This is a genomic window from Litchfieldia alkalitelluris, from assembly GCF_002153425.1.
Lineage (GTDB): Bacteria > Bacillota > Bacilli > Bacillales > Salisediminibacteriaceae > Evansella > Evansella alkalicola.
On sequence record NZ_KZ119600.1, the window covers coordinates 57400 to 115070 of the forward strand.

Below are 57671 nucleotides of genomic sequence, written 5' to 3' on the forward strand. Positions count from 1 at the left end.
AGAAACCAGATCTATTTTTAGATTCTGTTTCTGTGCCCTTTTTTGCTTTCAGCATAATGCAATGGGGAGATGAGGGAATGCAAGAAACACTGCAAGGAACAATTCATGTTGATAGTCTGACATTCCAGTTTCAAGGTAATGGGGAAAATGTTTTGACAGACATCTCACTGTCATTACGCGCAGGAGAGTGGGTTTCTATCGTTGGTCATAATGGATCAGGGAAATCTACACTGGCAAAGTTCTTGAATGGGCTGTTAATTCCAGTGACTGGTGATGTAACAATCCTAGGTATGAACACGAAAGATTTCAATAATCAGCCCCTCATTAGAAAAAAAGTAAGCATGGTTTTTCAGAATCCTGACAATCAACTCGTAGCACCTACTGTAGCAGATGACGTTGCCTTTGGACTTGAAAACGCTGGAGTACCCTTTAAAGAAATGCAGGCAAGGGTAAGAAATACTATCCATACACTAGGTTTAAGTGGCTTGGAAAATAGTGAACCGAGTAGGTTATCTGGAGGACAGAAGCAAAGAGTGGCACTAGCTGGTGCCCTCGTCCTACAACCCGAAATTTTAATATTAGATGAAGCGACTTCAATGCTAGATCCAATCGGGAAAAAAGAAGTGATGGATCAAGTCCAAAGGTTGCGCAGGGAAACAGAATTAACGATTGTTATGATAACCCATGACTTAAATGAAGCACTTATGTCAGATAGGGTTATTGTATTAAAGGAAGGGCGAATAGTAGGTGATGGCCCACCATTAGAAGTCCTTAGCCACTCAGAAATGTTAGCAGACACCAATTTAATTCATCCGTTTATTATAGAAATAATGGAAGGGCTAAAAGGAAAAGGGTATGACTTAAGAGAAGTTAATAATACAATTATAACAGAACAAGAACTGGTGGATGCTATATGGAAATTAAAGCAAATGATGTAACTGTAAAGTATATGGTTGGCACTCCTTTTGAAAAAGTCGCGTTACATAAGATAAACTTCACATTAAGGCCGAGTACATACCATGTTTTTATAGGAAAAACAGGGTCGGGAAAGTCTACCTTCATTCAACTATTAAATGGCTTATTGAAACCTACAGAAGGTAGCATGCTAATTGGTGAAAAGGTAGTTAATAGAAAAACAAAAATGAAGCAACTTTATCATTTGAGGAAAGAGATAGGGATGGTATTTCAATTTCCTGAGCATCAGCTTTTCCATGATACAGTACTAGAGGATGTGGCTTTTGGCCCTATGAATCTGGGCGTAGGAAAGGTGGAAGCAGAAAAGCGAGCAGAAGAAAGTCTCTCTCTCGTTGGAATCTCTCCTTCCTTATATATGCGATCTCCATACGAACTCAGTGGCGGTCAGATGAGGCGTGTCGCTATAGCAGGTGTATTAGCTATGGAACCTAAAGTATTGGTCCTAGACGAGCCAACTGCAGGATTAGACCCTGTTGGACATATTGGGATGATGGAGCTCTTTAATCATTGGTTTAAGGCTAAGGAAGGACGTTCTGTTATTTTAGTAACGCACAACATGGAAGATGCAGCACGATATGGTGAGGAAATCCATGTGATGTATGATGGTGAGCGGAAATTAGTAGGTACACCTTCTGAATTGTTCACAAAGGAAACAAAGCTAAACGAATATGGAATAAGTCTCCCTAACACTTTAAGTTTGCTAATGGAGCTACAAAGGGCTTCTGGACAAGCTTTAATCACGGATCATTTTGAGATTGATGATACAGTCGATGAGATTGTCTCTTTTTTAAGAAAGGACATTGAAAACAATGCTTGAGCACATCGCGTTAGGACAGTATTTGCCTGGTTCATCTGTGCTTCATCGTCTAGACCCCCGATCAAAATTAGTAGGCTTGTTAATATTTATGTTATTTCTATTTATTAGTAGACACCCTTTATTTCTTGTTGTGGCCATTGGCATTTTTATATGGACCTTTTCAGTATCTAAAGTTCCACTTATATATTTTTTCAAGAGTATGCGATTGATTGGAATTATTATTTTCATTACATTGTTACTGCAGTTATTCATGAACAATGATGGAGAAGTACTCTTTCAGTTTTTTAGTGTTACCGTTTATTCTGGCGGTCTTACTGAGGGGCTCCTTATTGGGGGAAGGCTTTTTATTCTGGTGGGAATGGCGTCATTATTAACCTTAACTACGACACCAGTTGACTTAACTGATGGTTTAGAGACTTTGTTTTCACCCCTAAAAAAATGGCGTTTTCCTGTCCATGAAATGGCCTTTATGATTTCCATTGCACTTCGTTTTTTTCCGACACTCATAGAGGAAACGGCAAGGATCACGAAAGCACAAATGGCAAGGGGAGCAAGCTTCAGTCATGGATCTCCTTGGAAAAGAGTGAAGACCATTATACCTATCTTTGTTCCCTTAATTGTTCAATCGTTAAAGCGAGCGGAGGAGCTGGCAGTTGCAATGGAAGCGAGGGGCTATGTTGGTGGCGAGGGAAGAACTAAATATAGGCAGCTATATTGGAAGGGTCTTGATACGTTAGTAATTAGTATTATAACTGCCTATGCTGTATTGGGTGTTTTGACTAGGTTGCTTTAAGGAGAGAGTATGATGAAGCGAGTAAAAATAATTGCCTCCTATGATGGAAGTCACTTTTCTGGATATCAAGTACAACCAGATGCAAGAACGGTTCAAGGTGAGTTGCAAAAAGCTTTGGCTAGAATGCATAAGGCGGATAGTTGGAATGCGACTGGATCTGGAAGGACGGACACAGGCGTACATAGCCTAGGTCAGACCATTCATTTTGATACATCTTTAAATCTTCCTGAAAATCGGTGGCCAATGGCGCTGAACGCCTTGCTTCCAGATGACATTATTATTCTAGAGGCTAGTTATGTTGGGGACGATTTTCATGCTCGATACGATACGGTCGGTAAGGAATATATTTATCGGGTAGAGACATCAAAAGTGAAGAATGTGTTCAAACGTAATTATTGTTTTCATGTCCGTGAAGAGCTAGATTTGGAGAAGATGCAGAAGGCTGCCAGTCATTATCTCGGTACTCATGATTTTACGAGTTTTTCCTCACCTCGTACGGCAGTTGTTGATAAGGTCAGAACCATTTATGATGTTTCGATTGATCGTAGTGGGGAGGAGCTGACTTTTCGCTATGTAGGCAGTGGCTTTCTATATCAAATGGTCCGTGTGTTAACAGGTACCTTAATTGAGATCGGGAAGGATAGAATGAATGCAGAAGAGATTCCTGAGATATTGGAAGCGAAGGATAGGGCATTAGCTGGTCCTACAATTCCTGGAAATGGGCTATATCTCTCGAAGGTAGTTTATTCTGAGGAAGAATTGTCTAAGTTGTTAAGGAGATAATTGGGTGATTTTAGTACGATTTCTGTTCAATAATCTATATGTTCTAGAAATGGAAAAAATTTTTTTCATATGACAACGAAACCTGGTGTAACATCTTATTGACATCGCATTTCATATGTTATATGATGATATACGGTATTCTTATGCCCACTAGCCCCGGGTAACGGAATCTAATGTTTGAATTGTAGAATTTGACGCGATAGTTTTTGTGAAAGTTTATTAGGAGGGAAACAAATGCGTACGACATATATGGCAAAGCCAAGTGAAATTGAGCGTAAATGGTTCGTTGTTGATGCAGAAGGCCAAACTCTTGGTCGTCTTGCTACTGAAGTAGCTAGCATCCTACGTGGAAAGCATAAACCAACATTTACACCACACATTGATACAGGGGATCACGTGATCTTAATCAATGCAGAAAAAATTCATTTAACAGGTAACAAACTGGACGATAAGAAATATTACCGTCACAGTCAACACCCAGGTGGTCTTAAGACTACTACTGCAAGAGAAATGCTTAACAAAAAGCCTGAAAGAATGCTTGAACTAGCAATCAAAGGAATGCTACCAAAGAACTCTTTAGGCCGTAAGCAAGGAATGAAGCTTCACGTTTACACTGGAAGCGAGCATCCACACCAAGCACAACAACCGGTAGCATACGAATTACGCGGTTAATTATAGAAGGAGGTAATTTTTTTGGCACAGGTTCAATATTATGGAACAGGTCGTCGTAAAAACTCTGTTGCACGTGTACGTTTAGTACCTGGTGACGGAAATATCGTGATCAACAAACGCGACATTAACGACTACTTTGACCTTGAAACTTTAAAATTAATTGTTAAACAACCACTTGTAGAAACACAAACTGAAGGAACTTACGATGTACTTGTAACAGTACATGGTGGAGGATACACAGGACAAGCGGGCGCAATCCGTCATGGTGTTGCTCGTGCACTTCTTGGTGCAGACCCTGAGTACCGTCCAGCACTTAAAAAAGCTGGCTTCTTGACTCGTGACGCTCGTATGAAAGAGCGTAAGAAATACGGTCTTAAAGCTGCTCGTCGTGCACCTCAGTTCTCAAAGCGTTAATATATTGCGCTTCAAAGGCTCTCATCCTATCTTGGATGGGGGCTTTTTATTAGGAATTTATGAGATTGGTCAGTTTTTTTAATGGCTTCTTATTCACAGAATGGAGACTGAACTCGAGGTACGAGGCGATTTGAGTCTTCATTTTCCGAGAATGGAGACTGAACACGAGGTGAGAAGCGATTTGTGTCTTCATTTTCCCAGAATGGAGACTGAACTCGAGGTACGAGGCGATTTGAGTCTTCATTTTCCGAGAATGGAGACTGAACACGAGGTGAGAAGCGATTTGAGTCTTCATTTCTTCAAAATGGAGACTGAACTTAGGTACGAGGCGATTTGAGTCTTCATTTCTTCAAAATGGAGACTGAACTGGAGGTGCGAGGCGATTTGAGTCTTCATTTTCCGAGAATGGAGACTGAACACGAGGTGAGAAGCGATTTGAGTCTTCATTTTCCCAGAATGGAGACTGAACTCGAGGAGCGAAGCGATTTGAGTCTTCATTTTCCCAGAATGAAGACTGAACTGAGGAAGTGAAGCAATTTGAGTCTGCATTTTCCCAGAATGAAGACTGAACTGAGGAAGTGAAGCAATTTGAGTCTGCATTTTCCCAGAATGAAGACTGAACTGAGGAAGTGAAGCAATTTGAGTCTGCATTTTCCCAGAATGAAGACTGAACTGAGGAAGTGAAGCAATTTGAGTCTGCATTTTCCCAGAATGAAGACTGAACTGAGGAAGTGAAGCAATTTGAGTCTTCATTTTCCCAGAATGAAGACTGAACTGAGGAAGTGAAGCAATTTGAGTCTTCATTTTCCCAGAATGGAGACTGAACTCGAGGTGAGAAGCAATTTGAGACTTCATTTTCCTAATTGACTCCCCCACACTAGATTGAAAACATAGGGGGCGTATCTGAAAAGGAAGAAAGGCCTCGTTTTGCAAGCTTCGTAATTAATTCTGCAATTTCTTTAGGGGATTCTTTCATTCCACTTTTTAACCAATGCTGAACCACATGAATACTGCCGTTAGCTATATAAAGGCTTAAGTATTCTGAGTTATATGGGACATTGGTGTTTTCCACTTCCAGAGTCTTTAATAAATGCGTATGGGCTAACATCATTACCTTTTTCTGAAAACGAGGGTCTCCATGCTCACTGAATAAGGTTTGGCAGCTGTCGCGATTTTCAGCTATGTATTCTAGTAGTTTTTCTGTCATTTGTAGGGCTTCTTCGTTTTTAGAGTAGTTATAGGCAGAAAGAGTCGCACTAATATCTTCAATAATATTATCTTCAATTTGGAATGCTAAATCATAGATATCTTTATAATGAGAGTAAAAGGTAGAGCGGTTAATATCCGCACTTTCACAAACTTCCTTTATTGTAATAGCTGAAAGAGGTTTTTCCTGCATTCGTTTTATAAAGCTTTCCTTTAAAACTTTACGTGTATATTTCTGACGTCTATCCAGTTTTTCAATCACCAATATTTCCCCTTCCGTTATTTATCCAACACATTTTCCTGTTATGTTGTTTAACGAACATATTATAATAAACTGTGTGTTGATTAATTAACATGGTGTTATTATAATTAATGATTAGTTAATCTGCAAGGAGTGGTCACCATTGTCAGGCATTGCTTCTAAAATCATCAAGCATAACAAATTAATCGTTATTGTTTTTACAATATTAACTCTGATCAGTGCAGTGGCACTGTTTTTTGTTGATATTAACTATAATATGAATGACTACATACCAGAGGATGCGCCATCAACAAAAGCCATCGAGGTAATGGAAGAAGAGTTTGAAAGTACGCTTTCCAATGCACAAGTGATGATTAAGGACGTGTCTGTCCAAGAGGCGTTACTATATCAAGAGTGGTTGGAGAATATTGATGGCGTATCAGACGTCACGTGGCTTGATCAAGCTATTGATTTAAAGGTCCCTTTAGAAATGGCAGATCAAGATGTGGTGGAGTCCTATTATAAGGATAACCACGCTATTTTTTCCATGACCGTACGAGAAGGTGACGAAGTAGAGATTACTGAGGCTATTTATGAGCTGATTGGTGAAGAAAATGCATTAATTGGGGAAGCGGCTAATACTTCCGTTTCGCAAAAAATGGCCTTTACTGAAACGATGTATGCTGCTTTACTACTTGTTCCGATGATCATTATCATACTCGTTTTATCAACGAATTCATGGGTGGAGCCAGTATTCTTTCTTACTGCAATTGGTGTGTCTGTCATCATTAATCTTGGAACAAACATATTTATTGGAGAAATTTCGTTTGTAACGCAATCGGTGGCGCCGATTTTGCAACTGGCCGTGTCACTTGATTATGCGATTTTTCTACTTCATAGTTTTTCCGATCATCGCAAAAATACGGAAGACCCTGGGGAAGCCATGCAAAAAGCAGTGAAATCTTCTTTCCCTGCGATTGCGTCTAGTGCAGCTACAACGTTCTTTGGCTTTATGGCTTTGACGTTCATGCAGTTTGAAATAGGGGCAGACCTAGGGGTAAACCTTGTGAAAGGTATCTTACTAAGTTTTATTAGTGTCATGGTATTTTTGCCTGCATTAACTATTTTGTTTTATAAATGGATCGATAAAACACAACACAGGCCGTTTTTCCCTCGATTTGAATCCATTGGTAAGGGAGTAATGAAAGCGCGGTTTGTGAGCTTAGCAGTTGTAGCTATCATTATTGTTCCTGCTTATTTAGCACAGCAGGAAACAACGTTTATTTATGGTATCGGTGATCAGCCTGAATCCACCCGCCTAGGGAGTGATATGATTGCGGTTGATGAAGTATTTGGGAAGTCAACACCAATCGTGCTCCTTGTACCAAAGGGAGATGTGGCGAGAGAGGTAAGGCTTGAGCAGGACTTAAAACAGGAGGAGCGAGTCACCAGTGTTATTTCCTATAATCAGTCAGTCAGCCCTGCCATACCACCAGAGTATTTAGATGAATCTGTGACAGAGCAGTTCCATTCTGAAAACTATAGTCAAATTATTTTATACACGGATACGGAGTCTGAAGGAGATGTGGCATTTAGAACGGTTGAAAATGTCCTAGAGGTCGCTCGTTCCTATTATGGAGAGGAAGTATTAGCCGTCGGTGAAAGTGTTTCATTGTACGATATGAAGACAATCATCAATAAAGATAACACGGTAGTAAATATTTTAACTGTAGTGGCCATAGCCGTTGTTCTTCTATTTACATTTAAGTCTATATCTATACCGATCGTCTTACTCCTAACCATACAGTCAGCAGTTTGGATAAACTTATCTGTCCCTTACTTTACGGACACTGCCTTGGTTTTTATCGGATATTTAGTAGTAAGTACTGTCCAGTTGGCAGCGACGGTGGACTACGCCATTCTCTTTACGGAGGATTATTTGGAAAACCGGAAAGAAATGTCTGCGTGGGATTCAATTATTAAGACATTAAATGAAAAAACGTTTTCCATTTCTATTTCAGCTGGTATTTTATCGAGTGTTGGATTCATATTAGCGATCACTTCTACCAACCCAATTGTAGGGTCCATCGGTTTATTGATTGGTAGAGGGGCTTTATTAGCATTCATCATGGTACTCTTTTTCCTACCAGCGATGCTGTTATTGTTCGATAAATTTATTGGAAAAACCACGTTAAATGCGAAATTCTTTAAAGGGGGTCAATCATCGTGAAGAAAAAGTTTATGATGGTTTTTCTTACAATGTTACTTGTTTTTCCATACTATACGGGAAGTGCTGATCCCAACGAGGATATGGATGAAAATGATACTCAGGCTGAAATTGATAATGGTGGGGACCCAATGGGCAAGGTGGCTTCCAAGGATGAAGTGATTTATGGTAGCCTTCATGCGAATGGTTCCCTCAATGAGATATTTGTAGTTAATATGTTAGAAGTAGTAGAGGCTGGCCTAATTATCGACCACGGTAACTATGAGTCAGTAAAAAATTTAACGGACTTAACGGAAATAGAACAAGTAGATAACAAAGTGCGAATTCAAGCATCACCAGGGTGGTATTATTATCAAGGAAATAAAAAGAACGCTGAGTTGCCTTGGAATATTGATATTTCCTATATGCTTGATGGAGAAGAAATTTCAGCTCCTGATCTTGCTGGGAAAGATGGCAGACTGCTCATTACGATAAATACATCTCAAAATGAAAGTGTAGACCCTGTTTTTTACGAATATTACGCACTGCAGGTATCCTTAACTCTCGATACGGACAACACGAGTAATCTTCATGCACCTGACGCCACCATAGCAAACGTAGGTAAGCAGCGGCAGGTTAACTTTACTGTTATGCCGGAAAGGGATGGGGATCTCACGCTCTTAGCAGATGTGGTCGATTTTGAAATGGAAGGCATCGATATTTCTGGGATTCCATTATCTATGGCGTTGGAAGAATTCGAAATGGATGAAATGACAAGAGAGATGCGGAAGCTAGCCGATGCTATACAGGAAATAAACAATGGTGTTTCCGATTTAAGGGATGGCGTATCTGAACTAAACGATGGCATGTGGAGCTTGAGTAGCGGTTCTAATGAATACTATTCAGGAATGAATGAAATAAACAATTCCTCAGGGGAGTTAGTTGATGCCTCAGCAACGATTAGGGACGCTTTAAGAACATTAAATGAAGAGCTTAGTGGGGCGCAATTAGATTTTGACATGAGTGAATTGGAACAGATGCCAGAGATGTTTGAACGCTTTTCAGAAGGTGTTGGAGGCGCGGCAGAGGGCTTGGTTCAATTTAATGAAAACTTTGCTGCAGCTTTTTCCGCATTGGAAAGTGCCATTAATGAGATCCCTGAAACACCAGATTCACTTCAGGAAAATATTGAGGAACTTCGTGATATGGGAGTAGATCCTGAAATCATTGATTTCTTAATAGAAGTGAATGCAGCTGCTCAATCGGTGCGTGGGACATTTAGTGAAGTGAGGGAAGTATTTGGTGCCGTGGAATCAACCTTGGAAGGAATTAATGAAACTGTTGGAGAGATGACAGGAAGATTAGATACCATTTCTGAAGAGGTGTTGGCAGCGTTTGAGAATATGGATGAGCTTGATGCATTCGATGAATTAATTGATGGTGTTGCCATGCTCGCTGAAAACTACGGTGAGTTCCATAACGGATTACGTTCCTACACAAACGGTGTCTCCCAGCTAACAGGGGCATATGGGGAAATTGACTCAGGTATTAGCGAGATAGCAAATGGAACGAGTGAACTTGAAAGTGGAGTTGGTGAACTCCATGACGGAACGGAAGAATTGGCTTCGGAAACAAGTGACTTACCTGAACAGATGGAAGAAGAAATGGAAGCGATGCTAGAGGAATTCGAACGCTCTGATTTTGAAGCTGTTTCTTATGTGTCCGATGCTAATAAAAATATAAATACTGTTCAATTTGTTTTGAAAACAGAGCCGATTGAAATAGTAAGTGCAGATGATGAAGGGGAGGAAGAAGAGGAGCAACCTAGTTTTTGGGAGCGCCTATGGGGTTTGTTTTCTTAACATTTTTTGAAATGTAAAAAGTGAGTTTTGCTGACAAGGTCTAATAAAGGTTTAATTACATGTATTCAAAAAGGCGCGAAGATCTTATCAAATTGATAGGTGTGCTTCGTGCCTTTAATATTGATTTTTTTCACATCTAATGGAATTGCTGAGTTGATGATACAACTTCTTTATCATCTTTAATGACAACTAAATAACGTGCTGTTGAAGGTGATTGGGTGAGTATTTCATCACTTGTAGTAGTATCTTCTGGTTCCAAATTTACAAATACTTCATAAGTTCGAGTATCCTCCGTATCTTGATAGCGGTCTACGTTAATCCTTACAATTTCAAAATCCTCTAAAAAAGTGGCGAAATGCGGTTCAATCACATTTTCTTCGAGCTCCAATAACTTCTGTTTTGCTGGATCAGGCAATACAAAAGGAAGAAGAACTAATAATATTAAGATTGCAGTAAGTATATAAACTGATTTAGGAACTTTCTTTTTTCCGACAGTGCCCATTTTCCTGCCCCCATTATTTCATTTTTCTTTATTTACGCATTTTGTGATGGGGAGGTTTCATTATCCTACATAAAGTTTCCCATGGACATCATTCACTAGTTGTTCCAAGTATTGATCCTTATGAATTGCCTCAGAAACCTCACACTATAAATAAAAAAACGAGGCGATGTCTCATGAATGTAATCACAAACTTAGGAGAAAGAAGGAGAAAGAAACAGTGGAAATTTGAGCGTAATATGCTTCGCTCCTTGTCCATTGATGATATGAGGAAAGATGTAAACGAACACTTTTTTTCCCAACTCATTGGGGCTGAAACAGTGAGTAAGTTGTATTTGATGGACTTCTGCCTTGATATTGGTATAGATGCTTATTTACTCGGTTCTGAATATGGTCGATTTGGGTACTATGGAGAAACACCGGATCAGGCACAAACAAGATGTGAAGAGGAATTAGAAACATTCACAACCCAAACAGCTAGCCAATTCTCGGCATGGTTCACATTAACAGAAGACGAGAAGTTCATTCAATTTGAAAGAAGTAGGGCGTTCATTAACCGTTGGTGGAAAAAAGGGTTCCAAGAAGGCGAGCGGCGTTACCGACTTCGTTTACATTAGATTTCATTGCATAAAACATATACCTCGTCCCATATATATAGGAATGGAAGTATAAGGGGGCGAGGTTATGATTATAAAGGTTAAGTTTTGGAAGCTTGTGGTTCTAGGAGTTAGTATTGGTCTTATCATTTCTCTTATTAGTATGTATTTAGAAAGTAGAACAGTTACTGGATGGGCCTTGCCTTTATCTGGGAATGTTATTGTATTAGACCCAGGACACGGTGGGATAGATGGAGGAGCCTCATCGAAAAACGGAGATTTGGAAAAAGACATTGCATTGGACATCAGCCTGAAGCTTCGTGATTATTTACAGGAAGCGGGGGCACTAGTCATTATGACAAGAGAAGGTGACCATGATCTTGCTGCTGAAGGAACAAAGCGAGTGAGATCTAGGAAAGTAGAGGACTTAAAGAAGCGGGTTTCCATCATTAATGATTCAAATGCGGATCTGTTCATTAGTCTACATTTGAATGCTATTCAATCTCCAAAGTGGAGTGGTGCACAAACCTTTTATAACCGTACGATTGAAGGGAATGAAGCACTAGCGAAACATATTCAAGGAGAGCTAATAAGAAATTTGGAAAACACAAATCGCCAAGCAAAACCAATTAACTCTGTTTACCTCATTAAAGAAGCAGTTACTCCAGGTGCTTTAGTGGAAGTAGGTTTTTTATCTAATCCGGGGGAAGCTGCGCGATTAGCTACAGATGACTACCAACAACAAGTGGCTGCTTCCATTTATGAGGGGATCCTTCGCTACAAGAGTGGAGAAGCACCACCATCTTATTAAGTAGGAACACCTTATTTTTACATGTATAGGTGTGATCTATATCAACATGGTTACGGTGTAAATATGTTATACTATGGAATGATAACGAATACATACATGTATAAAGGCGGGTGTTATTGTGTTAACAGAAGAACAGGTACTCAACGCATTGAAAAGTGTACAAGAACCTCACTTAGGAAAGAGCCTAGTTGAATTAAACGCAATTAAGGAATTAAAAATTAAAAATAATATGGTTAGCTTGAAGCTGGCGATCTCTCAACCAGGAACTGCGGAACAAATGCAATTACAACAAGAGATAGTAACTGCAGTTAAAAATGCTGGAGCGGAATCTGTTGGACTTCGATTTGAGAAAATGTCTGACGAAGAAGTGGCAAAATACGGTGGCCAAGCTCAAGAGGAAGGTGCGTCTTTACTAAAGCGTCAAGATAAAACAAACTTCATTGCTGTAACATCAGGTAAAGGTGGAGTAGGTAAATCAACCGTATCTGTTAACCTTGCTACGTCCTTAGCTCGACTTGGTAAGAAAGTTGGTATCATTGATGCTGATATTTACGGATTCAGTGTACCTGATATGATGGGTATTGAAGAGCGTCCGAAAGTGGTTGGACAGAAGATTTACCCTGTAACGCGCTTTGATGTACAAGTTATCTCCATGGGCTTTTTCGTCGAAGATAATTCTCCAATCATATGGCGTGGCCCAATGCTTGGAAAAATGCTAAATAACTTCTTTAATGAAGTGGAATGGGACGATTTAGATTATTTAATTCTAGATTTACCACCAGGTACTGGTGACGTAGCGTTAGATATTCACTCTATGCTACCTACTTCAAAGGAAATTATTGTTACAACACCACATGCTACAGCAGCGTTTGTAGCGGCTCGTGCAGGTGCAATGGCTATAAAGACAGATCACGAAATTTTAGGTGTTGTAGAGAATATGTCTTACTTTGAAAGCAAAGTGACTGGAGAAAAAGAGTATGTATTTGGTAAAGGCGGAGGCGAAAAACTCGCTGAAGAACTTAAAACAGAAGTCATTGCTCAAATTCCACTTGGGCAACCAGAAATAGATGAAGAAAACTTCGCGCCGTCCATTTACGACACAAACCACCCTATTGGTGAAATTTATATGGACATGGCAGCAAAAGTCGTAGAAAAAACAAAATAAATAAGAGTGGCACTTCCACATTAATTGTTGGAAGTGCCTTTTTTTAGGTGGGAGAGAGGGTTCGACTTTATTCGTCTCCTCCTCCGCCCCCTTCTCCTCCTTCATCTTCTTTCGTTTCGTTCTCTTTATCTTGTTTCTCCATCTGTTTTTGCGCAACATTAGCCATAATTTCATTTAACTTTGCAACAAAATAAGGGCTCTCAAATGCATCTGTCATGACGTTTAGCACTTGTTGCCGATATTCTTTACTCTGCATGGTTTCTAGATATTGCTCTTCCATTTCAGGGTCTTTCATGACAGAGATCATCATACCTTGATATTCAGGGTCCTTCATAAGGTTTTTTAAAATCTGCTCATTCTCTTGCTGCATACTTTCTGCAAAGGACTTCGCAAACTCAGGATCTTGCATCAAGGATGTCCAGTACTCCTTACCAGCATCAGAAGTTAACGTAGTTTGTACTGTTTCTCTGACAAAGGATTCCTCCATCACTAATTCCTGCTTCACTTCTTCGTCCTGTAAAACTTCTTTGATAGCCTGTTTTCCTTCATCAGTTTTTAACATGTCCACCATCATCTTTTTTGTGCTTTCGTAGCTAGGTTGAGAATTACTTTGATCTTCCATTGCTGCACAACTAGAAAGGAGTATAGCTACTACAAAGATAAGCAGTAAACGCCATTTCGAATACGTGATGATATTTTTATTATCCTTTATATTCTTAAAACAATTAATATTATGCCACACAGGAGCAGGCTCCTTTCTTTTATAATGGCTCTGCTAAATGAAAATGCTACTTGAGGAAAACGTTCAACCTGAAGCGAAAAATAAACATCTAAATTTAACAGGGCCTTCTTTGGAAATAAAGGCGCTTTTGCTCATAATATGAGATAAATTTAAAAAAAATATACAAAAAGTCAGTAGAAGGTAAAAAAAGTGGCAAAGGAAAAAGCTTTTTTGATAAAATGATAGTTGGACTGAAATACAGGAGGAAAATTATCGTGAATACGAGAAAAGTCGTCTTTTTATTTTATACAACCTTGATTATTGGTACTGTAGCCGGATTTTTAGTCGGATTTATTGTGGATTTTCAAACACATATAAATGACCTCAGTAATGGCCAATTTGGCGGATTCATCATGATTATTATTACTGCATCTATTTGGACTGTTATTGCACAGATGGGGTTCTTTGCGTACTTAACTGTTCATCGCTTTGGATTAGGGATTTTTAAATCAGTGAGCTTGTGGAATAAAATCCAAGTCGTTATTATTGCCTTTGCACTATTCGACATCATGTTCTTCCGTCACATGGCGTTTGCGGAAGAAGGAGAAGGTATGCTTGGCTTTGCCGTTTTACCACTTCTATTACTTATTTATGGGTTAATTGTTGCATATATAAAGAGTAAAGAAACAAATATGGGTGCCTTTATTCCAGCTTTATTTTTTATGGTCGTTGTAACAACGATAGAATGGATCCCTGCATTGAGGGAGAATGATACAACCTTTTTAATAACTTCCATCGTTCCGTTACTCGTTGCAAATACATGGCAGTTACTTGTACTGCACCACTTACATGAATCTCCTGGTAAAAAAAATAGTGGAAATGTTAAAGCAAAAGCTCAGCCTCAAAAATAAGGCTGAGCTTTATTTTTTTGTTTGGCAAGCCCGTAAATAGGTTTGTCGGAACAAACTGAAGTTTACTCGCTTTCCGTGGAGATTTTTACTGCACTTCTTGCGTAGATACTTCCGCTCCAGAGATTAGGTCAGACACATTGGAAAAGTGGAATCCTTGCCCCTTTAATTTGTCGATAATAATTGGTAATGCCTCATTCGTTTGTTTTGCCGAATCAGAAGCATGCATTAAAATAATGTCTCCATTAGTTACATTTGCAGTAACATTATCAACAATTTTTTCAACCCCAGGGTTTTGCCAATCATTTGAATCTACACTCCAATGAATCACATCATAGTTTAATCCTTCGGCAATCTTTAATACTCGATCATCAAAGCTACCATTTGGTGGTCTCAAGTATGTTGAACTTTCATTCGTAATCTCTTGAATAATTCGATGCGCTGTCTGAATATCTTTTTTGATTTCATCATCATCCCAAGACGTATAATGATCATGCTTGAAACCATGACTACCAAGTTCATGACCATCTTCTACCATTCGTTCTACTACTTCAGGATGTCTCTCTGCCCAAGCAGCAGATACAAAGAATGTGGCTTCTAAATCATGTTCCTTTAAAGTGTCTAGTATTGGGATTGCACGCTCTTCTCCCCAGCTGATGTTAAACGTCAAGGCTAATCTTTTTTCTTCCGCTTCTACTTTGTAAATCGCAACTGGTTCATCGTTTGTGGTGAAAACAGGTACTTGAGACTGGCCTGTCCAAAGTATTCCCGCAGTAAATAATCCTGCAATAGCAATGATCATATATCTCTTCAGTGACTTAGCATTCCAAACCCAGATAAAGTTCATCTTCATAGCCTCCTTGTCCATTCTTTACTTCATATGTATTGTGAAGGACAGGCATATATGAATAAAATTTACAAAAACCGAAAATAATGCTTTATGTAGATTTATTGGAGGTGGTCATGTGCTAGGTGTTATGTTAACAGAACGAGAATCTCAAGAAATGGAGTATTTGTTAAAAAGAGAGTTAGAGGAATTATTACTGGATTTATCAGATTCACGAATTGATGGAATTGTAAAACGGGCTATGGAAGAAAGATATCAAATGATATTTAAACTATATAAACGTTTTACACCTCAAAAGGAATATTTACAATATGTTCGACAAAGGCAATACTCAGGAAAATACAAGGAATCAAAAACTGATTGACAAGTATCATGCGCCCTTGATATATTATTTTTATTGTAAAAAATAAATACAGGGGCCTAAAAAAAAATGAAAAAAGATGTTTAATCTCTCAAAAGATTGTACACTATAGTAACTGTGATTTCTTTCAATAAATCCCTTGCGTTTTTACAAAAAAAATAGTATTATATCAAATGTCTTATCATTGTAACTCATCCATAAGATAACCAGATGCGTATCGTTCCACAGTAGCTCAGTTGGTAGAGCAATCGGCTGTTAACCGATCGGTCGCAGGTTCGAGTCCTGCCTGTGGAGCCATTTTTTCAAAAAGTGATTTGTCCTTAGGAAAAATGGTTGAGTCCTGGTTAGAAGATTAATATGTGATGGAGCTCTAAAAGTTATTATCGTTCCACAGTAGCTCAGTTGGTAGAGCAATCGGCTGTTAACCGATCGGTCGCAGGTTCGAGTCCTGCCTGTGGAGCCAATGCTTCCTTAGCTCAGTAGGTAGAGCGCATCCATGGTAAGGATGAGGTCAGCGGTTCAAGCCCGCTAGGAAGCTCCAGTTTAATGGCCCGTTGGTCAAGTGGTTAAGACACCGCCCTTTCACGGCGGTAACACGGGTTCGAATCCCGTACGGGTCACCATTTTTTTTTTGCCCATACTTAAGGTTGGGTTGTGCAATTTGCAATTTGATAATTTGGATTCAGCTGGAATTTGTAATTAAGCTAGTTCATTTAAATTATTGGGCTATAGCCAAGCGGTAAGGCAACGGATTTTGATTCCGTCATGCGCAGGTTCGAATCCTGCTAGCCCAGCCATTTTTTTAAGACTATAGACTACGGAGCGAAACATCGTCCGAAATCTCCATGAATAATCATCGTAGAAATTAACTACGAGCCATTAGCTAGGAGCAAGGCTGCTGTGAATTTGCTGCGACTTGTTTCGACGGATACACATCGAAGCGTTGCTAGTAGAGGAAGAAACACAGTTGGTTAACGAGCGTTTACAACACGAATAAGCTAAAGCTGTTTCGACGCATAAGCACCGAAGCAAGACTAGAAGAGGAAGAAACAGGGTGCTACGAAGCGTTACAACGTCCGTAAGAAACATGAATAAACTTCGTAGAAATAACTACGAGCCATTAGCTCAGTTGGTAGAGCATCTGACTTTTAATCAGAGGGTCGAAGGTTCGAGTCCTTCATGGCTCACCATTTTTCAAATCAATAATTATCACTGAAAATACAACGGGGCCTTAGCTCAGCTACGAGCAAAGCTGCCATGAAAACGCAACGAGTTGTTTCGACGCATAAACACCGAAGCAAAACTAGAAGAGGAAGAAACAGGGTACTACGAAGCGTTACATCGTCCGAAGACATCATGAATAAGCATCATTGAAAAAGCAACGGGGCCTTAGCTCAGCTGGGAGAGCGCCTGCCTTGCACGCAGGAGGTCAGCGGTTCGATCCCGCTAGGCTCCACCATAAAAATACTTATTAACTAGGATGAAACTACATCCTGGTTTTTTTGTTGTCTGGGGTTCTTCACTAAGTAGGATTTAGGGATTACTGCTATACCTTAGGGATCTCTAGTTGAGGGCATGCAGTAAGGTAAAATAAATCGAGTTTAATTGCCCGAAGCCGAAGCAATCGAAGTGTAAAGGTAAAATAAACCGATTTTATTTGCCCGAAGCCGAAGCGATCGAAGTATAAAGGTAAAATAAATCGGTTTTAATTGCCCGAAGCCGAAGCAGCCGAAGTGTAAAGGTAAAACAAATCAAGTTTAATTGCCCGAAGTCGAAGCGGAAGAAGTACAAAGGTAAAATAAATCAAGTTTATTTGCGCGAAGCCGAAGCGGAAGAAGTACAAAGGTAAAATAAATCAAGTTTATTTGCCCGAAGCCGAAGCAACCGAAGTGTAAAGGTAAAATAAACTGAGTTTAATTGCCCGAAGCCGAAGCAGCCGAAGTGTAAAGGTAAAATAAATCAAGTTTAATTCCCCGAAGTAGAAGCAACCGATGTATAAAGGTAAAATAAATCGGTTTTAATTGCCCGTAGCCGAAGCAGCCGAAGTATAAAGGTAAAACAAATCAAGCTTAATTCCCCGAAGCAGAAGCACCCGATGCCAAAAGGTAAAATAAAAATAAACTGAGTATAAATACCGATTCGTTTAAAGCCCTATCCAAAAAGTGATCTGAAAATAATACTATAGTTTGTGTCCTCTTCTAATAGATAGAAGCTAAACTGTGATTTCCGATACTCCCCCATCAACTTCCCACTGAACTCCCCCCTCAACTAATCAGTCATTTATCTTCCGAACAAATAATAAAACTACCACAAGTTCATGACAGGTGGTTGTGACAAAATATTATACTTACTTATCCTCCGAACAAAAAAAGAAAACCAGCTAATCACTGGTTCTCCTTTTGTAACTTACAGTTTTGATAGTTAGTTAATTGGTATTTGTTCAGAAGTTTATCAAGGTAGGTACTCACTTGAACTACTTCGTTTGATGTTCTAGGCTTTTTGGAGGAAAGACGATGCATTTTTGATCTAGCAACTTCTATTTCCTCTAATAATTCTTTTTGACGAATACTCATGGAGTACCCTCCTTAATGATTTTTAATAAGTACAGGCACATAATCATATTGCCACACTGTTAGTTTTAATAAAATTTAGTAAATCTATAATCTATTAATCTTGCTGTTGTTATTATTCTACCCTTGATAGATTCTGATAAAACATGCTATTTTCATAAACAGTTATGTTTTTTTTATAATAAAATGATAAAATTAAATTATTGTTTGAAACCTTTTAAAGGTTGTTTTCGTAAAGGAGATAACCGCTCGGAAGCGGAGGTAACAATAATGGATGCGGTTGTAAAAAAAATTATCATAGAAGTAAAAAAGGGAGATCAGCAGGCATTCTCCGAATTAGTCGAAATATACAAAGATAAGGTTTATCAAGTAGCCTATCGCATGCTTGGAAATGCCCATGAAGCACAAGACGTTGCACAAGAGGCTTTCTTAAGGGCGTATACTAACTTAGAAACGTACGATATAAATCGAAAGTTTTCTACTTGGTTATTTAGAATTGCAACCAATTTGGCGATAGATCGTATACGAAAGAAGAAACCAGATTTTCATTTGGAAGATCAGGTGGCTGGGACAGAAGACCTTAACTATTATTCGCAAATTGCAACGGATGAAGCATTACCTGAAGACCAGGTAGTTAAATTTGAAATGCAGGAATGGGTGCAAAATGAAATCATGATGCTACCACCAAAATACCGTTCTGCGATAATATTGAAATACATGGAGGACCTTTCTTTGAAAGAGATAAGCGAAATTCTTAATCTTCCTGTAGCAACTGTGAAAACGAGAATACATCGGGGTAGGGAAGCCTTGCGAAAGAGGCTGAGAGATTCATGAGTCAAGGAAGGGGGGACCGGTGATGGCGTGCGAAAATGAATATAGTCATTTAATTCATAAATACCTTGATGAAGAAATGACGTTGCTAGAAAAGAAGAAACTTGAAAACCACCTTCTTCATTGTGCTGACTGTAGTGGCCACTTGAGAGAGCTACGCAAGACAGTGGCAATAGTTCAAAGTGCATCCCATATGGAGGCGCCAAAGGATTTTACAGCAAATGTCATGAAACAGCTTCCTAAGGAAACAAGGACTAATCAGTGGAAAACGTGGACGAGAAGACATCCATATTTGATAACAGCAGCGGTATTTTTCCTCGTGTTTATTATGAGTGTTTCCTCGATCTGGACCGGGGGTCAAAAGGAAATTATCGTCCAGGGTGATGGGCACTTTGTTGTTGATGAGGAGCGTGGTGTGGTCATCATTCCTGAAGGGGAGGTAATTTCTGGAGATATAACCGTAAGGAACGGAGATATAGAAATAGCTGGAGAGGTAAATGGGAGTATTACTGTCATTAATGGGGAACTCATCTACTCTGACCTTACTAATGGGGAAAACTATTTAGCCTCAACTGGGCATGTAGCAGGTGAGATTAATGAAATTAATCAAGTTTTTGGCTGGCTATGGTTTCACATTAAATCTTTCTTTTCAGATGTAATTAATGTCTTTAATTAATCGGTACCGTGAAAATAAAAATGTTAATTTGGTAATGGTTACAGTGTAATCACCCTTCGCTCATTCAACTACTAAGTTACTGACATATCCTTTTACATGGTGCTTTCATTCATTACATTTGAGATAGTGTTTAATAGTGATCTTTCTTTAGGACACATGATCAATTTTTTCATGTGTCCCTTTTGACGTGAATTGAAAAGTAGCCTAGAAGGCATAAACGTAAAATATGATGATAAAATTATGATATAATGTTAAAGTTAATAAAAATAGGAAGTAATGATATTCTTTGGGGGATATGCCATGTTTGAGGACATTTCTCTACTCAGGATTCTTACAATTGTCATCGATATAGCATTGGTGACATTTGTTATATACAAGCTTATCATGGTCGTTCGTGGTACACGGGCAGTTCAACTGTTAAAAGGGATCACGGTGATTTTAGCAGTATGGTTTCTGAGTAGTACGTTTCAATTATATACATTACAGTGGATGATGGAACAAGCGGTGACTTATGGTTTACTGGCCATTATTATTATATTTCAACCAGAATTAAGGCGAGCCCTAGAGCAACTTGGTCGAGGTCGTTTTTTTTCAAAGAGTTCTGTAGCTGAAGAAGAGGAAATTAAGAATACGATTGATCATATAGTAAAAGCGTCTGCTTATATGGGTAAACGTCGTATTGGTGCGCTTATTTCTTTAGAGCGTGAAACAGGTATGACCGATTATGTAGAAACGGGAATTCCGATGAATGCAAAACTGACGTCGGAGTTGCTTATCAACGTGTTTATTCCGAATACACCGTTACATGATGGTGCTGTTATCATTAAAAGCAATGAGATAATTGCAGCAGGGTGTTATTTACCTTTATCAGAAAATCCGTTTATTTCTAAAGAGTTGGGTACGAGGCACCGTGCAGCCCTTGGTGTCAGTGAAGTGACAGATGCTGTTACATTAATTATTTCAGAGGAAACGGGTGCAATTTCAGCGACAAAAAATGGGGAACTTCATCGAAACTTAGATGAGGATGCATTAAAAACTTTATTAGAAAAAGAGTTGATGAAGCAGGATACAACTAGCTCATCTTCCCGATCACGTTGGCAGTGGGGAGGGAAGAAGAATGGATAAGTGGTTTAATAACACTTGGTTTATCAAATGGATTTCACTACTAATAGCAATTCTTTTGTTTTTAATGGTGAATGCTGAAAATATAAATAACCAGCCAGGGGGTATACCTGGAATAACAAGCCAAATAAGAAATATTATGGAAGTTGACTTAACTGTTTACCATGATGATGGTTATCAAGTTGTCACGGAAGTAGATCCTGCCAATGTTCAAGTAACGGTTCGTGGACCGCAGAATGTATTAAGGCAGTTTCAGTTAATGCCGCGACCAGAGTATGAACTATATGTTGATGTTCGAGGTAAGGAACCAGGTGTTCATTATGAAAGAGTACAGTACTCAGGTTTTCCGAATGATGTAGATGTGACCATTAACCCAAGAACAGTCCGTGTTACTGTTCAAGAAAAACAAACGGTGTCCTTCCCTGTAGATGTTGAGCTCATTAATCAAGGGGAGATAGAAGAAGGTTATACGATAGGAACACCATATACAACCCCAACTAATGTAGATATTACTGCTGCAAGGGGTATTATTGAACAAATTAACAGTGTTAGGGCAGTGGTAGATGTAGCAAATAGGAATGCAACCTTCCAGGAAGTAGCATCTGTTATTGTTTTAGACCAAAATGGAAATGAAATGGATCTTAATACGGACCCACCAGCAGTAGAAGTTACGGTACCGATTACAAGTCCAAATAAAGAAGTGCCTTTACGAATTGAGCGAGAGGGAGAACTCCCTGAAGGCATAGCTATTGAGAATATATATACGGAACCAAATGTCGTAACGATATATGGTCCAATAGATGTTATTAATGATATATCATTTATTGATGGTATAAAAATTGATTTGAGTGAAATTACACGGGATACTACCATCGAAGTGCCTGTACCTGTTCCAGACGGCGTGGAGAGAGTAGAACCGGAGACTGTTGAAGTTCATGTGGAAATATCAGAAGAAGAGGTACGTGAATTTACAGATGTGACCATTGAAGTGAATGGACTTCCAGAAGAATTTGAATATACATTTATAGACCCGGAAGACGGTTTAGTAAACATAGGTTTAATGGGTAGTCCAAGCGTATTAGAGCGAGTGGACAGGGAAGACTTTCAAGTTTATATAGATCTGAGTGGTTTAGAAGTAGGGGAGCATGAATTACCGCTACAATTTATTGGACCACAAAATGTTAGGATAAGTCATAATCAACCAACTGTAGAGATTTATATTACTGATCCTACAGAGGAGCTTGAAGAACCAGAGGATCCCGAAGTTGAAGGTATTGAGGAAATGGAAATTGATGATGAAGAGGGGGAATCTCCTCCTGAAGACACTTCGTAATACAACAAGACAACAGCAGATAATCATTGAATGAAAAACCTTAAGGAGAGATTCAAATGGGAAAGTTTTTTGGTACCGATGGTGTGAGAGGGGTAGCAAATAAGGAATTAACACCTGAATTAGCTTTTAAACTTGGGAGATTTGGTGGCTATGTTTTAACAAAAGAGACAGAGAAACCAAAGATACTGATTGGTAGAGATACACGAATTTCTGGACATATGTTAGAAGGGGCGCTTGTAGCTGGTCTATTATCTATCGGTGCAGAGGTAATGCGGTTAGGTGTCATTTCTACACCAGGGGTAGCTTTCTTAACGAAAGCATTAAGTGCAGATGCAGGTGTTATGATTTCTGCATCTCATAACCCTGTAGAAGATAACGGAATCAAATTCTTTGGATCAGACGGCTTTAAGCTGCTTGATGCGCAAGAAGAAGAGATTGAGAAGTTATTGGAGCAGGAAGATAACATGGAAGATGATCTTCCTCGTCCAGTGGGTGCAAATATTGGTCAAGTGAATGATTATTTTGAGGGTGGTCAAAAATATCTTCAGTTCTTAAAGCAAACAATTATGGAGGATTTCTCTGGACTTCATATCGCAATCGACTGTGCAAACGGAGCTGCTTCACCTTTAGCAGCACACTTATTTGCTGACTTGGAATCAGATCAAATCTCAACAATTGGCGCTGCACCTAATGGAATAAACATTAATGATGGTGTTGGTTCCACGCATCCAGAACCACTTGTTGAACTGGTATTAGAAAAAGGAGCAGACATCGGATTAGCTTTTGATGGAGATGCTGACCGTCTGATCGCAGTTGATGAAAAAGGAAATATCGTTGATGGTGACCAAATCATGTACATATGTGCAAAACATATGAAAGAGCAAGGTCGATTAAAAGATGATACGGTAGTCACAACAGTGATGAGTAATCTCGGATTCTATAAAGCGTTAGAAGGAAACGGTATTAATGCAAAACAAACTTCTGTTGGTGACCGTTATGTAATGGAAGAAATGCGAAAAGGTGGTTACAATCTAGGTGGAGAACAATCTGGACATATCATCTTCTTGGATTATACAACAACAGGTGACGGCTTATTAACTGGACTTCAGCTTTGTAGCATTTTGAAAGCTACTGGCAGACCACTTTCAGAGCTTGCAGCTGAAATGCCGAAATTTCCTCAAAAACTTGTGAATGTAAGGGTAGCAGATAAGCATGCACTTACAAACAATGAAGTTATTGCTGTCGAAATCGATGAAGTTGAAGCAGAAATGAATGGCCAAGGACGAATATTAGTCCGCCCTTCTGGTACAGAACCACTTGTCCGAGTGATGGCGGAAGCGCCAACAGAAGAAATGTGCGAGAAGTACGTTGAGAAAATTGTTGGTGTTGTAAAAAGAGAGTTAGGCTCTATAGACTAATGTAACAATATGCATGGAATTCATAGTTCACACTATGGCTTTCCATGCATATTTTATATTAATTAAATATGAGTCACCTTTAACCTAAGAACTGGATATTATTATTAGTCATAAGAGTAGTTGATGAGTTCTATACGAACTCGTCGTTCAGACTCATCAACGCAGTTTAATCATTTCTAAGCGAACAGTTAAAATAATATTTAATTCTATGTAAGTTGGTGATTCTATAAGGGAGGTGATGGAAGCGGAGAGGAAGTGTTTGGAAAAGAACACAAATGCAGTTGACCAGAATTCAAACATTATAGTATGATTAATGAGATTTGAGAAGAGAGGAGGCCTTATGAGAGAAAGTACAATTTAAAAGCGCCAGGACTATGCAACGTACGGATTACTGCATAGTTGACGAGGAGGAGGTTTATCGAAGCGTTCGGCGGATGCCTCCCGGTTGCGTCATCACAACCGAAAACAATTACCTAAAACGGAAAGGTGACTTTTCGAACAAAAGTAATTGTATTGATGCACTCATAATCGAAAAACTAAAACAAACAAAGAGTGGGGCAAGAATGCCCCGGTGTTTCTTGCCCTGCTAAGGGAGGAAATATATTATGTGTGGAATCGTTGGTTATGTAGGAACAGATGATGCAAAGGAAATTTTATTAAGAGGACTAGAGAAACTAGAATATAGAGGTTATGATTCTGCAGGAATTGCTATTGCAGGTAACGATGGTGTTCATGTGTATAAAGAAAAGGGAAGAATTGCGACGTTAAGAGAGTGTGTAGATCAGAATGACGAAGGATTTATCGGAATTGGTCATACACGCTGGGCAACGCATGGTGTCCCTAGTCAAGTAAATGCACACCCTCATCAGAGTACAAATAAGCGATTCACAATCGTTCACAATGGAGTAATTGAGAATTATGAACAATTAAGAAGAGAATACCTTCAAGATGTGGAACTAGCGAGTGATACAGATACAGAGATTATCGTTCAGCTTATCGAACGCTTTGCACGGGAAGGAATGGCTACAGAAGAGGCATTCCGCAAAGCCTTAAGTTTATTGAAGGGTTCATATGCGACAGCTCTATTGGATAACGAAGACACAGAGACAATCTATGTTGGTAAAAATAAAAGTCCACTCCTAGTCGGATTAAGTGATAATGTTAACGTTGTAGCAAGTGATGCGATGGCAATGTTACAAGTTACTAACGAGTATGTGGAGTTAATGGATAAGGAGATCGTTATTGTTACAAAAGAGAACGTAACGATCAAAACCCTTGCTGGAGAGGTGGTAACTCGTGATTCTTATATTGCAGAGTTAGACGCAAGTGACATTGAAAAGGGTACGTACCCTCACTATATGTTAAAAGAAATCGATGAGCAGCCATTCGTTATTCGTAACATCATCTCTAAATATAAAGAAGAAGATGAAAGCATTAAGCTTGATGAGGATATACGTCAAGCTATGTTAGATGCTGACCGAATTTATATTATTGCTGCCGGAACTAGCTACCACGCTGGTTTAGTCGGTAAGCAACTAATTGAAAAAATAGCCAACAAACCAGTTGAGACGCATATTGCCAGTGAATTTCTGTACAATATGCCACTCATTAGTGAAAACCCACTCTTTATTTTTATATCACAAAGCGGTGAAACTGCAGACAGCCGTGGTGTTCTAGTGAATGTGAAGGAAATGGGACACAATGCCCTAACGATTACAAACGTTCCAGGATCAACACTGTCTCGTGAAGCGGACTTTACACTGCACACGTATGCTGGACCTGAAATTGCAGTTGCTTCTACGAAGGCTTACACAGCGCAAATGGCAGTATTAGCAATTCTTGCAGTAGACACAGCAAAGGCTGCTGGAATACAAATGGACTTTGATCCATTACAGGAGCTTGCGATCGTAGCAAGTGCTATGGAAACATTAACAGATCAGAAGGAGCAAATGGAAGTCATTGCTCGTGAATATTTAAGTGTGACTCGTAACTGTTTCTTCATCGGTCGTGCTATTGACTACTTCGTCTGTCTTGAAGGTGCTTTAAAACTAAAGGAAATCTCTTATATCCAAGCGGAAGGTTTCGCTGGGGGAGAGTTAAAGCACGGAACAATTGCTTTAATTGAAGAAGGTACACCAGTTGTAGCTGTTGCTACACAAGAGCATGTAAACTTAAGCATTCGCGGTAACCTAAAGGAAGTTGTCGCACGTGGTGCTTCTCCATGTATGATCAGCATGGAAGGACTTCAAGAAAGCGACGATCAACTAGTTCTTCCAAAAGTGCATGATTACCTGTCACCATTAGTAAGTGTTATTCCATTACAGCTTATCTCTTATTATGCAGCACTACACCGTGACTGCGACGTTGATAAGCCAAGAAACTTAGCTAAATCAGTGACAGTTGAATAACAGATGATTAGATAAATTTATAAATTATATAGCTGCCTTATTCTCTTTCCCCACGCTAAAAAGTCGGTACCTACTGCTAAATAGTTGGTATAACGGAGGGAAGAGCGAGGGAGGAAGAACAAAGAGACAATCACGTTAATTCAATCGTTAAATCAATCAACACTCTGGCTGGATCCAATACGGGTCCAGTCTTTTTTCTTTTATCCAATCCACCTTCAATCCCTTGTCCAATAAGGGTTTCAGTGGTATTTCAAATTATAGAACCGTAGGATATTTAACCTCTATTCAGTGTGTTTCCTAACTGTAAAACCATCCTAGTATAGTTGCATTTCCTTTCTTTTCTCCTAATTCTTCTCTCCATTATGGAACATCTTTTTAACATTGTCTGAATATTCGATACAACCCAGAACAGAAAAAAGAGGGCAAAATGGCGAAAAAGAAGCCTTTTGAGGGAAGAACTTTTTAGCATAATGGAATGAAGAAATAAGGCGAGATAAGAGAGGTGGGGCTAAGAGCCACAAGGGTTTGAGGGGAGTGAGGAGGAGAGAGGGGAGGGAAACCGACTTTTTGGCAGTTTAATATCAACCGTTTCTGTCTACACGAGTATCCGCCAAACCTTGCTATGTAAGGCTTTCGGTTCCTCCTGATCTTTTTAAGTTGGATTCCCAATCACATTGAATCAGTGTTTTCCTTGCCTAGATCAGGAGGAAAACCTTCCGTTTTATGTTTAGTTTCCTTCCAGTGTGGATCGTAATTATTGTGGGGACATCTTTAACTACATACAAAAATGCGAAAATAGATTTTGTCATATTCTTCGTATAGGAAAAAAGATATACCCTTGTCCATTTCCAGGACAGATATAGTCATGAACTGCACCAGCAAGTTTGATATTGTTTTCTTTCAGGTACTCACTAACTTCACTGAACGTATTCTGAGATTCATTCTCGACATAAATGTACTCATACGATGGAATTGTCCACTTCACCCAACCTGGTGGTGGTTGAGAATTATCTACAGCCTCAATACCCGCAAGGTAAAGTCCTTCTTTAAAATGATTATCCCATGGATTGAATGAGCGGGAGAAGTCGGACATGGCTCCCCATATTCCAATAAGGTTTCCATTCTCATCTTTCTTCGCTAATGGTACCACTTCTGCAAAATTAGCATTAGCATCATCCCACAATTTTTGTATAAAAGATTCACCATCATTGGTAGAGCCTTCTTTACCGATAACCGAAAAGGACTCTTTGATACACTTTTTTATTTCCATATCATTACCTCCCATCATTAATAAAGGCTTTATATCTACTTTTAATTTTACTTCTATAATAGGATAATGTTATTTCAGGAGTTTGGCTAAATTGTGAATTTTCAATATATTGCTAATTATTTAAGGGGATTAGGTAAGGTGACATAATGGTCAAAATTATGATGATTAAGTATGTGGAGGACTATACTAAACTGTTTTTTCTTTGCTAATTTACTTTATAGGTCAGATATAGCGCCTCCTTTTTATTGACACGTTATGTTGGAGTCTCGTGCTATCCGGATCTATATACTGAAAAGTAATTCTGCTAAGGTGGTTAAACTGTAGAAGTTATTGCGATCATAGAAGGAGACTATATGGAATCAGATAGTTATCAATTATGGAAGCGAATTTTTTATGCGGGGGTTTTCTGTAAGTCAATCTCGAAAAAACGTGATTTAATAGAAGTAATAGTTTGATGGAAAAGTCGTTCAAGGTTGTTGAGTTACAAGTGCTATTTAATTTCTAAAAGAGCAGTGACCAATGAAATGAATAATTAGAGGTGTTTCACATGCAGAAAACTAATGAGGAAGAGAAATATAATAGGATTAGGAAAGAAACTATAAACAAAACCTATAAAGGGTGTTTCATAGGATTTTTAGCAGCAGCATGTGCTTTACTCGTTTTAATCTCAATTCCAATCGTTATATGGGGAATGAAAGTATATGAAGAACTAAATGAAGAAACAGTCTTGCTAGTAAGTGAGTCACCTAATGCCACAAATACAATTGAAATTGTTGAAAAAGGGTATGTTGGGGGTGAAACGGATTCTAAAGTCATTATTAAATCTAAGAGTAACTCCATTGAACGTAGGGTTTTAAATGAAGGAGACAGACTTGAATCATCCAATGTAATAGTGGAGTGGATTAATGAACAGGAAGCATATATTACCCTTTCTGGAAAGAAACAAGAGCCGGAGATAATAGAGTTTAAAGAAGCTGAACTTAAAACTCCTTTTAAAGTTTTGGAATAATAACGAAATGGAAACTATTTTTAGCAGAATGGAATGAAGAAAAAAGGCGAAATAAGAGGGGGCATAGAGCCACAAAGGTTTGAGGGGAGTGAGGACGGGAACCGACTTTTTAGCAGAGGAATATATGTGGTTCCCTCTTGATTCGTGAAAAATCAACAATAACCATTAAGTATTAGCAATTTCCTGTACACAGCAGAAGATAAACACCTAACTATCTCTCCCGTTAACATATTCATCTAGCTCAACAAATAGTTCGTACATCTGTTGCACAAGCTCTTCCATTTCTTCTCCCATTGGGTAACCTGGTTTTCCTTCTGCAACCATTACACTGGTTACTTCCATGATCTCAGCAATAACCTTTTCAATTTCTTCACCTGTTACTTGAATGTAACCTCGTGGTCCAATGGATTCTTGTACCCCTGTTGCACTTAAATAATAGTAATACTCTTCCGGAAACCCCGCATTAATAAGCCGCTCACTTTCATGATCTGGAATTTCCTTAAATACATTTACATGATCTCTGGCAAAATCTTTAATATTAACATTTTCAATTAGTATTTCATCTGCTTCTTCATCAATGAGCATAACAGCATAAGTATTTATAGCTATATAATCCTCTTCTACAATGTAAAAGTCTCCATATTTTTCAAGAGGATCCTCTTCTATCTGTTCTTCTACTTCTTCTGTTACTGGTTCCTCCTCTGAATCCGATTCCGTGTTTTCGGAAGGTGATATCCCGCCATCTGATGAGGTTGTTGGAGGAATTAATGTCTCCTGAATGGTTCCTTTTTGGTTGAAATCGGTTAAGGAAGTCAATTGAAAAACAAGGAAAAGGATACCAAGAAACATAGCTATGGAAAATCCATATTTAATAAACAGAAACTTCTTATTCTTATTCTCATATTCTTCTATTCTATCTGTGATTCTATCTAAGGTTAATCTTCTACTACTTTCTCCTCTTAAAGCCATAATGTTTTCATCCAAATCCTTGTATTTATCAGGTGACCTTTTCATAGAAAATCCCCCTATTCTTCATTTTTGATTCCAATACTGGTAGGGCCCTATGTAGTGTGGTTTTTACCTTAGTCTCAGACCAACCTAAGATTTCACTGGTTTCCTTAATGCTGAAACCTTTTATTTTCCTCATAGTTATTACAAGTTTTTGTTGGTCTTTTAACTCATTTAGTGCTAGAAACAATTCGTTGTTTTCTTCCTTTAGCATATACACCGACTCCGGAGTATCCCCGGATGGCGTTTCTCGAAAAACTCCTTTAAACAACTGCAAGGTTTTTCGTTTTCTTAAAAAATCAATCGTTACATTATGGGCTATCGAAAACAGCCAAGTTTTTTCAGTGGATTCCCCCTTAAAAGTATCGAGCTTTCTGTAGGCTCTGAAAAACGTATCTTGCATTAAGTCTTCTGATTGTTGAAAATCGTGGACCATGATATAAATGAATGACTGAATAGAATCACTGTACTTCTCATACCAATCCGTTATTATTTGGTAGTCTTCTAACAAAACGACACCTCCTGACTCCTACATTTCATACCTTAGACGTATATTTTTGAAAAAAGTGGCAGTTTTATAAGTTTTTTATTGAAAATTAATAATTATGAGTTTATAAATCCAAATATAGAATCCAAAAGCGAAAAGGATATCTAGGATATAGCATATAAGAAAGTGATAACTGATGGTGAAACAGTTCTAATATGGGTGGTGAAGCTTATGGTATTATTAAATCCTCACTTTCCATATAACGCTATACATTTTTTTCATAAAATAATAGAATGAAAGCAAAGTGAGGCGATACGGATGACAAAAATACTCTACATAGAAGATGAGATAGAGATTGGTTCCTGGCTAGAGAAAGACCTTACACAAAGGGGCTATCAAGTTACTTGGTTAACGAACGGGGATAAAGCGATGGATTACGCACCTGATACAGATATCGTCATTTTAGATATTATGATTCCTGGGCTAGACGGTTTTTCCTTAGGTAAGCGAATTAAAAAGAGCCATCCAACTGTTCCAGTAATGATGCTGTCTGCACGTACAGCAGTGGACGATAAACTAGAAGGACTTCAATTTGCTGATGATTACGTAACGAAGCCTTTTCATCCTGATGAGCTTGCAGCAAGAATCAACGTTCTATTAAGACGGTTTGAAAAATCGGAGGATACTATCCTTCCTATTCAACACTTGACGTATCACCCTAAAAATTACCGACTAGAACACACGGAAACAACTGAAGAAATTCCTTTAACTTCGAAACAGTTGCAAATACTAGATTTTTTATCAAAACATAGGGGGCAAATTGTCACGAAGGAACAAATCTATGAAAATGTTTGGGGAGAAACATACATAGATGGAGATAAAACATTGATGGTGCACATCCGTTTTTTACGAGAAAAAATAGAGAAGGATCCAGCTAATCCTACGATTATTGAAACCATTCGTGGAATTGGATATCGGTTAAAGTTATGAAAGTAAAATTTACAAATTCGCTCCAGACTATGTATATCGGACTCGTGATTTGTGCTATGCTCGTTCTACCGTTTTCATTTGTTCTGGCCTCATTTTTCACCTACATTCCTGCACTCACGTTTAATCATGACAGTATTACTACATACAGTGCGTCTGAGATTGAATCAATGTGGCACGAGAAAGCTCAAGAATTAAGCAATTCTCCCACTGAAGTTATTATTAATGAGATAAGTGTTATACAGGGGAACTACAAAGATTCTTCTGTATACTTGGTTGACGGAACAGGTAAAACGCAGTTTCAGCAACATTCCGATGAATCGGTTCATATTCCAGAGAACTGGAGCCCTAATGAAATCATTACGTTCATGAAAAACAGTTATGGCGGCGATCCTTACACAGTCGTAACTTTATTAGAAGAGTATCAAGGATTTATGGTGTTTCAAATCCCGAGAGTACTCGTAGAACCACCTATTTCACAATTAGATCCTAGTTTCGAAATACTTTACATTGCTGCTGTTTTATTATTTCTTATTATTTTTGTGATCCTGTCTTGGCTATTCTTCAGGAGAATCTGGAAACGATTACGCAAGTTACAGGATTCTATGAAAATGGATCACACAGAAATGCCAGCACCTGTTACTGTTGGCGTGAAGGATGAAATTGGACAACTAGAGTCATCCTTTAATGACATGGTCCAACAACTTCACATAAGTAAAGAAAGGCAACAAGAGGAAGAGCAGCTGAGGAAAGAGTTAATTGCCAACTTGTCTCATGATTTACGGACACCTTTGTCAACGATCCGTGCCCATAACTACACATTGTCAAAGGAGACACTCACGGAGGAAGCCAAACAGTCTGTACAAATTATTGATAAAAAAATAGATTACTTGAATAACTTGATAGAAAATCTGTTATCATACACTTTACTTTCTGCTGGAAAATATACTTTTCAACCAGAAAACATTGATGTAAATCGTGCGATTCGAGCATCTGTCGCAGCATGGTATCCAGTTTTTGAACAGGAGCAGATGGAAGTGGAGGTAAAGCTTACGGAGGAAAAAATAGAGTGGCATGTCGATCCAAGGTGGTTGGAAAGGATTCTAGATAATCTTTTTCAAAACGTCGTACGCCATGCCAAATCTGGTTGTTACATTAAAATAGAAAGTTGCGAGCAACCCATCTCAAAAATTATCATTTCAGATAAAGGGCCTGGTATGAATCAAACGTCCGAAAACACAGGTGTTGGTGTTGGACTATCTATCGTGGAGCTTATGGCAAAGGAAATGAACATTTCTTGGGAGGTAAAATCATCGGAAGACGGGACGGAAATTACGTTGATGAAAGATATTAGTGGCGTACATTGATTGTTAATTAGCAATAGCCGACAAAACCCTTATATGAAAAGGGTATGTCGGCTTTTCTTAATCTATTATAAAGTCCAGGGCCACCAACTCCCGAACTTTCAATCTATATTCAAGCTTATATTCCCACTATTCATTCCTTACTAGTCTCCATTATTATTCAATGGTTTTATGCTAAGGAAAATCTATTTTCGCAACAAATGTATGGGTCATGGTGTTGGCCCGCGGATCAAGCAGGCTACCTTTCCTGAATGTGCCCACTTTAACTTAGGCTTTAGGGTGCCAGCTTGAACAACTGCCCTACTATATTCACTGTTAGTTAACTGCCTTTCATTGCTAGCTTTAAAGGATGACTCATTTCTTTTTAAAACTAGAATGGATGTACGGTATTGTGTAATTAATTCACGAATAAATGTGGCCAAATAATTTTTTGCATATTTTGTCCACTGGACGAATAGTGTTAATAATAACACGATAACTGGGAATATAAGCATTGGTTTTAATAGATATTCAACTGGATGAAAGCTAATCCCAATTAAATAGTTAATCGATATAGTTGCGCCGTACGAGACCAGCAAACTTAGTCCAAGTAAAACGCCGATCACCTGGGGCTTGTCCATCTTTGTTTTATCGAAAAATGTGTATCGTTCTGTTTGCACTTTGATGCGATGAGCTGCAGTGCTTGTCCATGTTTGAATAGCCGTTAACCCTAGAAAAAACATTGGTGTTAATATAAATGGTTTTAAGAGGTAGTCCACAGCATTAAAGGAAACACTCCAGACATGTGCATTCATTAAAATGAAAAAGGTGTATACCACTAGTAGAGTTGTTACTAGATTCATTGCTACTTTGTTTTCTTTCCACTGAAATCTTCCTTCATTAACTGCTAACAAAATTAACATCTCCCTTATCTAAATGTAATTGCATGTCCCTCTCATTCGGTTTTCATTGTAGCATGAGAGATTTGCCGAATTTTTATAATCGTAAATCAAATTCCTCCAATGAAGGCTATATATCGGCATGACTTTATAGTAAAGGGTGTTAAATTTGTCTAAGTGTTATCAGTTTCCTCGAAGACTGCACCAATCTGATCAAAAGCAACAAATGATTACATTTTTGTCACTTACAGTTTTCTCCCATTCGTTTTACTACCTCTTTAAACACATCAATGTCAGTTTCATTTAACGCCATCATAAGGTTTATCAGCTTAGACATAAAGGTCGAACATAGTAACATCATAGCCAAGTTGCTTTAAATAGTTGAAAAACTGGCCACGGTGATGGAATAGGTGTGAAACCTCTTCAACGAGCCAATGGGCTTGAATACTACCTTCTTCAAGGTAAAACGGCTTTGTCTTTTTGGTCAATAAATCTTCTTCAGACAAGGATTGGATAAAAGCTTTATATTCTTCAAAACCATGATGCATTGCTTTGATCATGTCATCTGCCGATTCAAGTTGATCGTATTTCGCTTCCAGCTTTTGAATCGTCTCTTGATCTTTCCCCTGAAAAATATGGAGGTCCACCTCTGGTATGGAAACGATATGCTTAGCAAGATCTTTAAGACTTCTCATATTGTCTGACGGCTGATACTCCCAATCCTTCGCTTGTACTTTTCTTAGCAAACCTTCCATCGACCGAATCCCTAATTCAAGTTCACCCAATAATTCATTTCTTAAAATCTCTGTTGCGTTCATTGCACTCATCCTTTCATTTATAATTTAGATCCTATGATGTAATAATGACAGTTCTTGTCACTATTACATCATAAAGTTGATTAACCTATTTATATACTACCTTAAATCGCTCACATACAACTGGTATTTTATTATGAAACCCGTGATTAATCCCCTCTAATTCCTTCTTAAAAAATTCTTCGTGAACATCCCGCCAATACTTCAATGAGCGGTCACCTTCACCCTCCAAATAGGCATGTTCTACGGTGACTTCATCGAAAGGAACGACTTCAACAGAGGTAGTTTCTACTATAGCAACTGCATTTCCCTCCCCATCAAGTATTATATTTAGAAGACCTGCATATGGCAGTTCCTCATTTTCCAATTCATATAAGATATAATTTGATGCAGTGGCAGTTTTCGTACCTTCTAGTACCAATTCGGCAAGTTCATCGGCCATTTCCTTTGAATCGCCAAATGCCCATGCATCATATGTTTTTGGCGTATTTGGATTTATTTTTTGGTATTCCTTCCACATTCGATTAACAGATTCATTTTGCATTTTATCAACCACTTTCCCTTTTAATTTTCTAGCTGATCACAAAGCACTTCCCATTCATTCTCTAAAACTTCTTTTTCCTTATATAACTCTTGTAGTAACTCCAAGTCGTCCACTTCCAATAACTTTTTGTCTAACTCTACAATTTTCTCCTCCAACATACCCAAGTCCTCTTCCAAGCTTTCGTTGTCCGTCTGTATATCCTTTATTGGCTCCTTTTGTTGACGTGGAACCTCCACTTCTTTCTTTTTCTCCAAACTCAACTGTAACGTACTTTCTCTTAGCTTTGTCATTTTCTCTTTGGCCCAGGTATAGTTCCCTTCAAAGCAGTGGACCTGCTTAGCCTCTATCCAATAAATCTTGTCAAACAACTTGTTAAGAAAATAACGGTCATGAGATACAGTTAGCAAGCTACCTTGAAAATCCTCAAGGGCTTCTTCCAATACTTCTCTTGACTCAATATCTAAATGATTGGTTGGCTCATCTAATATTAATAGATTGATATCTTGGTACATCAATTGGGCTAACCTTAAACGCATCCTTTCTCCACCGCTAAGCTGAGCAACCTTTTGGAAAACCATGTGTCCATAAAACATAAATCTAGCTAAAATATGTCTTGCTTCTCCTTCTGTTACTTTCACTACATCCCTAAACGTCTCAAGTACTGTTTCGTCTCCATCGGTAGAGAATATATTTTGAGATAGATAACCAATCTTAACATTACTACCTATCCGTACCTCTCCTTTGTCTGGAAAAAGTTGTTGGAGAACTAATTTAAGAAGTGTAGATTTCCCTGTTCCATTTTCTCCAATTATCGCAGCTCGATTTTGGTAAGTAATATGCATATTAACGCCCTCGAATAGCAACTTGTCTTCAAAAGATTTCGATACATCTTTTAGCATAATAACATCATTACCGCTTCTTTCCGTCGACTCCATCTCTAAGTTCATTTTCGTCCGATTTAGTATCGGTCGATTTAATTTTTCCATCCTCTCTAACGCTCTTTCCATGTTCCTTGCTCTTCTATGAAGATCAGCATTTGGTGGGGTTGCCCTGTTCGCCCAATCCCTTAACCGTTTAATCGCTTCCTTCATTTTCTTTATTTTCTTCTGCTGTTCCTCATATGCTTGAAATTCCCTTAGAAGCTTTTCTTCTTTTTCTTTCACAAAACCTGTGAAGTTAGTGTGGTAAGTAGTTACTTCTCCATCTTCCAAATCAATCACTTTGTTGACTACTTCATCAAGGAAATAACGATCATGTGAAATAACAAGAACTGTTCCACTATAATCTCTTAAAAAGTTCCCCAGCCATTCCACTGCCATTAAATCCAAATGGTTCGTTGGTTCATCTAACAATAGGAGGTCTGGTTGTTTTAATAGCATCAGACCTAGTCCAACCTTTGTTTTTTCTCCGCCACTTAATTGGGAGAATGGATGATTAATTAAGCGCTGAATATTTAAACCGTGCACTATTTTTTCAATATTCGACTCCATCTCATAACCACCATTTATGGCATATTGATCTTGTAAATCTCCGTATTCTCCCATCAGTTTTTGAAGTTTATTTGAGTCCGTCTCCACACTCATTTCAGCCTCTAGCTGTTTCATCTTTTCTTCCATCTGAAGTAAAGGCGAGAAAGCTGATCTTAAAACTTCTTTTGTAGATGTGGAATTATGGTAGTCTGGGATTTGTGTTAGATATCCAACAGCTGCATCTTTTTTAAAATGAATTTCTCCTGTATCCGGTGTTTCCTCACCAGCTAGCAAACGAATTAAAGTTGTTTTTCCGCTACCATTTCTTCCAACTAGACCAACACGTTCTTTCTCTTTTATTTCAAAGGATATATTTTCAAAAATAGAGTTTCCTCCATACATCTTAGCAACTTTATTCACGCTACATATAATCACGTCAATTCCTCCTTTTATGGATACAAAAAAGCCATGAGAAGACATATCTTCCCATGGCTGAGCTTAAATAGAACGCCTAACTCATTCCAGCTGCGTTCTATTCTATACAAAAAGGAGAGCATGAAAATGCTCTCCTTTATCGCCCTTCTATAGTGTGGGTTAAGAGATGTTTTTCACCGTTTTAGCTTGCTATTGAGTTGTTAAAAAAGGACAGACTTCTCCCGTTAACAACTAAAACAGCAAATTTTGCACGGATAAAATAAAGGAATTCCATCCAAAATCCATGCACTAAAACAGTATGATTCAACATCCTTCCCCACCTCCGATCCATAAAAGTTAGTCATATTTTACCACTGACTGGAATTTAATTCAATATAGCTACAACAATTATTTAGAGGCAACTCGTTTAATCCAACCCAACTTTCTTTCTAAATTCTGCTAACTTCTCGGCTTCATTAACGATAAAATCGCTAACGATTTCCATATGAATCTCATTCCAACCCTTCGACGGGTTTTCATTCATTTCATGCTCCATTACCTTAAACAATAATACATTAAAAGCGAAAGAATGAAGTCTTTGTTCAACCCAAAACTCATCTTCATTAAGCCTTAAATCTTCAATCTCACTTTGAATGGGATTCAGAGACTCTATATCCATAGCAGCAGCTTCTTCCTCATCCATTTCAGCCCATCCCTCAAGGGAATCATAGGCCCGCTGCAGCGCTTCTTCTCTTGTTACATCGATGCCTAAATCCATGGCTCTATGGATAATTGCTACTTCATAAGATTGATCAACAAAGGCCTGTTCTTCGGCTCTCTCTTTGGATAACCCTCGGTATTCGTGCCTCTCTGTTAATTTTTCATGTTTTTCAACGGAAAATTCACCATCAATTAATAGATCCTCTTGATTTTCTACAGCACCTATTATGGAGTCATACTGATTTTGAAACCAGTTGACGATGCCAGCACCAGCTTTCCCCGCTAATGGAAGGGTTCCAATAATAACCACCGCAAGTATTACACTAGCAACAACTTTGGCTCCCTTATTGGCCCACCAATTAGGGGATTTTGAGCGTGAACTTTTCCCATCTCCATGAGATAATATAGCCTTTTTCATTCGCTTTTTTTGAGATTCTGTGGGGGACATGTTTTCGAAAAAACTCGTTAGTTTCTCTTTATTCATGAAAATCATCTCCTATCTCGAGTCTCAAACGTTTTTTTGCGCTTCGCATTTTAGTTTTGACCGTGTTTAAATTGAGGTTGAGCATGATAGCAATCTCCGCTAATTTATACCCTTCGTAATAATGTAAATACAAGAGCAATCTGTGCGTGGAAGATAGCTTTTTGAGTGCATCTGCCACCTCGCTATACTGGGGTGTTTCTGCACCAAACCACTCCATTCTACTTGAATCAAATCGAACCACTTTCTTCTTCCACCACTTCCGGTGAAGATCAACACATTTGTTTTTTGCAGTCACAATCAGCCACGCTTTCTCATGCTCAGCACTCATGAATCCTGGGTTGCTTTCCATCAACGTAATGAAAACCGTCTGCGCCACATCCTCTGCGTCCTGTTGATTTCCCATCATGGAAAAACAAATTCTGTAAACCATGTCGATGTGCCGCTCATACGCATCTATGATCCTGTCCTCGACTTGCTCGGACACACCATCTTCAACAGCATTCTCTTTCTTCCGCAACTCGGGCCGCTTCATACTCATTCCCCCTTTCATCCATAACACGTATGTGATACGAAAAAGGTTTTATTTAGATAAAATTGTTTAGTTTTAAATAAAACTAATTATGTATCCGGAAACTCTAAAGAATATTAAAAATCAATATTGACTTTATTTTATCAGAGTTTTTACGCCCTAATGATTGTTAGTTAGGACCGTCTCTCAAAAATAATGAACCACTCATACGGAACTATCTATAACGTGCTGATAGTGCCCGAAGCATCATTGAGTCGTGCAGTTCGGGAACTAAATCGTGCTGATAGTGCCCGAAGCATCATTCCGTCGAGGGCTTCGGGAACTATAACGTGCTGATAGTGCCCGAAGCATCATTGAGTCGTGCAGTTCGGGAACTAAATCGTGCTGATAGTGCCCGAAGCATCATTCCGTCGAGGGCTTCGGGCACTAAATCATGTTGATTGTTCCCGAAGCAACAGTGAATCGAGTGGTTCGGGAACTAAAACGTGCTGATAGTGCCCGAAGCATCATTGAGTCGTGTAGTTCGGGAACTAAAACGTGCTGATAGTTCCCGAAGCATCATTCCGTCGAGGGCTTCGGGAACTATAACGTGCTGATAGTGCCCGAAGCAGCTGTCCGTCGAGGGCTTCGGGAACTAAATCGTGTTGATAGTGCCCGAAGCATCATTCCGTCGAGGGCTTCGGGAACTAAATCATGTTTATAGTGCCCGAAGCAGCTGTCCGTCGAGCTCTTCGGGAACTAAATCGTGTTGATAGTGCCCGAAGCATCAGTCCGTCGAGGGCTTCGGGAACTAAATCGTGCTGATAGTGCCCGAAGCATCATTCCGTCGAGTGGTTCGGGAACTAAATCGTGCTGATAGTGCCCGAAGCATCAGTCCGTCGAGCGTTTCGGGCACTATTTCTTGCTGATAGTGCCCGAAGCATCAGTCCGTCGAGGGCTTCGGGCACTATAACGTGCTGATAGTGCCCGAAGCAACAGTGAGTCGAGGGCTTCGGGAACTATAACGTGCTGATAGTGCCCGAAGCATCAGTCCGTCGAGCGCTTCGGGCACTATATCTTGCTGATAGGGCCCGAAACATCAGTGAGTCGAGCGTTTCGGGAACGAAATCGTGCTGATAGTGCCCGAAGCATCATTGCGTCGAGGGCTTCGGGAACTAAATCGTGCTGATCGTGCCCGAAGCATCATTCCGTCGAGGGCTACGGGAACTCAATCGTGCTGATAGTGCCCGCAGCATCAGTCCGTCGAGCGTTTCGGGCACTAATTCGTGCTGATAGTGCCCGAAGCATCAGTCCGTCGAGCGCTTCGGGCACTATATCTTGCTGATAGGGCCCGAAACATCAGTGAGTCGAGCGTTTCGGGAACGAAATCGTGCTGATAGTGCCCGAAGCATCATTGCGTCGAGGGCTTCGGGAACTAAATCGTGCTGATCGTGCCCGAAGCATCATTCCGTCGAGGGCTACGGGAACTCAATCGTGCTGATAGTGCCCGCAGCATCAGTCCGTCGAGCGTTTCGGGCACTAATTCGTGCTGATAGTGCCCGAAGCATCAGTCCGTCGAGCGCTTCGGGCACTATATCTTGCTGATAGGGCCCGAAACATCAGTGAGTCGAGCGTTTCGGGAACGAAATCGTGCTGATAGTGCCCGAAGCATCATTGCGTCGAGGGCTTCGGGAACTAAATCGTGCTGATCGTGCCCGAAGCATCATTCCGTCGAGGGCTACGGGAACTCAATCGTGCTGATAGTGCCCGCAGCATCAGTCCGTCGAGCGTTTCGGGCACTAATTCGTGCTGATAGTGCCCGAAGCATCAGTCCGTCGAGCGCTTCGGGAACTAAATCGTGCTGATAGTGCCCGAAGCATCAGTCCGTCGAGCGTTTCGGGCACTATTTCTTGCTGATAGTGCCCGAAGCATCAGTGAGTCGAGCTTTTCGGGAACTAAATCGTGCTGATAGTGCCCGAAGCATCAGTGAGTCGAGGGCTTCGGGAACTAAATCATGTTGATAGTGCCCGAAGCATCAGTCCGTCGAGGGCTTCGGGAACTATAACGTGTTGATAGTGCCCGAAGCATCGGTGAGTCGAGGGCTTCGGGAACTAAATCGTGCTGATAGTGCCCGAAGCATCAGTCCGTCGAGCGTTTCGGGAACTAAATCGTGTTGATAGTGCCCGAAGCAACAGTGAGTCGAGGGCTTCGGGAACTAAATCGTGCTGATAGTGCCCGAAGCATAAGCCAGGTAAGCCCTTCGGGAACTAATTTCATCATGGTACTGCCCATAACTGAAGAATGTCATAGAATTTGAAAGGTTATATGCCCATATCAATTAAAAAAGCCGATTCCCTTTACGTTTCGTAGGGTAATCGACTTTCCGCCTTTAATCTAATCTGAACATATTACCAACTCTTATTTCTAATATACAATAGCCCGCCGCACAATAAGAGGATACTTCCACCTACAATGACGATAATGAGTGTTTCGGTAGAGTAGAAGATATCTCCTTCCCCACCAAGGATCATGCCTAAGAAGGGTTGTGCCCATGGATACCACGGACCAAATTTTTCCGAATTCGCCACCATAATATTAGGCAAGGTAAAAATAACATTCAGAGCAACAGGCGCTGCAAAGCTAGCCCAAGCAGTGGAAAACCAAAGCTGTAAAGTAACAAGAGGAATACAGGCCAGCCACCCCATAAACACTCTTGTTAGTATCAAGCTCCACGGGAAAGGATCCGTAAATCCATGGATCGAACCAACTCCCAATAGCCCGACAAAAAATAACAATTGAGTCGCAGCAATGATGAGTAGGACAGTAATGAATTTTGTCAGATATATCGCTTCTCGTCTTACAGGCATTGACATGATTTGTTTCCAACCACCTTGATCATGTTCATATCGACAAACGGAAGCGGTGAAAATCCCAGCTAGTAAAGGTAAAAAAAGTACCGCATGAATCATCACCATAGCAAAATAAGGATCAATCCACTGGTTTGTACCGAAGTCAAACATCGAAAAGTATCCAGCCAAAGCAGCGAGTAGGGGACTTACAAAAATCAGTGGCAAGCTATTTGACCCCTTTATTTTCAACCACTCTGCATACATCAGGGAAGGAAGTTGTCGTCCTATTTCAACTATCATTCTAGTTCACATCCCTTCTGTTAAAATCGATAGCACCAACCACTAGACTTAAGAGTCCCACTATTACCCCTAAAAGGACACTTATTTCTGGAATATCCCATTGATTCTCTAAATACGGCCATTTCCAAATTAGCCATTCTGGTCCACCATATAAATATAAGGAAACGACTGCACCAGTAATGCCAAAGGTAAGGGGGGACCCTTGATTTTTCATCGTAACGGATAGCCATAATTGAAGCCCAAGAACAGGCAGTGCTGCGAAATATGGATAAAAGCTATTGATGAGAATCTCTCCATATGGAATGGATTGCTCCCACGAGAACACGTAACCAAATATGATCGTTCCGCCGAAAGTGAGACAGGTAGAAATAAATAATAGAATTCCTGTGACAATAAACTTCGTGAAGTATACACTTATCCGACTTATTGGTAGAGTAAGTACGCGACGCCATGCTCCTGTCTCATGCTCCATTCCTGCGATCAAGGAGGCAAGAAGTGCTGTGCCAAGAAGGATTGCAGGTGTGAGAAAAATATTGATTTGATGAAGAAGCATTTGCCATGGCTCTCTGTCCTGGGCGATCAACCAATCATAACGAACAGCAAAGTTAACAGCTTGCAGGGCAAAAATGCCGATAGGGCCCAAGAAAACAAGGATCCACATACCGACCTTCAGCTTCTTGAATTCCCCCTGCAATAGTTTTAGAATCACGATGTCTGCACCTCCTCTGTCATTTCGAGGAAGATACTTTCGAGAGAGCGCTTTTCCTCCTCTACTCTATACACATCAAACTGGCTTTCTACTAGCGTACGAACAATTGCTGCAACGATCGTTTTATCTACTTCTGGAAAAATAAGATGATTCTCTTCGAACTCCCCTTTATAACCTTTGGTGATAAGGTAGTTCCACGCAGCCTTACAATCATTTGTTTCGATTCGTATTTTGTTTAAAGACTGTTTTCTTAACACCTCAATGTTATCTTGAAAAATGAGTTTTCCCTTTGAAATAATCCCAACCTCTGTAGCGATTTGGTCAATCTCAGAAAGTAAATGACTCGAAACCAAAACGGTCATACCAAACTGCCCAGGCAGACTCTTAATGAGTTCCCGCATTTCAATTATTCCAGACGGGTCTAATCCATTTGTAGGTTCGTCCAAGATTAGTAATTCAGGCTGACCAAGGAGTGCTTGGGCAATGCCTAACCGCTGTTTCATTCCAAGGGAATACCCCTTCACTGGACGGTCTGCATTTTCCTCCAGTTTTACGATTTCAAGAACTTCTTGAATCCTTGATTTCGGTACTTGAAGAATTGCCCTCATGATTTCAAGATTACGTCGAGCAGACAAATGACCATAGTAGGAAGGGGACTCCACCAACGAACCTACCTGTCTTAAAATAGATATTTTATCTTTCTTTAACTCTTTTCCAAAGATAGAAACAGATCCAGCTGATTTTTTAATCAAACCAAGTAACAGCTTAATGACCGTTGTTTTCCCAGCGCCATTCGGTCCCAAGAACCCGTATATGGCCCCTTTAGGAATCTGAATATTCACTTTGTCCACTGCAGTAGTGGACTTAAATTGTTTAGTTAAATTCGTTGTTTTCACAATGTATTGTTTTTCCACTCTTATCACCTCTAACCCCATGATAAGCAATGGAGTTTAAATGAAGAGGTAAAGGAAGTTTAAATTTTGTTTAAAAAGAACGGGACAATAAACGGCGAACCACTTCATAATGATAGATTTTCCATCCATTCACTCAAGTGACTTAACTGCGCATCGATTTCATTCCGCAACGAGACTGCCCAATCATCATAGTTGTCTACTAAGATGGATTCTGGCAGGAAGGTTGGTAACTGTTTGCACAACTCGTATCGAATCTTAGGATCTTTCTCAAGATATGCTTGGCGAACCACGGCTACATAATCGGCTAAATCACATTTTATTTTGTACTGGATTGAAACCGTTCCATGCTGAAACAACAACCCATTCACAGATCCGTTTGGATGCCGTAGCAATTTTGTCAAATGATGAAGGCACACTTTCAAATTTGCTTTTGCTTTATCCTGAGCAAGGTGTGGGAAAAGCTCTTCACACAATATTTCCCGTGTCGTTACTGGGTGAAAGGCTATATAAGTAAGTAACCTCTTGGCATGGCGTTGATTCCAACCGAATTCAATTGGTATAGAATCTATCTCGACACTGAATTTGTTTAATAAATGAATGTCCAAAATGGGAACTCTTCGCGATTCTATTTGCTCTTCTGGCTGAAAAACCATTTGAATAAATTGCTGTGATTCTTTTCGGGAGAAATGATCGACACTAATCCTAGTTGCAAATAGTCTAACCCATTCCGTCACTAATTCAGGTTGCTCTAAAAATAGAAGGAAAGACGCATTGGGAACGGTGATATGCGTGCTGTTTTGCAATAGAAAAGAACTTGCATTAAGAAATGAAGTTGTACTTGTCATATTCAATTCGCCAGTTAATAGAAGGACTGGACATGATACATCTGCAAGTTCTAGAAGCAGTGTTGAATTCGAAGTTAACTCAACTATGTTGGAAAAATGCCCTGCTGGGTAGCTGAGCAAAACATTGAAATAATGTCTGAGGTCAGTATTCTCCGGACCAAGTGTCGTATATCCTTTTAATAGTTCTTTATACTGGTGGAGAAAGTGGGGATGCCCCGCTTCCATCGTCTGTTTCATATGTGGAAATACGTGCCGTGCTAAATGGGAGTGTGCATTATTTTTTGACATATATGGAAGGGACATGAGTGTAAGGGCTTTGACATGGTCGGGATACGCGCGGGCGTACTTCACTGCTAAATGTGTACCATATCCAAATGCGATAATATGAATATTTGATAGCCCGAGCCTTGTAATGAGTCTTTCTATATCTTCACACAAAACTTCCCATGTAATCGGCCCCTCCTCATAACCATAACGACTTTGGCCATGCCCCCGAATATCGTACTGGACAACAGAAAAATCCATTACAAGTAATTCTGAAAAACGCTTCCAGCATGAGGAATCAAGTGCGAGTCCATGAATGAGCAAAAGTACCTCCTTGCTCTCACCCCTACACTCATTCCATTGATAATACATGTTATGTCCATTTACTAATTCTAAAGGCATGTTTTCCCCTCCTGTTTACATAAAGTTACATAATATTTCGACAATAAAGCTTATTCCCCCTTCTTTTTGTTACCTTCTTGTTACCGATCATTAGTTAAAATGAACTAGAAGTAGCTAGAAGGCTCAAAATACATTGAATCAGAAAGGAAAGTAATGTCCTTAATGATTATCGTTTTGCATGCTATTTGACGAATGTTCGTCCAGATGAAAACTAATGTAATAATTGCGAGAATTTTGAAAAAGGTGGTAAAATTGTATATATATTGTTCACTGGGGGAGGACGTTGGAGATGTTAAGGCTAGAGGAATCTTTGGACAAAATGTGGTATTTATCAAAAATAGGGTTCTTTGAGTTTCTTCCACAAGAAGATTTAGAGAAACTAGGACCAATCATCCACCATAGGGATATTAAAAAGAATACAGTGATACAGAAACCAGATACGGTGGAGCGAAAACTTTTCTTTGTGAAGGAAGGCGCCCTAAAAATATACACGATAAATGAAGCGGGAAAAGTTTTTACCATCAGTCTATTAGGCCCTTATAGCACGTATGGACAGTTAAGTTCATTCTCCTTAGGTACGGAAAATGTCTTTATCGAAACATTATGTGATGTACATCTTTGCTCTATTACAGAGGAGGATTTTCAAAAACTATTGAAGGACTATCCTGACCTCGTTTTTAAAGCGATGGAAATCTTAACAAAGCGATTGCATGAAAGGGAAAAAATGCTTCAGATGATTGCGACCGGAAGTGTAAAAGAACAAATCATGCACCTCCTTGTGTCTATGGCAGATACATATGGAAAGAAGGATAATGCGTTTGTAGATATTCCTATCCCCTTGTCCCATCAAGAAATTGCAAACATGCTTGGAGTAACTAGGGAATCAGTTTCTACAAATATGTGTCGTCTCAAAAAAGAAGGAATGATCCGAAGCACAGGGAAAAAGACAATCGAAGTGAAGCAACTCCAATCACTTAACTAAAAATTCAGTAAATTAATATTAAACTGTGAAATAGATTACAGAAATAAATCAATTCCTGTTGTATACTTACCAACAGTGTACGTGTAGATCGTGACTATTATTGGAGGGGGTTTAGGGTGTTAAAGGAGAAGCAAATTAAAATGATCCAATTGCAAAGATCAGAAGGTACGGAGAAAGATCTAGATCCTGAATGGGTAGCTCTTATGAAAGAAGCAAAGTCGATCGGACTCACTAGTGAAGAAGTGAGGGTATTTTTAAAATCTCCTTATGCTATAAAAAAATAAGATTCATGTAAGTTCAGAGTGTGGGGCTCTGGACTTTTTGTTTTTCATAGACTAGCAGTTGTGAAAGCGAAGTAAACCGGAGTTTGTTCTAACAATGCCTATTTCCACCGTAGCTATTAAAAAGGTACAATAAAACTAACAAATGAAAAATTGCAAAATGAAGGTAGATAGATAAGATTAGGGGACGGGAGGGCAAAACAATATGAATAAATCACGCAGAAGATTAGTTTACGGAGTGGTACTAGGAATTGTAGCTGTTACTTCATTTATTGTAATCGTTGGTTGTCAGTCAAGCTCGAAAGAAGAAAAAAATATGGTACATAGCCCTGGAGGACAATACCCTTTCTATGAAGAGGTAGAGCAATTGTATACAAATGCTGATATCGTAGTTGAGGGCAAGGTTCAATCATCTGAAGCCAAAGAGGTTGTGACATCTACTGAGCTTAATGATTCAGAAATCACGACAGTATCACAATTTGAAGTTTCAACTGTTTATAAGGGGGAAGTTTCGGTTGGCGAGATGCTTGAAGTGAAGCAAAGTGGCGGTGAAACGGAGGATACGATTTTTGTGGTGGAGGGGGAACAGTACCTTGCTTCGGGAAAATCCTACGTATTGTTCCTTAATTCCTATGGCTACTTAATACACCCTGAGAAAGGACAATATGTAGTGGGTGAGGATAACGAGCTGGAGTCGGTGGAGGGAAATGATTTTGTTTTGACAAGGGAAGATTTAGAATACTAGTTTTTTAAAAAAATAGAGTTTGCAGATAAAATTGAGTGTGCAAATTAAATTGAGTTTGGTATTTAAAAATAGATTGCCAATAAAAGTAGAGTTTGCATATAAAAAGAGTTTTCATATTAAACAGGTGCTGTGATATCGCAGTACCTGTTTTTTATATAGGTCTGGAAAGTCTCAATAAATGAGGGATTTACTATAAAATGGTACGGAGTTACTCATTGGCAGATCGTCAACACTTTTGTTAATAATTGTGATTTTTACTTAGTGATTTGTGTCCAAAAAGTTTGCAATTGGTTCATAAAATATACACACATAGTTGCTTAATATCATTAATAAATATGATAAAATTCTATGTGTGAAAACTATCACAAGTTAAAATTTTAACTATCAGGAGGAGAAATTACAATGAAAATTAAAGCTTTGCTAGGTTTAGCTTTATCAGCACTTATTTTTGCAGCTTGTTCCGTAGATGAGCCAGAGGCAGATGCAGCAGAAGAAGCAGCTGGAGAAGACGCAGTATCAGGAGCTACACAAGTAATCGTTACTGATGAAGATTCATTCTTTAATGGTGTAAGTGAAAACGGAGCATGGATCATTATCTTTAACGACGATTTAACTGTTGATGAAGATATAGTATTAGCAGGTGTACACACTCACCGTGATGAGCCAGCTCGTAAGTTAGCTTTATATGAGCAAGATGCAGACCGTAATGTTACTGAGAGATTTACTTTAACTGCACCATCTTTAACTGTACAAAGCCCTAACACTCGTATCCAAGGTGGTACATTCGCAGGTGATGTTTTAGTAGAAGCTGAAGGTTTCAGTGTTGTAAATGCAACTGTTGAAGGAAATGTATATTTTGCTAGCCAAGAACTAATGGATTCCGCAGAAATTGGTGAAGATGGCGAAGTAACTGGTGCTTGGGAAGTAAACGAAGATAAAGCTACAGTAGCTGATGCAGTAACTGGAGCTACACAAGTAGTTGTAACTGATGAAGATTCATTTTTACAAGGTATTAGTGAAAACGGAGCATGGATCGTTATTTTCAACGACGATTTAACTGTTGATGAAGATGTAGTATTAGCAGGTGTGCACACACACCGTGACGAGCCAGCTCGTAAATTAGCTCTATATGAGCAAGATGCAGATCGTAACGTAACTGCTAGATTTACATTAAATGTACCATCATTAACTGTACAAAGCCCTAACACTCGTATCCAAGGTGGTACGGTTGCTGGTGATGTTTTCGTAGAAGCTGAAGGTTTCAGTGTAGTAAATGCTACAGTTGACGGAAACGTATACTTTGCAAGTCAAGAATTACTAGATGCTGCTGAAATCGGTGAAGATGGCGAAGTAACTGGTGCTTGGGAAGTACAATAATACATTAGTTTGTTAAAAAGTGAACAGGTTGATTGGCTGATTTTGTTGGCCGATCTACCTGTTTTTTTGTTTGTTTGGGTGAGAGGGAATGTCGCCAGGAGAGTGAACTGACGACAAAACAGAAGCAGGTAGCAGGTGAAATGTCGTTAGTATGAGGATCTAACGACAAAACGGAATTAGGTAGAGCTGGAATTGTCGTTAGTTCAAAGATCTAACGACAAAACAGCTAGAATTCAAAGGAGAGGTGTCGCCAAAGCAAACAGTAGTTCTCTACGGCATAAACCGGTGCCACTCGAAAGCATGCCCCATAACATAAAACCAACCTAGATCGAGCTTAAAAACTGCAATTAAACATAAATATAGATATAATTGATGACAATAAAAAGCGCACAAGCAAGGAGTGACAACAACCGAATGAGCAAAAAAATAGAAAAATGTAATATCAACGATTTAACAATGCTCCAAAAACTAAGCATAGAAACATTCCACGATACTTTTAAGGAGCAAAACTCACCAGAAAATATGAAAGCTTACCTGGAGAAAGCTTTTAACTTTAAACAACTAGAAAGGGAACTAATCAACATACATTCGGAGTTCTATTTCGTTTACCATAATGATGAAGTTGCTGGATACTTAAAGATAAATACCGAAGATGCCCAGTCAGAAAATATGGGAAAGGAAGCGTTGGAAATAGAGAGGATCTACGTAAAGACACAATTTCAAAACCACGGACTAGGAAAATTTCTATTTAATAAAGCGCTAGAAATCGCAAAAGAAAATAACAAAAAGAAAGTTTGGCTAGGGGTTTGGGAAAAGAACGAAAACGCTATTTCCTTTTATAAGAAGATGGGGTTCCAAAAAGTTGGTGCACATTCTTTTTACATGGGTGATGAAGAGCAAGTGGACTATATCATGTCCAAAACACTCATAGAGTAGAAAGAATAAAAATGTATAAAAACGCAAAAAAATATCATCAAAAAAATGACTCAGTTCCTCACTATTCGAAGAACTAAGTCATTATGATTCGTACAATCGCGAAATCGCGAGTTATAATATTTGGCATATGATGTGCAATTTGTGAAATTTCAATTAGGAAATACGATCGATCTGCGTTATGTGGATATACCAATTGTCATTACGACAACAATAACGACAGCAGTTTTCCCCGCATCGCGAAAAACTAAGTTCTATTTCTCTATGAAACTAGACTCTTCTATCTAGTAATCTCGTCATAATATCTAATAGGATTGCTTTATGCTCACCGTCGGGCATTCTATTTAAGTGTTTCTTAGCCTTTTGCGTATATCTTTCAGCAAGGGCTTGTGCTTTTTCTACCCCGCGGTAGCGGCTGATCAGTTCAGAAATCTCAACCATGTCATCATCGGTTAAGGCTTCTTTTTTCTCCAGCAAAGGCATAAATGCACTTGCATTCTCTTGCATTGCATAGATCAATGGCAGGGTGTAAACACCTTGGCGAATGTCATTCATTACAGGTTTTCCAAGGGTAACTTGCTCCCCGTTATAATCTAGTATATCGTCCTTGATTTGAAAAGCCATACCAATATAGTGTCCCATATTCCAAGCATTCATCGCATCAGCACGCTTTGCACCACTTTCAATGGCACCAGAGTAGCAGCTGATTGCGAAAAGCTGAGCTGTTTTACCAGCAACGCGAGATAAATAACTCTTTACACTAACACTTGGCTTAAAGCGTGAGTTTAACTGTGCCAATTCCCCACCAAGAATTTTTTCCATACTACGAGAGTTAAATTCAAGATGTGCGAGTGAAGTTGCATAACGGGAAAGGATATTAAAACAAATACAGAATAAATAGTCACCAGAATAAATAGCAAATTTATTGTCATATTGCGTGTGCAAAGTTGCGCGACCGTGACGTGTATCAGATTCATCAATGACATCATCGTGAACGAGTGTAGCCATGTGCAAAGTCTCTAAAGCAGCAGCTACAGCAATACTCTTATCTTTATTATGCTCTGGACCAACTTGAGAGCATAGAAGGGAAAAGGCTGGACGAAGTAGCTTTCCTCCTGAATGCACAAGTTCCTTCAGCGTCGTTTCAACTTTTTTATCTCGAACACGAATATGTGACTCAATTAATTCAAGTACGGAAGCTAAATCAGCTTTTAAATTTGGGTGTGTATCCCACATTTGGTGTATACGCATTGTACTCCCTCTTTCTACATCTTAATTGGGTTGTTCCCCTGATTCTCGTAAATATCTATAGTAATGAAGTTTCTTTACATGGGTTAATAGGTAGTTTGCAGCAATACCAACAGCAATTCCTGACAAAACAGCTATAAAAGATAAGACTGGCAGATAGAGAAGGACGGTCCAAGTTTGAGCAATCCAACTAGCTACAAGCAGTTGTCCCACATTATGCAAGATGGCACCAGTTACACTAACTCCGATCATACTTACTCTAGAAGGACCTAGTTTGTGAACTGCCCACATACCGATGAAGCTTAGGACAGCGCCAGATGCACTGTACATAAACGTGGACATTGTACCTCCCAACAAGGAAGTTAATACAAGGCGTATTCCAACAACTTTGCCTGCATCCCTTGTAGACAAGGTATAGATGGCCATCACAGTGATGATATTTGCCAAACCAAGCTTGGCCCCAGGTGCAATGGCAAATGGAAACGGGATAGCCCTTTCCAATAGGCCAATAATGACGGCTTGAGAAGCCAATAAGGCAATGTATACGAGACGTTGGTTTTTTGTCATAATCTCTACTTCCTATCGTTAAAACCTATTAATAGCTGATAATGATATCCTCAGTTTCTGAATTTCCTTGAACAGCTTTAATCTCTATAAAAACACGGTGGTGCAAACAAATAATCGTTTGGCCTGGTCTTGAAATATAGTTAGTTAGTACACACACTTGGTCAGGACAGTCAGAAACCTTCATTCTAATTTGATTATCTAGAATTTCAATTTGATGGCTGTCATGACATGGAATATCATCTAAATCTAAAATTTCATGTCCTATATTTCCAGTGAGTGTGACCTCTTTTATCACCTTATTATCTACAGAAATAACAGCGATAAACTCTGAGTTATCTTCTGATATTCCTGCCTGCTGATAGCTGAAAACAGCAGAAGGTAGGAAAGATAATAGTAGAAGAGTGATAATAACCACCCAATCCCATCTTTTTACGATTTGAAAAAACGACATATCCTTCCTCCCTTCTTATGTTTTCAATAAATCCAACGGCTGGCCATTAAAACGAAGGAGGACCTTGCATTCTAATGGCAGCACTTGTTGGATATTTCACATACACAATAATATTAAGAAGCTTTTTTCACTTTTTCTCCTGCACCAGCATTCGCGTGGTCAAAGTCAGTGTAAATTGCTCGCTCCTTACCGTACCACCAGTCGCCAACTTTTCTTTGTAGGAAAGGTACAACCCAGTAGTCTAGACCCATCGTACGACCAGATCCGTTCATTAGTGCAATGGAAGCAGGTAATACCCAAAGCTGTCCCCAGCCAAGCATTGCAGTTAATGTAAACATTGCGATAAGTGCAGCACTTGCAGCACCAGCTAACCAAGTAAATAATCCAAATACGATGGCTAAACCAACACCGATTTCGACTAGTAACATGAATTTTTGCATGAATACTGACATTTCAGGTGTAGGTACGGAAATTCTCATTGCCCACTCCATGAAGAAAGGCATTTCGCTTAAAATAGGTGAAGCCCATTCACTTGCATCAGCGGAAGCACTTGTCATTCCGTCCGGATGTAACCATTCGAATGGCATGTTCACTTGGTTTGTTGTTACCCAAGAATCGCTACCGAATCCTGTGAATAGTTGCGGTAAACTTGATAGACTAGCTGTAGCTTGTTCCCACTTTTCATAACCCCATACTTTTTTGGCCGATTCCACTAACCAGAAACCACCGACGAATAATCGTAATGGGAGACTCCATAATACGTTCCCGAATCTAGTAGGCAAGCCGCGGAAGACATTACGCTTATCTTTCGTATGGAAAAACTCGTGTGCAACATATTGCCACATATAATAGCCACTTCTTAGTCCGAAGAAGTAATATAAATTCACTAAGTGCTTTACAAGGTTGGATAGCCATCCACTTAAATGAATACCATTTAAGTCGGCAACTCCGTAACGGGCTCCGATAGATACCATAATCCCGTGATACTTACCTTTAAATTCAACCTTTTCTCCACCACTGATATCAGCAGCAATGTTTTTTGCAGCTGTAGCCGCAGTTTGTTCTGCCGCTTCAACGATCTGTGGTGTAGGTGTGTCAGGCTCTTCTTCGAAATAGGCAAGATCTCCTACCACATAAACATCTTCTAATCCTTCAGCCTCCATGTGTGCATTAACCTTTAGGCGTCCTGCACGTCCTCTCGTCATACCGTAATCTTCTGTATCTGAGTTAGCTTGAACACCAGCAGTCCAGATAAGTGTATGAGTTGGAATTACTTCACCAGATTTTAAGATAACGTGGTCAGCATTTACTTCAATGATTGGTGACTTCTTAAGTACTTCTACACCTTTTTTCACTAAATATGCTTCTGCTTTGTTTGCATCTTTGCGGTCAAGCATATTTAAGATCGTTGGTGCAGCCTCAATTACTTGTAAAGTGATTTCACTTTCATCAATTTTATTGTCTTTTGCTAGTCTTTCTTTCCATTCAACTAGCTCACCTACCATTTCAATTCCTGTAAAACCTGAGCCGCAAACGCTGAACGTAAGCATTGCTTTTCTTGTGTCTTCGTCATGAATTGTAGCGGCTTTACGAACAGTTGATTCAATATGGTGACGCAATCTGATCGCATCTTCCATGGACCAAAGTGTAAATCCATGCTCTTCAACACCTGGAGTTCCAAAATCATTTGGCTCTCCACCCATTCCTAAAATTAAGTAATCAAAATCAAATTCTGCATGTTCTGTAACAACGCGCTTCTTCTTGTGATCCACATGTGTCACATTGTCTGTGATTAGTTTCACTTTTGTTCTGTTAAATAAGCGACGTAAGTCTAGTTGAACAGCATCAGGTTCAACACGGTGTGCTGCAACTTCGTGTAATTCTGTCATCATTGTGTGATAAGAATGACGGTCTATTAATGTAATAGAAACGGACTCATCTTTCTTGTATTGCTTTGCTAACATTTTTGCTGCATGAACACCAGCATAGCCAGCACCAACAATGACAATGTTTTTCTTTTCTGCCATTTGTATTTCACTCCTTTTAGAGATTAGTAACTTTATAGTTGATTTTCTTTTGTGAAATCATGAACATGTTACTATGAAATTTTACAACTTTTTATCAAGTAATGTCTATGAAGTTCACGGAATAGTAACAAATTTTTAGTGATAAAAAGTTCATAATAATAACATATTTCCAAAGTTAACTCTAGAACTTACACTCATATCAATCTTTCTCGCATATTTACTAGGTTTATAGAGGTTTTCCCTATATAGACACCTTTTATATGTGGTGTTATACTAACTCTGAATCTGTGATGTTTTTCACAATGTAACAATGTAATTATGAATGATATGTATGTTTTATATAAGGAAGGAGTTTGCGCATCATGAAAAAAAGAGTGTGTTTAAGTTTCATTATAGTAGTGATAATTCTAACGGGGTGTCTATCGTCCAGTGCAGAAGAGATGAAGAATAATCCTCACCGTGAGACAGAGATATTGATGGGTACAGTAGTAACTTTAAGGATTTACGATAATGACAAAGAGTATGTAATGGAAGAGGCATTTGAAAGAATCAGAGTGCTTGAAGATGTTATGTCAGTGAACGTTGAGGGATCTGAGATTGATAGAATTAATCAGGCTGCTGGTATAGAACCAGTGGAAGTCTCAGATAAAGTATTTAAGCTCATTCAAGATGGCGTTTACTACGGTGCAGATACAGATGGGATTTTTGATATTACCATAGGGCCCCTTACTTCTTTATGGCAAATTGGATCAGATGAAGCAAGGAAGCCTTCACAAGATGAACTCGATGAAGTTCTTCCATTAATAGACTATGAAAAAATAGTACTAGATGAAGAGAATCAGACTGTATTTTTACAAGAAGCAGGAATGAGGCTTGACACAGGGGGAATAGCGAAAGGATATATCGCAGATCTATTAGTTGATTTATTCATGGAGAAGGAAGTCGAATCTGCCATTATTGACCTAGGTGGCGATATTTATGTTATCGGTGAAAACCCGTCAGGAAGAGAATTTACTATTGGGATACAAGACCCATTAACAACTAGGGGACAATCACTAGGGAATATTCAAGTGAAGGATAAATCGATCGTTACTTCAGGAATTTATGAGCGTTTTATAGAGGTGGACGGAGTGGAATATCATCATATATTAGATCCATATACAGGTTATCCGATCATGAATGAATTAGCTGGTGTAACAATTATTTCGGAAAACACCATTGATGGAGATGCATTATCCACAGCAGTTTTCGCAAAAGGTCTGCTAGATGGGTTGGAATATGTAGAGGAATTGGAAGGTGTAGATGCTATCTTCGTAACTCGCGATAATGAAGTGTATATTTCGTCAGGCATCACAGGTCAGTTTGAATTAACGAATGATGCGTTCAACATAATAGGAAACTAGTAAGTGCTGGAAGGAGGAAGGATCATGTCATTCTCAACGTTTTTGAAGCTTGTGGAAATCCAAACAAAAATAGCAAGTGTATTCCCATTTTTAGTAGGCTCTTTATTCGTCTATTACCGCTACGATACGTTTAACTTATTGACGACCTTTATATTCTTTTGTTCCATGTTGTTATTCGACTTAACGACAACGGCAATCAATAATTATATGGATTATCGAAAAGCAACTACGGACACATATAGAAGAGAAAGAAATATTATTGGACAGAAGCAAATTCCTGAATGGCTAGTAATTACAACAATCTTAAGCTTATTGGTGGTCGCAACAGGTCTAGGATTGTGGCTAGTAGCTTTAACCGATCTAATCGTATTATTTATCGGTATGGCTTGCTTTGCTATCGGTATTTTATATACATTTGGCCCGATTCCATTATCGCGCATGCCACTTGGTGAGGCGTTTTCTGGTGGAGCGATGGGCTTTGGAATTATCTTTTTAGTCGTCTATGTTAACGCTTATGATCAAGGGATTGCACAGTTTATATGGGAAGGACAGCAGATTAGTTTTTACGCCAATATTGTCTTACTGTTTGAGATCGCATTAATATCGATCCCTAGCATGCTGACCATTGCTAATTTGATGCTGGCAAATAACATCTGTGATCTAGAAGAGGATATTGCTAACCATCGCTTCACATTGCCATACTATTTAGGGAAACGCTGGTCACTAGTGCTATTTAACTTCTTATATGTCGTTTCATTCTTATCAATTGTTGCGGCAGTGGTATTGAATATTCTTCCTCCAGTTATGTTACTATCGTTATTCATTATTTATCCTGTTTACTCATTAGTGCGTAAATTTAATGCGAAACAGGTGAAGTCAGAAACCTTTGAAGTTGCGGTGAAAAACTTAGTCCTAGTCAATGGATCAAGCGTCGCCCTACTCATCGTATCCGTGTTGATTTTTTAGGCTAAGTGAAAAATGTAATCGTAGAGTTGGAGTTCGCTACAGTCCACTCGCTTTCCGCGGGCGGCTGGTAAGCCTCCTCGATGCTTTGCAAAAAATCAACATCACAGTTTAACAGAACCATTTTCAAATAAGGAAGAGGGTTAAAAAGATGGGAACACCGATTTTACAAGTTGAGAATCTTTCCTTCCAATATGATAAAAGGACAGCTCATACATTATCCAATGTCTCTTTTACGGCCCAACAAGGGGAATGGCTCGGAATTGTTGGTAACAATGGATCTGGAAAATCAACGTTAGCCAAACTCCTTGTTGGCCTCTTACAGCCTGAGGAGGGACAAATTCACATCAATGGAATGAAAGTGAACCAAGAGAACATCTGGAAAGTCAGGAGTAAAATCGGATTAGTGTTCCAAAACCCGGACAACCAGTTCATCGGGACAACAGTGGAAGACGATGTGGCTTTCGGGTTAGAGAATTTAAATATGCCTTATGAGGACATGAAAGCAAGGGTAGATGAAGCCCTCAGTTTAGTTGGAATGACCGACTTTAGATATTATGATCCTTCCAATCTATCAGGTGGTCAAAAACAGCGGGTAGCAATTGCAGGAATCCTTGCATTAAAGCCCTCTATCCTTATTCTTGATGAGGCATTTGTCATGCTTGATCCAAAGAGCAGAAGAGAACTACTAGCAACGTTAAAAAAACTGAAGCAGGACGAAAATATCACGATTATATCTATTACTCATGATATGAATGAGGCAGTGGATGCAGATCGAATTATTGTTTTAAAGGCAGGGAAGATTGTCAATAGTGGTACTCCAAGTGAGGTTTTCCATGAAGAACAAGAGCTGGAACCACCTTTTGCAGAACAGTTAAGAAGATTATTACAGGAGCGAAACGCAAAAGTTCCTCCTGAATTCATGACAGAACAAGAATTGGTGCGATGGCTATGCAAGTAAAACTGTCAGGAGTGAAAGCAGACTATCAATTAGGACCTATACGGAGTCCGTTAGTTCTCAATGGTGTGGATTTAACGTTATCTTCAGGCTCACTTACAGCAGTGGTGGGACATACTGGTGCGGGGAAATCAAGCTTGTTAAAAATGCTAAATGGCTTACTTCTTCCTACTGAAGGGGAAGTGCAGGTAGGGGACGCTACGATTAAACCAAATCATTCTAAAAAGGCATTAAAGGAGATACGAAAAAAAGTGGGAATGGTCTTTCAATTCCCAGAATCTCAACTTTTTGCGGAAACAGTGGAAAAAGACATTTCCTTTGGCCCTCTCAACTTCGGTTTTTCCCGAGATGAAGTCTTGAAGCGGGCATACGAGGCTGCCATGCAAGTGGGTATCGATCCTGAAGGTGGAATGATGGAGAAGTCCCCGTTTACTTTATCTGGAGGACAGAAAAGGCGAGTGGCTATTGCAGGAATCCTGGCCATGGATCCTGACATTCTTGTTTTAGATGAGCCAGGGGCTGGACTTGATCCAGCTGGAAAAAAAGAGATTTTAACACTCATACAATCCTGGCATAAAACAAGGAATTTAACGACTATCTTAGTCACGCATGACATGGAAGATGTGGTTCGATACGCAGACAATGTAGTCGTAATGGAAAAGGGTAAAGTAGTGATGCACGATACAGTATATAACGTTTTTGCGGACGTTGAGAAACTCGCAGAATGGCATTTGGACCTTCCCGATGCAAGAAGGCTCCAATTAAAAATTGAGCATGAAACAGGTAAGCAGCTACCAGGTGTTTGCTTAACGCCGGAAGAACTGGCAGATGCTTTAATAGAGGTGGGATTAGTGTGAATAAGCTAATATTAGGACGCTATTTCCCTGGGGAATCCGTGTTACATTACATGGATCCAAGGGCAAAGCTCCTAGCTGGATTCATTTTTATATTTATCGTTTTCTTGGCGAGTAATTGGCAGACATTAGCTCTTCTCACTAGCTTCACCTTTTTTGTGATGTGTCTATCAGGTGTCTCCTTCAAAGTATATCTCCGCGGAGTCAGGCCATTAATTTGGCTCATTTTGTTTACTGTTTTTCTGCAAGTCTTATTTCGCTCTGGAGGAACGGTTTATTTTGATTGGGGCCCAATAACCATCTCTCACAATGGCATCATTAACGGTGTATATATCTTTTTCAGGTTCGTATTAATTATCTTTTTTACAACTGTGATTACTTTGACTACGAAGCCAATTGAGTTGACG

At 39.3% G+C, this 57671-nt stretch carries 56 protein-coding genes and 7 tRNA genes (1 of these 63 running past the window's edge); 39 read left to right on the forward strand and 24 right to left on the reverse strand.

The genetic code is table 11. The features are described from left to right. Window positions 1-77 precede the first annotated feature (77 nt). The 6 genes from BW724_RS00350 (at window position 78) to rpsI (ending at window position 4454) form a co-directional block, all read left to right on the forward strand. On the forward strand, window positions 78-938 hold the full coding sequence (locus BW724_RS00350) for an energy-coupling factor transporter ATPase (RefSeq protein WP_235848853.1): 861 nt from the start codon (window positions 78-80) through the stop codon (window positions 936-938). Next, entirely contained in the window at window positions 914-1792 is an 879-nt protein-coding gene (locus BW724_RS00355) for an energy-coupling factor transporter ATPase (RefSeq protein WP_088073144.1), read from the forward strand. The genes BW724_RS00350 and BW724_RS00355 overlap by 25 nt, the downstream gene beginning before the upstream one ends. Then, window positions 1785-2585, forward strand: a complete 801-nt coding sequence (locus BW724_RS00360; RefSeq protein WP_088073145.1) for an energy-coupling factor transporter transmembrane component T family protein — start codon at window positions 1785-1787, stop codon at window positions 2583-2585. The genes BW724_RS00355 and BW724_RS00360 overlap by 8 nt, the downstream gene beginning before the upstream one ends. A gap of 12 nt (window positions 2586-2597) precedes the next feature. Further along, on the forward strand, window positions 2598-3368 hold the full coding sequence (gene truA / locus BW724_RS00365) for a tRNA pseudouridine(38-40) synthase TruA (protein WP_176371236.1): 771 nt from the start codon (window positions 2598-2600) through the stop codon (window positions 3366-3368). Window positions 3369-3602: 234 nt separating this feature from the next. After that, entirely contained in the window at window positions 3603-4040 is a 438-nt protein-coding gene (rplM, locus tag BW724_RS00370) for a 50S ribosomal protein L13 (protein WP_088073147.1), read from the forward strand. 21 nt (window positions 4041-4061) lie between these two features. After that, window positions 4062-4454, forward strand: coding sequence for a 30S ribosomal protein S9 (gene rpsI, locus BW724_RS00375; protein ID WP_088073148.1), 393 nt, complete (start codon window positions 4062-4064; stop codon window positions 4452-4454). A 291-nt stretch (window positions 4455-4745) separates the two neighbouring features. Here the strand turns inward: rpsI and BW724_RS00380 are convergent, their stop codons facing one another. Together BW724_RS00380 and BW724_RS00385 are read right to left on the reverse strand one after the other, a co-directional pair. After that, window positions 4746-5309, reverse strand: coding sequence for a hypothetical protein (locus BW724_RS00380; RefSeq protein WP_088073149.1), 564 nt, complete (start codon window positions 5307-5309; stop codon window positions 4746-4748). Between the two features lie 22 nt (window positions 5310-5331). Next, entirely contained in the window at window positions 5332-5922 is a 591-nt protein-coding gene (locus tag BW724_RS00385; protein ID WP_088073150.1) for a TetR/AcrR family transcriptional regulator, read from the reverse strand. Between the two features lie 142 nt (window positions 5923-6064). On the opposite strand from BW724_RS00385, the gene BW724_RS00390 reads away from it, so the two are divergent. Both BW724_RS00390 and BW724_RS00395 read left to right on the forward strand, forming a co-directional pair. Beyond that, window positions 6065-8131: an efflux RND transporter permease subunit gene (locus BW724_RS00390; protein WP_088073151.1), complete on the forward strand. Its 2067-nt coding sequence runs from the start codon at window positions 6065-6067 to the stop codon at window positions 8129-8131. After that, entirely contained in the window at window positions 8128-9969 is a 1842-nt protein-coding gene (locus BW724_RS00395; RefSeq protein ID WP_235848854.1) for a WXG100 family type VII secretion target, read from the forward strand. The genes BW724_RS00390 and BW724_RS00395 overlap by 4 nt, the downstream gene beginning before the upstream one ends. Before the next feature lie 136 nt (window positions 9970-10105). On the opposite strand, the gene BW724_RS00400 is transcribed toward BW724_RS00395, so the two are convergent. Beyond that, on the reverse strand, window positions 10106-10471 hold the full coding sequence (locus BW724_RS00400) for a hypothetical protein (RefSeq protein WP_088073153.1): 366 nt from the start codon (window positions 10469-10471) through the stop codon (window positions 10106-10108). 173 nt (window positions 10472-10644) lie between these two features. Here BW724_RS00400 and BW724_RS00405 point away from each other — a divergent pair, with 173 nt between their 5' ends. The 3 genes from BW724_RS00405 (at window position 10645) to BW724_RS00415 (ending at window position 13040) form a co-directional block, all read left to right on the forward strand. Beyond that, window positions 10645-11085 (forward strand): DUF2521 family protein, encoded by a 441-nt coding sequence (locus BW724_RS00405; protein ID WP_088073154.1) that lies wholly within the window; start codon window positions 10645-10647, stop codon window positions 11083-11085. Window positions 11086-11152: 67 nt separating this feature from the next. Continuing rightward, entirely contained in the window at window positions 11153-11875 is a 723-nt protein-coding gene (gene cwlD / locus BW724_RS00410; RefSeq protein WP_088073155.1) for an N-acetylmuramoyl-L-alanine amidase CwlD, read from the forward strand. Window positions 11876-11993: 118 nt separating this feature from the next. Beyond that, entirely contained in the window at window positions 11994-13040 is a 1047-nt protein-coding gene (locus BW724_RS00415; protein ID WP_088073156.1) for an Mrp/NBP35 family ATP-binding protein, read from the forward strand. A gap of 67 nt (window positions 13041-13107) precedes the next feature. Here BW724_RS00415 and gerD read toward each other — a convergent pair whose 3' ends face one another. After that, window positions 13108-13782 (reverse strand): spore germination lipoprotein GerD, encoded by a 675-nt coding sequence (gene gerD, locus BW724_RS00420; protein ID WP_235848855.1) that lies wholly within the window; start codon window positions 13780-13782, stop codon window positions 13108-13110. Window positions 13783-14036: 254 nt separating this feature from the next. On the opposite strand from gerD, the gene BW724_RS00425 reads away from it, so the two are divergent. Further along, window positions 14037-14672, forward strand: coding sequence for a KinB-signaling pathway activation protein (locus BW724_RS00425; protein WP_088073157.1), 636 nt, complete (start codon window positions 14037-14039; stop codon window positions 14670-14672). Window positions 14673-14757: 85 nt separating this feature from the next. On the opposite strand, the gene pdaB is transcribed toward BW724_RS00425, so the two are convergent. Then, complete coding sequence (gene pdaB / locus BW724_RS00430) at window positions 14758-15516, reverse strand: polysaccharide deacetylase family sporulation protein PdaB (RefSeq protein ID WP_088073158.1); 759 nt, start codon at window positions 15514-15516, stop codon at window positions 14758-14760. Between the two features lie 118 nt (window positions 15517-15634). On the opposite strand from pdaB, the gene BW724_RS00435 reads away from it, so the two are divergent. The 8 genes from BW724_RS00435 (at window position 15635) to BW724_RS00470 (ending at window position 17336) form a co-directional block, all read left to right on the forward strand. Further along, window positions 15635-15880, forward strand: coding sequence for a hypothetical protein (locus tag BW724_RS00435; RefSeq protein WP_088073159.1), 246 nt, complete (start codon window positions 15635-15637; stop codon window positions 15878-15880). A gap of 218 nt (window positions 15881-16098) precedes the next feature. Beyond that, window positions 16099-16174: transfer RNA gene (locus tag BW724_RS00440), tRNA-Asn, on the forward strand. A gap of 90 nt (window positions 16175-16264) precedes the next feature. Then, window positions 16265-16340 (forward strand) — tRNA-Asn (locus BW724_RS00445). A gap of 2 nt (window positions 16341-16342) precedes the next feature. Beyond that, window positions 16343-16418 (forward strand) — tRNA-Thr (locus BW724_RS00450). A gap of 7 nt (window positions 16419-16425) precedes the next feature. Next, window positions 16426-16500: transfer RNA gene (locus BW724_RS00455), tRNA-Glu, on the forward strand. 99 nt (window positions 16501-16599) lie between these two features. Next, a tRNA-Gln gene (locus tag BW724_RS00460) sits at window positions 16600-16674 on the forward strand. 317 nt (window positions 16675-16991) lie between these two features. Continuing rightward, window positions 16992-17067 (forward strand) — tRNA-Lys (locus BW724_RS00465). Window positions 17068-17260: 193 nt separating this feature from the next. After that, a tRNA-Ala gene (locus tag BW724_RS00470) sits at window positions 17261-17336 on the forward strand. Between the two features lie 925 nt (window positions 17337-18261). On the opposite strand, the gene BW724_RS00475 is transcribed toward BW724_RS00470, so the two are convergent. Continuing rightward, complete coding sequence (locus tag BW724_RS00475) at window positions 18262-18450, reverse strand: aspartyl-phosphate phosphatase Spo0E family protein (protein WP_088073160.1); 189 nt, start codon at window positions 18448-18450, stop codon at window positions 18262-18264. A 267-nt stretch (window positions 18451-18717) separates the two neighbouring features. Here BW724_RS00475 and sigW point away from each other — a divergent pair, with 267 nt between their 5' ends. From sigW to glmS, 6 genes are all read left to right on the forward strand, one after another. Then, window positions 18718-19281 carry an RNA polymerase sigma factor SigW gene (sigW, locus tag BW724_RS00480; protein ID WP_088073161.1) on the forward strand — a complete coding sequence of 188 codons (564 nt, stop codon included), beginning with the start codon at window positions 18718-18720 and terminating at the stop codon, window positions 19279-19281. 22 nt (window positions 19282-19303) lie between these two features. After that, complete coding sequence (locus tag BW724_RS00485; protein ID WP_088073162.1) at window positions 19304-19954, forward strand: zf-HC2 domain-containing protein; 651 nt, start codon at window positions 19304-19306, stop codon at window positions 19952-19954. Window positions 19955-20254: 300 nt separating this feature from the next. Then, window positions 20255-21079, forward strand: a complete 825-nt coding sequence (gene cdaA, locus BW724_RS00490; RefSeq protein WP_088073163.1) for a diadenylate cyclase CdaA — start codon at window positions 20255-20257, stop codon at window positions 21077-21079. Then, window positions 21072-22409 (forward strand): CdaR family protein, encoded by a 1338-nt coding sequence (locus tag BW724_RS00495; protein ID WP_088073164.1) that lies wholly within the window; start codon window positions 21072-21074, stop codon window positions 22407-22409. The genes cdaA and BW724_RS00495 overlap by 8 nt, the downstream gene beginning before the upstream one ends. Window positions 22410-22465: 56 nt before the next feature. Beyond that, window positions 22466-23827, forward strand: a complete 1362-nt coding sequence (gene glmM, locus BW724_RS00500; RefSeq protein WP_088073165.1) for a phosphoglucosamine mutase — start codon at window positions 22466-22468, stop codon at window positions 23825-23827. 605 nt (window positions 23828-24432) lie between these two features. Then, on the forward strand, window positions 24433-26235 hold the full coding sequence (glmS, locus tag BW724_RS00505) for a glutamine--fructose-6-phosphate transaminase (isomerizing) (protein WP_088073166.1): 1803 nt from the start codon (window positions 24433-24435) through the stop codon (window positions 26233-26235). 805 nt (window positions 26236-27040) lie between these two features. On the opposite strand, the gene BW724_RS00510 is transcribed toward glmS, so the two are convergent. Next, window positions 27041-27505, reverse strand: a complete 465-nt coding sequence (locus tag BW724_RS00510; RefSeq protein ID WP_088073167.1) for a GyrI-like domain-containing protein — start codon at window positions 27503-27505, stop codon at window positions 27041-27043. A gap of 547 nt (window positions 27506-28052) precedes the next feature. Here BW724_RS00510 and BW724_RS00515 point away from each other — a divergent pair. Then, window positions 28053-28514: a hypothetical protein gene (locus BW724_RS00515; protein WP_088073168.1), complete on the forward strand. Its 462-nt coding sequence runs from the start codon at window positions 28053-28055 to the stop codon at window positions 28512-28514. A 207-nt stretch (window positions 28515-28721) separates the two neighbouring features. Here the strand turns inward: BW724_RS00515 and BW724_RS00520 are convergent, their stop codons facing one another. Then, window positions 28722-29528: a hypothetical protein gene (locus BW724_RS00520; RefSeq protein ID WP_088073169.1), complete on the reverse strand. Its 807-nt coding sequence runs from the start codon at window positions 29526-29528 to the stop codon at window positions 28722-28724. Beyond that, window positions 29512-30033: an RNA polymerase sigma factor gene (locus BW724_RS00525; protein WP_088073170.1), complete on the reverse strand. Its 522-nt coding sequence runs from the start codon at window positions 30031-30033 to the stop codon at window positions 29512-29514. The genes BW724_RS00520 and BW724_RS00525 overlap by 17 nt, the downstream gene beginning before the upstream one ends. Before the next feature lie 294 nt (window positions 30034-30327). Here BW724_RS00525 and BW724_RS00530 point away from each other — a divergent pair, with 294 nt between their 5' ends. Together BW724_RS00530 and BW724_RS00535 are read left to right on the forward strand one after the other, a co-directional pair. Then, entirely contained in the window at window positions 30328-30999 is a 672-nt protein-coding gene (locus BW724_RS00530; RefSeq protein ID WP_088073171.1) for a response regulator transcription factor, read from the forward strand. Then, window positions 30996-32363, forward strand: coding sequence for a HAMP domain-containing sensor histidine kinase (locus BW724_RS00535; protein WP_088073172.1), 1368 nt, complete (start codon window positions 30996-30998; stop codon window positions 32361-32363). Before BW724_RS00530 ends, BW724_RS00535 begins: the two co-directional genes overlap by 4 nt. A gap of 206 nt (window positions 32364-32569) precedes the next feature. Here the strand turns inward: BW724_RS00535 and BW724_RS00540 are convergent, their stop codons facing one another. The 11 genes from BW724_RS00540 to BW724_RS00585 form a co-directional block, all read right to left on the reverse strand. Continuing rightward, window positions 32570-33253 carry a hypothetical protein gene (locus BW724_RS00540; RefSeq protein ID WP_088073173.1) on the reverse strand — a complete coding sequence of 228 codons (684 nt, stop codon included), beginning with the start codon at window positions 33251-33253 and terminating at the stop codon, window positions 32570-32572. A gap of 314 nt (window positions 33254-33567) precedes the next feature. Then, complete coding sequence (locus tag BW724_RS00545) at window positions 33568-34056, reverse strand: DinB family protein (RefSeq protein ID WP_088073174.1); 489 nt, start codon at window positions 34054-34056, stop codon at window positions 33568-33570. Between the two features lie 85 nt (window positions 34057-34141). Then, on the reverse strand, window positions 34142-34597 hold the full coding sequence (locus tag BW724_RS00550; protein WP_088073175.1) for an ASCH domain-containing protein: 456 nt from the start codon (window positions 34595-34597) through the stop codon (window positions 34142-34144). Window positions 34598-34617: 20 nt separating this feature from the next. After that, window positions 34618-36501, reverse strand: a complete 1884-nt coding sequence (abc-f, locus tag BW724_RS00555; RefSeq protein ID WP_088073176.1) for a ribosomal protection-like ABC-F family protein — start codon at window positions 36499-36501, stop codon at window positions 34618-34620. Between the two features lie 181 nt (window positions 36502-36682). Beyond that, entirely contained in the window at window positions 36683-36832 is a 150-nt protein-coding gene (locus BW724_RS24350; RefSeq protein ID WP_328588679.1) for an RAxF-45 family protein, read from the reverse strand. Window positions 36833-36907: 75 nt separating this feature from the next. Then, window positions 36908-37684 carry a hypothetical protein gene (locus tag BW724_RS00560; RefSeq protein ID WP_088073177.1) on the reverse strand — a complete coding sequence of 259 codons (777 nt, stop codon included), beginning with the start codon at window positions 37682-37684 and terminating at the stop codon, window positions 36908-36910. Continuing rightward, window positions 37677-38216 (reverse strand): RNA polymerase sigma factor, encoded by a 540-nt coding sequence (locus BW724_RS00565; protein ID WP_176371237.1) that lies wholly within the window; start codon window positions 38214-38216, stop codon window positions 37677-37679. The genes BW724_RS00560 and BW724_RS00565 overlap by 8 nt, the downstream gene beginning before the upstream one ends. Before the next feature lie 2384 nt (window positions 38217-40600). Then, entirely contained in the window at window positions 40601-41341 is a 741-nt protein-coding gene (locus tag BW724_RS00570) for an ABC transporter permease (RefSeq protein WP_088073179.1), read from the reverse strand. Window position 41342: 1 nt separating this feature from the next. Beyond that, window positions 41343-42050: an ABC transporter permease gene (locus BW724_RS00575; RefSeq protein WP_088073180.1), complete on the reverse strand. Its 708-nt coding sequence runs from the start codon at window positions 42048-42050 to the stop codon at window positions 41343-41345. After that, window positions 42047-42964: an ABC transporter ATP-binding protein gene (locus tag BW724_RS00580; protein ID WP_417891432.1), complete on the reverse strand. Its 918-nt coding sequence runs from the start codon at window positions 42962-42964 to the stop codon at window positions 42047-42049. The genes BW724_RS00575 and BW724_RS00580 overlap by 4 nt, the downstream gene beginning before the upstream one ends. A 104-nt stretch (window positions 42965-43068) precedes the next feature. Next, a complete protein-coding gene (locus BW724_RS00585) occupies window positions 43069-44475 on the reverse strand; it encodes an alpha/beta fold hydrolase (protein ID WP_088073182.1) in 1407 nt (468 codons plus the stop codon). Window positions 44476-44764: 289 nt separating this feature from the next. On the opposite strand from BW724_RS00585, the gene BW724_RS00590 reads away from it, so the two are divergent. From BW724_RS00590 to BW724_RS00610, 5 genes are all read left to right on the forward strand, one after another. Then, on the forward strand, window positions 44765-45457 hold the full coding sequence (locus BW724_RS00590; protein WP_088073183.1) for a Crp/Fnr family transcriptional regulator: 693 nt from the start codon (window positions 44765-44767) through the stop codon (window positions 45455-45457). A 116-nt stretch (window positions 45458-45573) separates the two neighbouring features. Further along, complete coding sequence (locus BW724_RS00595) at window positions 45574-45741, forward strand: anti-repressor SinI family protein (RefSeq protein WP_088073184.1); 168 nt, start codon at window positions 45574-45576, stop codon at window positions 45739-45741. Between the two features lie 202 nt (window positions 45742-45943). After that, a complete protein-coding gene (locus BW724_RS00600) occupies window positions 45944-46483 on the forward strand; it encodes a hypothetical protein (protein ID WP_088073185.1) in 540 nt (179 codons plus the stop codon). A gap of 402 nt (window positions 46484-46885) precedes the next feature. Then, window positions 46886-47860: a hypothetical protein gene (locus tag BW724_RS00605; RefSeq protein ID WP_088073186.1), complete on the forward strand. Its 975-nt coding sequence runs from the start codon at window positions 46886-46888 to the stop codon at window positions 47858-47860. 414 nt (window positions 47861-48274) lie between these two features. After that, window positions 48275-48796: a spermidine/spermine N(1)-acetyltransferase gene (locus BW724_RS00610; RefSeq protein WP_088073187.1), complete on the forward strand. Its 522-nt coding sequence runs from the start codon at window positions 48275-48277 to the stop codon at window positions 48794-48796. Between the two features lie 267 nt (window positions 48797-49063). Here the strand turns inward: BW724_RS00610 and BW724_RS00615 are convergent, their stop codons facing one another. From BW724_RS00615 to BW724_RS00630, 4 genes are all read right to left on the reverse strand, one after another. Continuing rightward, window positions 49064-50044, reverse strand: coding sequence for a polyprenyl synthetase family protein (locus tag BW724_RS00615; protein ID WP_088073188.1), 981 nt, complete (start codon window positions 50042-50044; stop codon window positions 49064-49066). Between the two features lie 21 nt (window positions 50045-50065). Beyond that, on the reverse strand, window positions 50066-50608 hold the full coding sequence (locus BW724_RS00620; RefSeq protein ID WP_088073189.1) for a Gx transporter family protein: 543 nt from the start codon (window positions 50606-50608) through the stop codon (window positions 50066-50068). A gap of 28 nt (window positions 50609-50636) precedes the next feature. Then, entirely contained in the window at window positions 50637-51059 is a 423-nt protein-coding gene (locus BW724_RS00625) for a NusG domain II-containing protein (protein ID WP_088073190.1), read from the reverse strand. Window positions 51060-51172: 113 nt separating this feature from the next. Next, complete coding sequence (locus BW724_RS00630; RefSeq protein ID WP_088073191.1) at window positions 51173-53086, reverse strand: NAD(P)/FAD-dependent oxidoreductase; 1914 nt, start codon at window positions 53084-53086, stop codon at window positions 51173-51175. Between the two features lie 362 nt (window positions 53087-53448). Between BW724_RS00630 and BW724_RS00635 the strand changes: the two genes are divergently transcribed. From BW724_RS00635 to BW724_RS00655, 5 genes are all read left to right on the forward strand, one after another. Continuing rightward, the gene (locus tag BW724_RS00635; protein ID WP_088073192.1) at window positions 53449-54489 is read left to right on the forward strand and encodes an FAD:protein FMN transferase; all 1041 of its coding nucleotides are present in this window, start codon (window positions 53449-53451) and stop codon (window positions 54487-54489) included. Window positions 54490-54513: 24 nt separating this feature from the next. Further along, window positions 54514-55455, forward strand: a complete 942-nt coding sequence (menA, locus tag BW724_RS00640) for a 1,4-dihydroxy-2-naphthoate polyprenyltransferase (RefSeq protein ID WP_088073193.1) — start codon at window positions 54514-54516, stop codon at window positions 55453-55455. A 148-nt stretch (window positions 55456-55603) separates the two neighbouring features. Further along, window positions 55604-56413 carry an energy-coupling factor transporter ATPase gene (locus tag BW724_RS00645; protein WP_088073194.1) on the forward strand — a complete coding sequence of 270 codons (810 nt, stop codon included), beginning with the start codon at window positions 55604-55606 and terminating at the stop codon, window positions 56411-56413. Next, window positions 56404-57267 carry an energy-coupling factor transporter ATPase gene (locus BW724_RS00650; protein ID WP_088073195.1) on the forward strand — a complete coding sequence of 288 codons (864 nt, stop codon included), beginning with the start codon at window positions 56404-56406 and terminating at the stop codon, window positions 57265-57267. The genes BW724_RS00645 and BW724_RS00650 overlap by 10 nt, the downstream gene beginning before the upstream one ends. Then, window positions 57264-57671, forward strand: partial view of an energy-coupling factor transporter transmembrane component T family protein gene (locus BW724_RS00655; RefSeq protein WP_088073196.1) — the 5' portion only. It continues 384 nt past the right edge of the window; the window shows 408 of its 792 coding nt (coding positions 1-408); the start codon lies at window positions 57264-57266; its stop codon lies beyond the right edge, outside the window. The genes BW724_RS00650 and BW724_RS00655 overlap by 4 nt, the downstream gene beginning before the upstream one ends.

What these genes read in the sequence shown, in the direction of transcription:
- BW724_RS00590 (WP_088073183.1), top strand. Translation starts at nt 44,765, where the DNA reads ATGTTAAGGCTAGAGGAATCTTTGGACAAAATGTGGTATTTATCAAAA.
- BW724_RS00545 (WP_088073174.1), bottom strand. Translation starts at nt 34,056, where the DNA reads ATGAACGCAACAGAGATTTTAAGAAATGAATTATTGGGTGAACTTGAA.
- BW724_RS00570 (WP_088073179.1), bottom strand. Translation starts at nt 41,341, where the DNA reads ATGATAGTTGAAATAGGACGACAACTTCCTTCCCTGATGTATGCAGAG.
- menA (WP_088073193.1), top strand. Translation starts at nt 54,514, where the DNA reads ATGTCATTCTCAACGTTTTTGAAGCTTGTGGAAATCCAAACAAAAATA.
- BW724_RS00600 (WP_088073185.1), top strand. Translation starts at nt 45,944, where the DNA reads ATGAATAAATCACGCAGAAGATTAGTTTACGGAGTGGTACTAGGAATT.
- glmM (WP_088073165.1), top strand. Translation starts at nt 22,466, where the DNA reads ATGGGAAAGTTTTTTGGTACCGATGGTGTGAGAGGGGTAGCAAATAAG.
- BW724_RS00645 (WP_088073194.1), top strand. Translation starts at nt 55,604, where the DNA reads ATGGGAACACCGATTTTACAAGTTGAGAATCTTTCCTTCCAATATGAT.
- BW724_RS00605 (WP_088073186.1), top strand. Translation starts at nt 46,886, where the DNA reads ATGAAAATTAAAGCTTTGCTAGGTTTAGCTTTATCAGCACTTATTTTT.
- cdaA (WP_088073163.1), top strand. Translation starts at nt 20,255, where the DNA reads ATGTTTGAGGACATTTCTCTACTCAGGATTCTTACAATTGTCATCGAT.
- BW724_RS00560 (WP_088073177.1), bottom strand. Translation starts at nt 37,684, where the DNA reads ATGAATAAAGAGAAACTAACGAGTTTTTTCGAAAACATGTCCCCCACA.
- BW724_RS00400 (WP_088073153.1), bottom strand. Translation starts at nt 10,471, where the DNA reads ATGGGCACTGTCGGAAAAAAGAAAGTTCCTAAATCAGTTTATATACTT.
- pdaB (WP_088073158.1), bottom strand. Translation starts at nt 15,516, where the DNA reads ATGAACTTTATCTGGGTTTGGAATGCTAAGTCACTGAAGAGATATATG.
- BW724_RS00630 (WP_088073191.1), bottom strand. Translation starts at nt 53,086, where the DNA reads ATGGCAGAAAAGAAAAACATTGTCATTGTTGGTGCTGGCTATGCTGGT.
- BW724_RS00610 (WP_088073187.1), top strand. Translation starts at nt 48,275, where the DNA reads ATGAGCAAAAAAATAGAAAAATGTAATATCAACGATTTAACAATGCTC.
- BW724_RS24350 (WP_328588679.1), bottom strand. Translation starts at nt 36,832, where the DNA reads ATGGATCGGAGGTGGGGAAGGATGTTGAATCATACTGTTTTAGTGCAT.
- BW724_RS00510 (WP_088073167.1), bottom strand. Translation starts at nt 27,505, where the DNA reads ATGGAAATAAAAAAGTGTATCAAAGAGTCCTTTTCGGTTATCGGTAAA.
- BW724_RS00350 (WP_235848853.1), top strand. Translation starts at nt 78, where the DNA reads ATGCAAGAAACACTGCAAGGAACAATTCATGTTGATAGTCTGACATTC.
- BW724_RS00535 (WP_088073172.1), top strand. Translation starts at nt 30,996, where the DNA reads ATGAAAGTAAAATTTACAAATTCGCTCCAGACTATGTATATCGGACTC.
- BW724_RS00360 (WP_088073145.1), top strand. Translation starts at nt 1,785, where the DNA reads ATGCTTGAGCACATCGCGTTAGGACAGTATTTGCCTGGTTCATCTGTG.
- BW724_RS00615 (WP_088073188.1), bottom strand. Translation starts at nt 50,044, where the DNA reads ATGCGTATACACCAAATGTGGGATACACACCCAAATTTAAAAGCTGAT.
- sigW (WP_088073161.1), top strand. Translation starts at nt 18,718, where the DNA reads ATGGATGCGGTTGTAAAAAAAATTATCATAGAAGTAAAAAAGGGAGAT.
- truA (WP_176371236.1), top strand. Translation starts at nt 2,598, where the DNA reads ATGAAGCGAGTAAAAATAATTGCCTCCTATGATGGAAGTCACTTTTCT.
- BW724_RS00495 (WP_088073164.1), top strand. Translation starts at nt 21,072, where the DNA reads ATGGATAAGTGGTTTAATAACACTTGGTTTATCAAATGGATTTCACTA.
- cwlD (WP_088073155.1), top strand. Translation starts at nt 11,153, where the DNA reads ATGATTATAAAGGTTAAGTTTTGGAAGCTTGTGGTTCTAGGAGTTAGT.
- BW724_RS00380 (WP_088073149.1), bottom strand. Translation starts at nt 5,309, where the DNA reads ATGAAGTCTCAAATTGCTTCTCACCTCGAGTTCAGTCTCCATTCTGGG.
- BW724_RS00620 (WP_088073189.1), bottom strand. Translation starts at nt 50,608, where the DNA reads ATGACAAAAAACCAACGTCTCGTATACATTGCCTTATTGGCTTCTCAA.
- BW724_RS00485 (WP_088073162.1), top strand. Translation starts at nt 19,304, where the DNA reads ATGGCGTGCGAAAATGAATATAGTCATTTAATTCATAAATACCTTGAT.
- BW724_RS00625 (WP_088073190.1), bottom strand. Translation starts at nt 51,059, where the DNA reads ATGTCGTTTTTTCAAATCGTAAAAAGATGGGATTGGGTGGTTATTATC.
- BW724_RS00355 (WP_088073144.1), top strand. Translation starts at nt 914, where the DNA reads ATGGAAATTAAAGCAAATGATGTAACTGTAAAGTATATGGTTGGCACT.
- rplM (WP_088073147.1), top strand. Translation starts at nt 3,603, where the DNA reads ATGCGTACGACATATATGGCAAAGCCAAGTGAAATTGAGCGTAAATGG.
- BW724_RS00520 (WP_088073169.1), bottom strand. Translation starts at nt 29,528, where the DNA reads ATGAAAAGGTCACCTGATAAATACAAGGATTTGGATGAAAACATTATG.
- BW724_RS00650 (WP_088073195.1), top strand. Translation starts at nt 56,404, where the DNA reads ATGCAAGTAAAACTGTCAGGAGTGAAAGCAGACTATCAATTAGGACCT.
- BW724_RS00405 (WP_088073154.1), top strand. Translation starts at nt 10,645, where the DNA reads ATGAATGTAATCACAAACTTAGGAGAAAGAAGGAGAAAGAAACAGTGG.
- BW724_RS00585 (WP_088073182.1), bottom strand. Translation starts at nt 44,475, where the DNA reads ATGCCTTTAGAATTAGTAAATGGACATAACATGTATTATCAATGGAAT.
- BW724_RS00565 (WP_176371237.1), bottom strand. Translation starts at nt 38,216, where the DNA reads ATGAAGCGGCCCGAGTTGCGGAAGAAAGAGAATGCTGTTGAAGATGGT.
- BW724_RS00475 (WP_088073160.1), bottom strand. Translation starts at nt 18,450, where the DNA reads ATGAGTATTCGTCAAAAAGAATTATTAGAGGAAATAGAAGTTGCTAGA.
- BW724_RS00515 (WP_088073168.1), top strand. Translation starts at nt 28,053, where the DNA reads ATGCAGAAAACTAATGAGGAAGAGAAATATAATAGGATTAGGAAAGAA.
- BW724_RS00530 (WP_088073171.1), top strand. Translation starts at nt 30,328, where the DNA reads ATGACAAAAATACTCTACATAGAAGATGAGATAGAGATTGGTTCCTGG.
- BW724_RS00550 (WP_088073175.1), bottom strand. Translation starts at nt 34,597, where the DNA reads ATGCAAAATGAATCTGTTAATCGAATGTGGAAGGAATACCAAAAAATA.
- BW724_RS00635 (WP_088073192.1), top strand. Translation starts at nt 53,449, where the DNA reads ATGAAAAAAAGAGTGTGTTTAAGTTTCATTATAGTAGTGATAATTCTA.
- glmS (WP_088073166.1), top strand. Translation starts at nt 24,433, where the DNA reads ATGTGTGGAATCGTTGGTTATGTAGGAACAGATGATGCAAAGGAAATT.